The sequence below is a fragment of the Wolbachia endosymbiont (group B) of Apotomis betuletana genome (assembly GCF_947250475.1).
In the GTDB taxonomy this organism is placed as follows: domain Bacteria; phylum Pseudomonadota; class Alphaproteobacteria; order Rickettsiales; family Anaplasmataceae; genus Wolbachia.
The window spans coordinates 1325998-1383668 of record NZ_OX366320.1 but is presented as its reverse complement, the minus strand read 5'-3'; the positions used below and the strand labels follow the sequence as shown (position 1 = coordinate 1383668).

Below are 57671 nucleotides of genomic sequence, written 5' to 3'. Positions count from 1 at the left end.
TATAAATGCTATTTTGAATATTCTTATAATAAAATCGAATTTACTTAATTGTATTGTTCCAAGCATATAGCCAACAACACTAAATATAACGTATAGAATAAGCAAAGCTCTTATTCCTTGTAGAAGCCCCTTTCTATATCCTTCATATGGAATTTTAATTCCGTCTTCACCCCCGTCTGTTATGAAATCAAAAATCTTGTTTACAGTTGATGAAATAAAATCGTTTATTTTTCTTTTTAAAAATAAATTTACTGTGTATTTGTTATCTTCATAATATTTGCCTTCTTTGTCCGTAATATCATCTTTCTTTACGTTTTCTACATTAATACCAAAGTATATCTTTTTAGACTCTTTATCCTTTAAATGACTTCCATCTATTATGTAATAGTCTACATTATCCTCTGTTATTTTATCTAATTTCTTTACTTTTTTGAAATTATTAGTCTTTCGAGCAGATGGATCTTCTGGCGGGCTATCACCCAAGTACATATACAGTTTTTCACCACTATCGAAGTTACATGATCTAGTCACTGCAACATGATATCCACCTCTATGAAGAAAGTAATTGCCATTGCTTGCTATAGCAAGCATCACACTACTACCAGGTATTATATCTTTTTCATCTATTTTATAATCATGATGTAATTTCAAAGAAAAATGTTCAAAATTATCACCAATTTGCGAACACACATTATCCCCTTTTGCACCCTTTCTCTCTGGAAAACATTGAATACCTTTAGCAGTATTCTGATTATTAAGATCGCCAACTTTTGCAACAAGAGCCTCAGCCCAAGAAATATCTTCTCTGTCCTCTTTGAAGTTTAATTTAGAATTTGATATTAAATTAATGTCAATCTGCTTAGAATCCCTCTTATTTTCTTCAATCTCTTTTAGTTCATCCTCAATACGTTTAAGGTGAGAATACATGTCACATGTATTTCTTTTATCATACTTCTCATACCTTATAGAAGAGACGCAATTCTCCCCTATACCTTTTGCGTTGTAACATATATTTTGATAGTAACAATTAAGCTCATAAGAGCTGTACTTGCTTCTCTCATTAAAATCACATTTTTTCCCATTACATAATTTATCCAGTCCTATTTTAGTTCGTCGTAAATCTAACAATGCACCATTTATCCATGAATTTTGAATATAATCCTTATTAAAATGTACCTTATTATCATATGGAGTGTAGCCATTACCAACTAGCACTCTTCTTTCTTCTATGTTCTCTTTATTAATCTTAGGAAATTCTACTTTAGTCCTCTTACCACTTTCTCCACAAAAGAACGTTCCTCCATTGAGCATGTCTTTTATTGTAGCTTTGTCTTTTTTATCATTTTCTTCAGCTCTATAGCAATTGTCATCAAAGCTGATACCTTTCCCTTCCGGATTGTCATAATTAATCGTTATCTCTCTGGGAACTAAGCTAAAGCTTAACTTATCACCAGGATTTGCTTTAATTCCAGTATCTACATAACGTCTATTGCTATAGAATTCATTATTTCCAAAGCCTATATCCCCACATATTTCTCGTTCATCAAGACTAGCATTATCAATTAACTTATTACTGTAATTTGGTATTAAATCATTAGCACAAAATACAGCGGGCACAAGTACTCTCTTTGGATTTTTCCCTTCTTTAAGAGGACAAAAATTTACTGACCCACCAAGAGTAAATTTGATTTTCTCATCCTTGCTAATTACTTGACCAGAATCAACCCAATGAATTTTAACTCCTTCGCCAGCTTCACGAACTGGAACATCTATACTGACACTAGTATTTCTGCTCTGCAGCCCAGGTTCAACACAATCCATTGTGCAGCCAGTAATTACAAGACATAGTATCAATAATAATGATTTTCTGCTCATCATTGATTTCCTGTGTTTGTCGGTATTTTAGGTGCTGATCTTTGAGCTGATTGTGGTATTTGAGGTCTTCGACTTGGTGTACCAGATTGCTGACCTGCTCTTCTTTGGATACTTTGTTCATCTAAACCTACTGTTCCCATTAAGCTTTGCTGATATTGCCTTCCTGGTTCGCTTGCCACATAAACACCAAACAACGAATCAGATATTGTTGAAGATGCCTCAACTAAAGCTTTCATAGCATGTCCCAAAATCACAAAAGCCATCATAGCGGTGATATTAGGTGCATGTTTGGAAGCATAACCATAAATAATACAAGGATTAAAAATCTTTAAGTTAAGATTAAGTATACATGTAGGGCAGACCTCAAAATTAAAGACCGAATACACAATATAATCCATAACCTGGCTTATTAATGATATAAAAATTAAAAGCACTACCGGATGAATTGCAAATCTTGCTAAATTTTTGACCCAATTGTGAAACATCTGTCTAGTATATCCAAATAGAAGGCAAATAATAAAAAGAGGCGCCAAGGAAAGCAATAATGCAACTATTGCTATAGATGTGATAAAAGAAAATAAGGCGTTAAACATCGATAAGCTCACTGTTATCAAACCCCAAATCACCAAGCAAAACGATACAATACCCAAAGGACCAGAGAATATAAGAGATACTATGAGTAACACTGAGTGTGCTGATAAAAACCTATTGAGCGGTAAATCAAGAAATTCAAAAACATTTGATGTTGTACCTCTGAAATTTGCTATTTCTATTAACTGTTTTGGAGCATTAACAAAAATAGAAAATGCATTGTTATAAAAAAAACTCCAACTGTTATCGTTCAGCAATTGGGTAATAACTCCTATCTTTACACATATAATTAAAAATTCATATGTAGAAGCATGAGACAATCCAAAAAAGTAATAAAGGGTATATAAAGTTATATATAACACTAATAACGACACTATTGTGGATCTGATAGTGTTTGTTCTATTTGACGCTACAAAACTTTGATAAAGAGACTTCACGGGACTAGATTCAGAGTGATTCCATTCTGAATTTTTATAACTGGAACCAAAAAATGCAATTTTTACTTTTTCATCAAAAAAATTATATATCGCACTAAAAGTTCTTACAGGTGGCTCTTTAGTTGTAAGGTTAATGCTAAACTGACCTTCATTTTTCTTATAATCACAGCCATGATCTCTTATTCCGTAATATATAGTGCCACTCTTGTCTTTTAGCTTTTCTTTTAATCTTTCCATATACTCAGTATTATGAACTTCACTGATATTCACAGGTATATCCCCCAGAATTTCACCAGGATTGTGCTCAGGAAACTTATCAGAAACATGTATATATAAGTTTTTTGCTAGACTATGGCTCTTTGTGACCCTTATATTATATCCCCCGTTACCAGCATTCTTTTCTTTAGCATTTTTAAGTGTAAATACTAACTCTGTACCCTTATCATAGTTTTCTTTTTTGATCTTATAATCAAAGTTAGTTCGTATACCATCACTCCTTACATATTTAAAACTTTCCTTTCCTCCTATCGACACCTTTAATGATGGAATGTAAGTCTTTATCCTCTTCATTTTCTTTTTTCTTATATCATCCACAGCTCCCTTGGTATTTTTTTCTGTATTTACTTTATCCTTTTCACCATCTGAACTATCGCTGTGTCCTTTAGCTATGTTGCTATCATCTAACACTCCCATTATACCATCTACAGCCTTCTTGATAGCTTCTTCCTTACTTACTTTTCCAACAGCTAGTTCGTTGGCAAGATTTTTAGCTACATTACGTTTATTGCCATCTATAGTATTAGATTCAATTTGCACACAATCTTGACTGGCATAATAACATGTATTCTCACACGCAAGATTTAAAAGGTACGTATCTATCTCAACTTTCTGACTGCTTGAAAGCCTCCTGCAGTCTATATTTTCTCCTTGTTTTATAGAATTAATGATATTTTCAATCTCCTTTTCATCTTGATCAGATTTTACAAAACTTGGATTCCAGTATTCTTTTCCATTCAACCATTCTGCGTTACCTATGATATATTTATTAGGGCATATTTCACCTTGACAATTCTCTTGATTTAAAACATGTGCAAAATACTCCGTCTCTCCTTCACCGCAACTCTCGTCAATTTTTTTATAGGTGACCGCGCCATTATCGTTTTTACACATTTTACTTCCAACAACACTAAAGCTTATCGCATCGCCATCTTTAAGCGCAAACGGTAATGTAACGTTTCCTACTCCAGGTTCAATTGCAAAATCTTTATATTGCGAACAAAAATTAACCTTATTAGGTACTATATTAATCTCTGTTACTTTTATTTTATCCGAAATATAAACTCCAGAATCAACCCATTTCTGCTCTGTTGACACTATATCCAATTTCTCACGCAAGCCTGATGAATCTTCTGGCTTAATACACCCGCACCCAGATAATAAAAAGAGTATCACAAAACTTATGCATAGCTTAACCAAGTTTTGGTTGCTCAAATGTTCAAACATCTGTTACTCACCTGCGCTCACTCTCCACCTGGTTTTATAGATTCACTAGAGGAAGATCCCGATCCCTTATTATCATCTCCACCTCCTCCAATAGCCCCTCTTGCCTTATTTACAGCCGCAGCAGCAACTTGACCAGCACCTCCAGCAGCAGATAAAGCTTTATTCACCATTTGTGCAGGAGTGCTACCTGAACCAAGTGCTGCCCTGTGATTACCAGCAAGCTCAGCAGCCATGCCGGGAAGAACGTTTAAAAAGTGGTAAAAGAGGAATAATACTAAACACAATTTTAATAATTCTCCGATTAGAGAGCTGCCAAACTCCATGTATGTAAAGTCGAATAGACCAAGTATGCTGCTCTTTTTAAAGCTATAATTTTGCATCATACATGCGAGAGTAGTTTCATTTTTATCACATTCCCCATCTTTCAATTTAAACCACTGTTTTTTCTTACTATATGAGATTTCTGCTTGTTTCTTTTCATATGACTTGTCTGGTTGTTCATTTTTATATGACTCGTCCAGTTTAAAATTTAAATTTTTAAAATAGATTTTATCACATGCTATGAACATAAAGGATAAAAACGCAAAAAGGATAACCGGGTATAAGCTATAGGTAATCAACTCTTTCACCCAGCCGTCAAAATATCCTTTGGTGTGTTGGAATAAAACCATAGGAATAAACAAAGGTGATAGAATAACAATTACACTTAAAGCAACTAGAGATAAAATAAATACATAGCACATCCACAAAATAACCATCATCAGCAAAATGGCCATAAATATACAGACAAGAGCTACTAAAATTTGTCCACCAGCGAAAATAATACCAATCACCGAACCTGCAACTAACAAGACAGGAGCAGCGCCAAGCAAAACCGCTAACGTTGCAACACCTCCAGTACCAATTTTGCCACCAATTCCATCTAAAGGGGCACCTAAATAAAATAAAATTCTGCAATCAAGCCTATCCCAAGGTGCAAGATAACTGTAGGATACCTTCTGCCCTGCACGATCGTATTCATAATCTTTACCTGCCTCATAATTACATATATTTTTACTCTCAGATGAAGCTTTAAGCACTATTTCTGATAAGCCGTTCGAAAGTTTTGTTAATTCCCCGTAATAATGAGACATAGTGCTACCTGTCGTAAAGTAAATCACTAAAGCGAATTTAATGATCAATATATACATTTCTTGTGGACTACGCATTCCACCAGACATGGCTTTTATAGAGAACAATATCAAAGCTAAAATTAAGATAGCAGTAACAGTGTTCTTCAGTCTTTTTTGTGCTACAGACAAAAAACTACCCTTAGCATGTCCATTTTTGTCTGTAAGTAAGTTACCACTTGAATCAATACCTGCCACTAAATTATCTAACGACTCCTTAATACATTGCACTATCATAGAAGTTATAGGAATAGGAGATAATGACTTACTTCCCGCTTGATTGTAGCAAGCTTCAGAGACATACGAGCTAAAACAGCTTTTATTGTCATAACCTACAAAAATTTTTCCTTCTTTTTCTTTTTTCCTGATAAGAGTTTTATAATCGTCATCCCTGTTCCTTTCTTCACCACCTGTACCATCTTTATTTTTGAATAATATCACAGATTGTTCACACATAGGAGCAATCGGATCAGGTGGTAATTCCGTGCATCCTATATCAATTCCTTGCGGCCAAGCAGTTCCAGCTGCCCTAACTTCAGCCAATTCCACACATAACCTACCCATTTTTCTCACTGCCCTGAACGTTGATCCATATATGTCTTCGCTCTGTCCTGCTTTGAGAACTTTACATTTCAGCTCACCATCGACCGTCGGGGACCATGACCCATCTACATATCCAGTATCTTTTTCCCTTACATCAAAGTCTATGTATCCAGGTTTTTCTCTGGAATCAAAGTCTTTCTTGTTAAAAAGATTACCAAAAGTTAAAGGATTTCGATGACATATTTCTATATATTCACTGTATTGCACACCGTTTTTTGGCCAGTAGTAGTGTTCCCTATCAACATTCACAACATCCCAATCAGTAAAGTTTAAAATATCTTTCTCTGTTTGTTTTCCATCTTTTCCTGATCTTTTCTGTAATGCAGAAAAATATTCATCTTCTGTTCGATAATTTTTATCTGTATCACCACTATAACCTGTATCTTTTAGTTTAAAATTTTTATATCTCCCATCATTATCGTATGCAACTGGATGCCTAACAAAACTATGCTGACAAACAATAAGTCCCCCAACTGCCTTCCAGACTCCAACAATTGCAGCTATCATTCCAACGATAACAAGAGCAGTAAATAAACCAGCAGAAGAGACAATCAAAACAATACCAGTAAATATTGCACCAATAGCAATTGCTATCCCAGCAACTGCTGCAGATGTTTCAAACGCCTTACAGTCAGGATTAGAGGCACGGCTAAAGCTACCAGTAGAATTAAATCTGCTAACAAATTCCGTTTTGTCAGTACCACTTACTGTATCTGCAAACACTGGATACGAGAGCAAAAAATCTATATTTAACAAAAATATCGCAACTAACAGTAATGACAGTTTAGTTTTAAACATTTTTCACCTTTTGATAAAACACAGGCAACCACATCTTTGGATCATCTCCGACTTCTTTCAGTATATCATATAACAATAGAACACTTTCCGCACGTCCAGATAACACGTTGACCACATCATCCAAATCTTTCAGATCTATTCTAGCTACTACAGCATTAACTCCCTGCTTTACTAAAAAGAATCTAGTACTTGGATCTGTGTGTTTGATCAGTATGTACTCACGTTCAGTTAACATAAAAACATCTCGATAGACACTAGTAGCTTTCAGATTTGGCAAAAAAATTTGTGTTGCTGTCTGCTGTACAAGCGTATCACTAATAGCACTTTTACTTGCATCTTCAACACTCTGAGTAGCAAAAACTACAAAAGCATTTAACTTTCTCAGCACTTTCAACCAGTCTTTTATCTTAGGTGCAAAAACTGGATTATCTATTAACGCCCATGCTTCATCAAGAACAATAATAGATGGAGTGCCATCAAGCGATATACTAATCCTATGAAACAAATAAATCAAGACCGGCCCAAGAGCAACAGGATCTTTTAGCAAGCTAGCCATTTCAAAGCCAAACACTCTTGCTTTTGAAAAATCTAGCAAATCTTCTTTATTGTCAAATATTGCAGCATGAGAGCCATCATCATGCCACATAGATATTGCTCCAGCTAGAGTATCAGGGCCCGCAAGTCCTAAAAATGGTACAAGATTTCTCAAAAATCTGTCTTCTTTTTTTAATTTAAAATTTCCCTCAATTGCATCATTAATTCTAGCAATATCTTCTGAAGTGAATTTATCGTTGTACACTAAAATTAAAGATTTTATCCATTCCATCAAAAATGTTTTATTATCAGGAGTATCGTCAAGTTGCAGAGGATTAAAATTTGTCTTAGTTCTTGGTTCTATTATAGTATAGATACCACCAAGTGCTCTTAAAAAAATTTCTGCACCGCGATCTTTATCAAAAAAGAATATTCTTGGAGAAAATTTCATTGCTTGAGCACATAAAAAATTCATTAAAACAGTTTTGCCAGCACCTGTTGGCCCAATTATCATAGTATGTCCAACATCCCTTATATGAAAGTTGAAGAAAAATGGAGTGCCAGATGTTGTATCAAAAACTGTAACAGCATCTCCCCAGTGGTTATTGAATTTTTTACCAGTAGGATAATTATGTTGAGATGCAAAACCGGCCAAATTAAGACTACTTATTGTACCTTTTCTTACTATATAATCAAAATTACCAGGAATTTGCGCCCAAAATGCTGGTTCTAGATTAACCCTCTCACGAACAGGATAAACACCACAATTAGAAAGCTCCGATTCAACCAATGATAAAGCATTGTCCAATGATTTAGGGCTTTTTTCTATACATAAGATAGTTAAATGGTGTTCACCAAACGCAATTTTACCACTCATTGCATCATCAAGCGCATGAGAAATTTCTGCTATTTGAGAAATAGCTTTATCTGCAGATTGTATCATACGATTTTGCTGTATCTGCATTTTCGCAATTGCCATTTGCCTATTTGTAAATTGAAAAGACTGCGTGATAATAAATTCATAAGGAAGTTGTAAAAAAGAATCAAGCATTCCTGCGGAAGTATTATTTCCATATTCTTTGATACTAACTATTCCAGCATATTTACTTTCATTATGAGTCACAACCTGTATCATCTTATGGCCAAAAAATAACCTATGAACTGGTAAGTATCTTGATATTTCAGTTTTTAGTGGAAAAAGCGTATTTGTAACAAAGCCACAATTTACAATTCTAGACAGAAACTCCATTATTTCACAAAACAGCCCGTTTGGAGTTTCTTTTACTCCAAGGACTTTAGGCGAATAATTCCTAAGGCTTGTTACTATACGATTTGTCGTTTCCTCTAAATCTTCATAGGTATCACGCATATCACTTTCCCAAGCATGTTTTGAAGTTACATGCCCAAATTTTTTCAGTAGATGTGATAAAAATTCTACTCCCTTTGTATCTGCCCTACGAATAATCGTAATGTATAAATCATTAATAAAAGATTGCCTAGTTGCGTGTTTTTCTCTCCATTTTAGATTTACATGGTTAGCAAAAAAATTTGGTAAACTCTGGTTTGCAAATTCATCAGAAAAGATATTCTTCTTACGCCTGATGGTATGAAAGTACAAACTAAATGCTGGAGATGAAATGCTTCTTAGCATCTGATTTCTGATATTATTTTGTATCACCAAGTCTTCATCATCGGCCGTTTCAAACGCAAAGCCATTTAATTTTATAAATTTAACTAACCAATTCTGCTTTGTTATCAAGGTTGTACTATTCCAATAGCAAGAATAAGGTATAAATTCGGCAGCGTGAACCTCTCTACTTAGAATAGATTTATTCTTTGATTGAATAGCTCTAAATCTCAACATTGCATAACATCAAGTAATGTCATAAGAATTGGCTCCATGATAAAACCGATTTAAACATTTGGAACATTTTCCCAACTTTACCATAAATAACTCAATAAACAACGGTTCCTTTGCAGAAGCTATATAGCCAAGTCCATGTATACCTGGTAACATCAGGAGAATTACTCTAAGATCATTTGTATTAATGAAAATTAGCATGCAAATTAGAACGTTTAATATTGCAAACATATAACTCACACCAAAGAGCATTGCAGGTCTTGTAAGACCTTTAAATAATTGATTCGTTTGTATGCTGCTAGTAGACATATCTTTAACCTTCTAATAAGAGCTCTAACACTAATACTACATCATTAATTAAAAATCTATTGAAATGAATAGCACTTTAGGTAAGATAATTAATTTAAATTCAATGATTATAAGCTGGCCATTTCAAGAAGCAGAAAAAATACTACAAGAATTCCCTAATAAAAAAGAGATAATATTTGAGACTGGTTATGGTCCCTCGGGTTTACCACATATTGGTACTTTTGGGGAAGTTTTTCGTACCACAGTTATTGCAAACGCTCTAAAAAAAATAGCTCCTAGTATAAAAACCAAAATCATTGCAGTTTCCGACGATATGGATGGTTTGCGAAAAATACCAGATAATGTACCAAATCAGGAAATGCTAAGAGAGAATCTGAACAAGCCATTAACCATGATACCTGACCCATTTGGCACTCATGAGAGTTATGGTCATCACATGAATTCGTTGTTGTGTAAATTTCTTGATTTGTTTGGATTTGAATACGAATTTAGGAGTGCAACAGAGTGTTATAAATCTGGCGTTTACGATGAAAAACTTTTACTCCTGCTGAAAAATTATGATAAAGTGATGGAAGTAATGCTTCCATCATTTCGGGAAGAAAGGCAGCAGACTTACAGTCCATTCTTGCCGATATGCCCAAAAACTTCCCAAGTTTTACAAGTTCCAGTAATTGAAACAAATACAGATAAAGGAACAATCACGTATGAAGACCCAAACGGGGAAAAAATAGAAGTTCCAGTGACAAAAGGAAAATGTAAACTGCAATGGAAACCTGATTGGGGGATGAGGTGGGCTGCATTCGGAGTTAATTACGAAGCTCATGGAAAGGATTTGACTCCATCTGCTGTGCTTTCAAGTCAAATATGTAAAATACTTGGAGAAAAGCCACCGCTTTTGTTTTGCTATGAGTTATTTCTTGATAAAGAAGGAAAGAAGATATCAAAATCAAAAGGAAATGGTATTTCAATTGAGGAGTGGCTAACTTATGCACCCACAGAGAGTTTAGCGTTATACATCTTTCAGAGTCCTAAAAAAGCTAAACGTTTATATTTTGATGTGATACCAAAATCAACTGATGAATATTTGGAATTTGTTAAGCGTTATAATGAAAGTAAAGAAAAGGATGTAAATAACCCTGTATGGCACATCCACCAGGGTAAAGTTCCAAACGTAGAAACTTCAGGCATAAATTTTTCGTTACTTTTAAACCTGGCAGCAGCTTGTAATGCTGAAAATAAAGAGATTCTTTGGGGTTTTATATCAACTTATGCACCAAACGTTACACCAGAAAGCAACAAAATGCTAGATAGGCTTTCGGATTTTGCAGTTAGGTATTATCACGACTTTATCAAGCCAACAAAAGCGTATAAAGCTTCAAACGAAAAAGAGAAAGAAGCGTTGCTAGATTTAAAGAACAACCTACATTCCCTGCCTATTACAGCCACTGCTGAAGAGATTCAATCTCAGGTTTTCTCCATCGGAAAAAAACATAATTACAATAACTTACGCGATTGGTTTCAGTTGCTATATGAAACGCTGCTTGGCCAAAAAACCGGTCCTAGAATGGGATCTTTTATAAAGCTTTATGGGATAGATAATACAATCTCTCTTATAGAAAGTGCTACTGAACGTACACTTTAGAGTTTACCTTCTTTCATTTGAGCCCTCTAGTTTTATTACTTGACAAACCTTCCCACTTTCCTTATTATACTAATAAAGGTATTTATCCTTGTTTTTGGGCTCAACGACAAAATTCAGGTGTTTATTGGCAAATTACATAAAATTATAGCAGCTTTTTTTATTTTTTCTACATTCAGCCAAATCGCGCTTGTTAGCACATTATCAATTTACATTATTAAAACTCGCTATACGGGGATTCTTTTGTCTTTTTTTATTTAGTAAATTTCTTAATATTTGTAGCTAAAGTAATTTTAGAGAGCCAGCGCGTGACCAACCTGGTCAGTTTTCTGAATCCCAGTATTGGAATAACAAGAAAGAGGGCGCTGGGATGACACCATTTGCTGTCTTCAAAATGAATGTTAATACACCTAGGATGTTTAAACCTTAATTCTGTTTTGGTGTTAAGCAAGGTATCTAGATACCTTGCTAAATAAAAAATTGGAAAAAAAGGAAGAAGAGACTTCTTCCTTAAATAGTGCAAAAACTTTTTACATTATTTATAAAACCTTTTAATGTTGCCAGTAAGTGTGTTCCAGGATTTTCTAGACTACAATCAGGCTTACTATCGTCCACTGCACTATTCTGACTAAGCTTTGATATTTTTTTTGCAATAGCCTCCTTTAACTCATCACAAGGCTTCAACACTTCATATATAATGCCACCAGCAACAAGTCCTGTGAGTACAGCAGCAGCCACAGCTATCCCAGCCATAGCACCTACTGATAATGATACACCAATAAAATATGCAGAAGTAACTATTATCGCAGCTACAACAGATGCAATAACAAATATACCAACACCCGAGATTATTGCTAGCATAATTGCTTCTTTAGTAAGTTCTTTATCTAGAGTTTTGTTATCACGATTACCTAATAAAGGATCAGCACCTGCTTTTAATAGAGCTCTTACTATCTTTTTATGATGTCCCCGAGCAGCAACGCACAAAGGAGTGTCTCCATATTTATTTGGAAGATTAATACTACTAACGCTAATTCTGGATTAGAAGAGAATAGAAAAGAAGTGGAAATAGGGTAAACTCAGCTAATATTAAGAAATTAAAGTGAGGATACCCATGAATAAAGATATAACGGAACTATTTTGCTTGGTCGACGATTTTTGTAAAGCTATAGAAGAAAATTTTGCAGACAAACTACTTTCAAGCAACAAAAAGCCTACAAGAATACCGAAAATTACACTTTCTGAAATCATTACAATAATTCTTATCTATCAACAATCTCCATGTGAAAATTTCAAAGCTTTCTACCTGCATCACTTAACATTTTTCTACAAATCAGATTTTTCAAAGTTGCCTTCATATACTAGGTTTGTTGCACTAAAACCTAGGGTTCTGTGGCATTTAGCAATGTTATTAAAGTGGCTTTGTGAAAAGTCTAAAAATACTGGTATCTCATATATTGATTCAACTCCTATTGCAATTTGCCATGCAAAAAGAATATCTAAAAATAAGGTTTTTGCTGGTATTGCAAAATTAAGCAAGAGCTCTTACGGCTGGTTTTTTGGTTTTAAATTACATCTAGTTATTAATGATAAAGGAGAAATTCAGGCACTTACGCTAACAAAAGGCAATGTTGATGACAAAAAAACTGTATCCCATCTGACAAAAAAATTAACAGGTCTCTTGTTTGGTGATAAGGGTTACATAAAAAAGGAGCTTTTTCAAGAGTTGTTTGACCGCGGATTAAAGCTTATTACCAAAGTGAAAAAAACATGAAAAATGCTTTAATCTCTCTAAATGAAAAGATTTTGCTGAGAAAAAGGTCTATTATTGAAACGGTTTTTGGTTATTTGAAAAACAGATTAGAAATTGAGCATACTCGCCATAGATCTCTTACTAATTTTTTGGTTCATATCTTCTCTACTCTTATTTCCTATTCCATGAAACCCAAAAAGCCTTCTATTTCCTATACTTTCTTCCTCCCTTAATCCAGAATTAGCGTTGTAAGTACCTGCTATACAGAATAGTTGCCACCAATAAAGCCTAAACTTACTAAATACATTTCTGTAGATTCAGATCTACTTGACTTTGGTTTGAAGTATCTTACTGTTTTAAACATTTTTTTTAGCTCATTGCAGAAATCTTTATCAGACTCTCCTTGAAAAATTTTTACTACAAATTTGCCATCATGATTCAAAAAATGCTTTGCAAAATTGAGCGCTGCTTCGCATAAAAGCATAATTCTGATATGATCTAACGATTTTAAACCGCAAGATTCTGGTGCCATATCAGATAAAATTACATCAAATTTGTGATCCTTGAATTTTTCTCTTAAAATTTCAAGTTCGCTGATAATATCACACTGTATACACTCTACTCCACTAATTGCGTTTATTGGTTTTATGTCAACAGCAATCACACTCGCTCCTTTCTTAGATGCAACTTGTGACCATCCACCAGGAAAAGCGCCAAGATCAATAATTTTTTGCCCTTGTTGGAGTAGTTTAAATTTATCGTCTATTTCTATTAACTTATATGCCGAGCGCGATCTATAACCGTCCTTATTGGTTTTTTGCACATACTGATCATTCAAATGGCGATGTAGCCATCTTGTTGAAGATAACTTTCTACCTCTAGCTGTTTTTACTCTGGTCTTTATACTAATAACCTACTTATTATTGATTATATCTTTGAGCTCTTTTTCAACTACTTCTTTTACCAATGCATGTAGATACTTATTCAGCCACTCTGAAAGCTGAGGTTTTAAAAGAGATACAACTAATTCTTCAACAGTAAGATCCGCTCTTTTTTGTTGTTTATGCCGTAGTTCGCTTTGCATCTTTTCAAGCAATGTTTTAATTTCCTCCATATTTTCTTTTAAAACTAAATGCTCGTTACTTTGTTCTTGATAGCTCACTTTGTTATTACTCATTTGGATATTATCATACAAATTTTTCTCTTCTGAGTTGTAACTATTAAATTGGTTATTCATTTTCTCACTTTGACAATCATTCTCTTCTTCACTATTTTCTTTTTCTTCGATGTCTTCTGGGTACTCCTCTTCAAGGCATAGTACATCATCATCTTCATCGATTACTTCTGCTTTATCAACACTTGCATTTTTACCCGATATAGCTTTTTTTATATCTTCTAGGATATCTTTTACAGATTGATTATCGCTCATACCATTAAATTTAAAGGTTTATACTATTTATCATAAAAAGCAAGTTGTAAACACTAATTACATAATTGCTTTTTGCTCCAACCAGATCGGAGCGTGCTTTAAATAATGCATCTTCAGTGTCCAAAAGGTCAGATGTACTCTTTAAACTTAAGTTTACCTCTTGCTTAACTCCTTCCAATGCTAAAGCTGCTGCTTTTTCCGCTTCTTGACTTGCTTTAATAATAGCTTTTGCTGTCAGCACGTTATTCCAAGCATTTACAACTGCTTCTTCTATATTTTTTACCGTTTCATAATAATCGTAGGTAGATTTTTTTGCATCCATTTTAGCTTTACTGACACCAAAAGCATTCGCTCCTTTTTTAAAGATTGGAACATCAAGAGTAAAAACTATATGAACATTTTCTAATAGCTTGTCTAATTTTACACCATCTTTCCCAAAATTTTTGTTTGCTCTTAGATTTAAAGAAGGAAGCCACTTGGAGCTTTCAGCGATCACTTCCATTCCAGCAGCTCTTTTTTGATAAACTGCTGCTTTTAGAGATAAATTATTGGTTTTTGCTAATTGTAAACATTCATTTAGCTCTGGAACAGAAGGTAATTTATCATTAGCTTCAGAAAGTTCATCAGCATCTTCGCCAATCAAATGATAATAAGCAATATTTGCCAATTTTAATTTACCTTCAGCATCAACTCTTTCGGATATAGAAGACGAAAATTTTGCTTTTGCTAGCAAAACTTCAGCATTAGTAACTTCTCCAAGGGAAAAGCGTTTTTTCATAGCTGACAAATGTTCCAAAGAAACGCGTTCTCTATGTTCTCTGAGCTTTAATATTTCTGTCTTTTGTAAAACACTAACATATGCTTTCACAGCATTAAGTGCAAGCTCTTGTTTTGACTGCTGAAATTGCATTTTTGCTGCTTTGAGAAGATTACTTGATCGACTGAATGTAGCAAAGGTGCCACCACCATCTATTATTCTTTGACTTAATATTAGATCCTTTCCAGAGTCTTCCAGGCTAAAACTACTATCGAAATTATATTGTAAATTAATGTCAGGTAAAAATCCAGCTAACCCAGAAGATTTATAATATTTTTCTGCGCTTTTATATTGGTAAAATTGAGACTTTATTTTTGAGCTATTTTTGATAGCTTTGCTTATAGCCTCTTCCAAATCGATTGCATAGCAATCTATAGCACTAAAAGCGATTACAAATATAATAATCAATCGAAACATTTTGCTTTCTAGCATATTATTAAAGTTATTAGCATAAATTACTTTAATAATCAATAACTAATGTTGTTGACACTATCAAGCAACTTAGTATATCATAATCTACTGTTATGTATTGATATATGAAAACTTTTTTCTTAAAAGAGAAACAAGTCGATAAAAAATGGCTTGTTATAGATGCAGAAGGATTAGTAGTAGGAAGGCTTGCAGCGTTTGTAGCAGCGCTATTGCGTGGAAAGCATAAGCCTGAATACACACCTCATATGGATTGTGGAGATAATGTAATTATTGTTAATGCAGAAAAGGTACATTTTACCGGAAAGAAACTTAAAGATAAAATCTACTATAGGCATACAGGTTATTCTGGTGGTTTAAAGAAAACTACTCCAGATAATATTTTAAATGGCAAATTCCCTGAGCGTGTGATAAAAATGGCAGTAAAAAGAATGCTTGATGATGGTCCTATGGCACGTAGACGGTTTGAAAATTTGTATGTTTATTCTGGTTCAGAACATAAGCATCAAGGACAGCAACCTGAAAAAATAGATTTTGCCTCTTTAAATCGTAAAAATAAGAAATAATGGAGCAAAAAGTGAAAATAAATAATAATGATCAGCCAAAAAAGGCAATGATTGACTCACTTGGTCGTTCATATGCCACAGGTCGAAGGAAAGAATCTGTAGCAAGAGTATGGATAAAGCCAGGAAGTGGAAAATTTAGTGTTAATAAAAAAGATGATTTAATTTCTTATTTTAAAAGAGAATCAGTGTGTCAAATGATTAAAGCGCCATTCATAGTAACTTCTATGTTAGATAGGTATGATGTGTTTGCAACTGTAAAAGGTGGAGGACTATCTGGCCAAGCAGGTGCCTTAGCTCATGGAATAAGCAGAGCTTTAAGTAGTATAAGTCAAGATCTACACTCTATATTACGTAAGGGTGGATTCCTAACTAGAGATTCACGTGTTGTTGAGCGTAAGAAATATGGTCAACATAAAGCTCGGAAAAAATGTCAGTTTTCTAAGAGATAATTGTTTCATAATGGTATTTTTTTGTAAATATTATACAAGTTCTTACAAGGGTTTATGACATTTTCTCTTTTTATGACGAATTTAGTTGACTATTGGCATTAGCATAATATGCTGTTTATGTAATTTTTCAATATTAAGGTAATTTATGAGTAAAGAAGATATAGTAAACCAACTGAGTCAAGAGTGCTCTAGTCAAGGTATAGATATAACAAAAGCTAGTTTGGGTAAGCTTCATGATATTTTTATGGAAACAATCAAGAACGATCTAAATCGTAAAGGTGAAATACGTTTGCATGGAATAGGGACATTCTCTACTGCTATAAGTAAGGAAAGACAATGCCGTAATCCTCAAAATGGTGAGATTATGACCGTTCCTGAAAAGAAAAGAGTAAGGTTTAAAGCAAGTCAAGCTCTTTCAAGTACTTTAAATACCAAAGAGAAAGTATAAGCTACTTAGATATTGTCATTTTCATCTTTTTAGTTACACTATGTAAGCCATGAAATATAGCCTCGCTGATTAAAGAATGGCCTATATTAAGAGCTGAGATGTGAGGTATCTCTTTTATTCTTTTAGCATGTTTATAGTTTATGCCATGCCCTGCGTGGCATTCTATTCCTAGCTTATTAATGTATTCTGCAGAGTTAGTAATAAGTTTTAATTTTTCTTCTGATGGATTATCACAGTAATCCCCTGTGTGAATTTCTATTATGTCAGGCTTTCTTTCTAGCTTCTCAAGATATTTTAGTTGATTAATATTTGGATCGATAAACAGTGAGACTTTTATGTCAAAGCTATGCATTTCCTCTATTATACCAGAAAGTTTACTGTGCATATTCACGATATTCAGGCCACCTTCGGTTGTTAATTCTTCTCTTTTTTCTGGTACTATACAAATCGAATAGGGTTTTACTTCTTTTGCTATTTTGAGCATTTCTTCCGTAGCTGCGATTTCAAGATTTAACTCAGTGCTAATGTTTTGTTTTAGATTGAATACATCCTCATCTCTGATATGCCTTCTGTCTTCTCGTAAGTGTACGGTGATAAAATCTGCTCCAGCATCAATAGCTATTTTTGCTGCTTTTAATGGATCTGGATAAGAAGCTCCACGTGCGTTGCGAAGGGTTGCAACGTGATCAATATTAACGCCCAATTTCACAATTTACCTCAAAAATTATTTATAAATTATACATATTATTAGATCTTATGCATGTCATTGTTTAATGCCATAGCTGAAAGACGGAGCTAGCAGTTATACCAATTCTCATTGTTGGCAAGTCAAATAAGAAACATTCAAAATTGTTTGATTGTGGAAGTGGAAAGAGAAGTAATAAATTTGCATACACTTGCCCTTTTTTACAGTTAATCTAGTTTATAGAACTACTCGTGGTAATCCAAACAAGATTTTTTCTCATAATCAAGTTATAGTAAACGGGGAAAATTTTTCGCATCTAAAAAATTTTAGATTTAGGATTGAAATTAATAAGTGGAGTGATTATGTAATGCATGTATTAGTAAAAGGAGGTACAACATGAGTAATATAGTTCATTTAAATAAAAACAATAATCGTGATAATTTTAGTGTAAGAGGGTTACAAAGAGCCGTTGATGACATATTTGATAGCTTTTTTACAGGATGGAACCCAGAGCTTTCCAAAAGAGGCAGTAGTCTACTACCAGTTTGTGATTTTTATGAAACAAAGGAAAGCTATTGCCTATCATTAGAGTTACCAGGTATTCCTAAAGAAAGCATAGACATTAGTATATCTGGCGATAACTTAATAGTGAAGGGTGAAAAAACATGTAATAATGAATCAAAAGATAAGCAGTTTTACCATAAAGAAAGGTACTATGGTTCTTTCTATAGATCTATTCAACTTCCAACAAATGTAGAGCAAGATAAGGTATCTGCCAACTTTTTAGATGGAGTATTGCATGTAACCATACCTAAATCAGAGAAACACATCAAGAAAATTGATGTAAAGTAACCAGTAAGTAGGTGTTATGAAAATAGCTGACGTTGGCTTCTTTATGACGATGTCATCCGAGTAGCTGACACATAGCTGTACGAATATTCATTTTTGAAGACAGCAAATGGTGTCATGCCAGCGCTTGACACTGGCATCCAGCAAAATTTATCGAAAACAAGACAACATTTTCAATCAAAAAACTGGATCCCAGTGTCTGGGCACTGGGATGACACTCATTTAGTTGTCTTTTCTCGTCTACCTTATTTTACCACTTTGCTGAACAGATATGTAAAATATTAACTTAGCAATACAAAAAATTATCTATAGATTAGACACACCATTAGATCTTATGCATAGTCATTTTTTAATTCCATAGCTGAGACGGAGCCTGCTCCCCTTATCATGAAACTGAAGTCTATATGGTACCACAGTATAATGATATAATAAAATATGAAAAAAATACCAATAAAAAAAGGCAAAAAAAGCCCGTATTAACTTTAACAATTTAAAATGATTTAATGTGAAAACCATAGGCGCCAATTGTTTTTTTAACTTAAAAATAAAAGTCAAGTATCAGGAATTCTAGACATAAACCCTCCTATATGAATAAAGAGCTAGCAAAAATAAACTTATATATTTTTTGCTGAAATTTGATTATTTGGTGAAAAAACCTGCAGGTGAAGATAGATTTTGGATCCTAAAAAATCTTCATTCTCCACTATAATGAAGCTACTAGAGTCTGTCAAGCAATTTTTTATTTAAATTGCTTGCAATCTTTTTATACACTCATCTTTACCAAGAATTACCATGATATCGATGATTCCAGGCGCATCCATTATTCCAGTTATTGGAGCGCGTAATGAGTGGTATATATCGCTCATTTTTATATTATGTAATTTTGAAAATTCCTTAATCTGAGAAGATAAAAAATTCTTATTCCAATCTTCACTACCTACACTCGAAAGAAATGATGCAAGTAACTTAATTACATTGAGGTTAGATTTGACAATTTGCTGAGCTTCTTCACTTAAATCAACTTGAATATAAAATTTTGCTAAGTCCAATAATTCGGTCAGATAGTTTGCTCTTTTTTTCAGCTCTGTCAGTCCCTGCAGTAAATAGCCCTTTTTTTTGTCAGTTAGAGTATTTTCTCTAAGCATTAGAGTCAGAATATCTTCATTGCTCATATTACTAATATAGTGGTTATTCAAATGCTCCAGTTTTTTGAAATCGAGCCGTGCAGGTGAACGACCGATGCTTTCTAAATTAAACCACTCTATTGCTTGCTCATCGCTAATAATCTCATCGTTGCCATGACTCCAGCCAAGTCTTAGCAAGTAATTACGCATTGCCTGTGGCAATATTCCCATCTTTTCATAATCGCAAACACTTGTAGCCCCATGCCTTTTAGATAGCTTATTCCCGTCTTCTCCATGAATAAGCGGTACGTGTGCAAAGCGTGGGACATCAAAATCAAGAGCTTGGTATATTAGTAATTGCTTGAAGGTATTAGTGAGATGATCAGAGCCACGTATAATATCAGTTATTCCGGCATCATGATCATCAATTACCACAGCAAAAATGTATGTTGGAGTATTGTCAGAGCGCAAGATTACTATGTCATCAAGCTGATCGCTACTTATTGTAACTTGGCCGTATATTTTATCGTCAACAACAATATCTTCTGAGTCTGGCACTTTGAAACGGACAACAGGGTTTGCGCTTGATGTCGAATGAGTACACTTATGCTTATATATTTTTCCTTCTTCTCTTGCTCTTGCCTTCTTTTCTGCAACTTCATCTTCAGGGCAGTAACAGTGATACGCCCTACCCTTTTCAACTAAAAGATTTGCAACTTCAATATGTCTAGCTATTCTTCTCGATTGGTATATTATTTCTCCATCATAGTTTATTCCAAGCCATTTTAACCCATCTATTATTGCATCAATTGCTTCCTGTGTTGAACGTTTTCTGTCGGTATCCTCAATCCTTAGTAAAAACTGGCCACCATGACGCTGCGCATAGAGCCAATTAAACAAAGCTGTGCGAGCTCCTCCAATATGTAAAAATCCTGTTGGTGATGGAGCGAATCTAGTGACTATACCTGGCATATTTGTCTATTGTGATAACGTAACCGATGATAACTAAAATTTGTACTTGCAACAACGTGGAACTATAGTAAATTTGAAAGATCAATTTACATTTATTTTTAACAAACTGCATTGTATAATTTAATATTAGTGAATGCAGTGAGGTGTATATATGGATAATTTATTTGAAATTGCAAGAGGAGTTGTAACAGAAGAGGATGAAAATAAATTTATTGAAGCTTGCAAGAAAAGAGTTGCTTGTGTAGCTAAGCATAGAATTGATGAAAATGGAAACCCATTTCATATAGCAGCAAGTAAAGGGTTTCTATTATCTGCGTTACAGGAGATCATAAAGTATTTAGAAAAAGATACTGAGAGCAAAGTCAAGAAAGCAAAAGAAGCTAAAGATTGGGAAAAAGTAAAAAGATTAGAAAAGGAATTTAAGAATAACAAGAAATATATTAAGGAAGCACTCCTCGATAAAAGCTATATTAAGGATGACGGGAAGAAGGCAGTATCACCCCTTTATTTCTTGGACCCTGCAGAGCGGAAAGAAGTTAAGCAAATTGCAGATATAAAATGTGGCTTTATATGTAATAAGAAATTTCATCTATGCTTATATATAGCAGGGGCTATAGTGTGTGCTATCGCTATGTGTGTATCTTTGTATCTTCTATTTTCGGTTTCTCAGTCTCTTGCGTTGGCTTCAATAGCGACAATAGCTTCTGGAGGGTCTTCATATCTGTTATTTAAGGCATGTAACGAGGTATATGGCCTCTATAACGAAAGTACTATAGTGACAGATCCTAATGTTATGCAACTTTTAGAGGGTGGTTTAGCCCCAACATGAAGTACTTGCAAGGAATAATATAGAAATTTACTTTCTTAACTTAAGAAAGTATACTGATAAGATGATAAGAAAGAAGTATAGTAAAATTTTAATAGCAAATAGAGGAGAGATTGCTTGCAGGATAATCAAAACTGCGCGCAAGATGGGTATATCTTGTGTATGCGTATATTCAGATGCAGATGTAAATTCTGTGCATGTAAGGCAAGCAGATGAGTCGAAGTACATTGGTCCTTCACCTTCTTGCCTGAGTTATTTAAATATTGAAAAAATATGCGAGGTGGCAGTTGAAACAGGTGCTGAAGCGGTTCATCCTGGCTATGGGTTTTTAGCGGAAAATCCAGATTTTCCCCGTGCTCTGGAAAAACATAACATAGATTTCATTGGTCCAAGTGCAAAGACAATAGAAGTTACAGCCAACAAAATAACGGCAAAAGAAGAGGCAAGAAAGGCTGGAGTAAATGTAGTGCCAGGATATATGGGTAAGATCGAAGATGCTGACCACGCATCCATGGTTGCTGAAGAAATTGGTTTTCCCGTTATGCTCAAAGCTGCATCAGGTGGTGGTGGCAAAGGAATGCGAATTGTATATTCCAAAAAAGAAATTGAACTAGCATTTACATCAGCAACAAATGAAGCAGAGAAAAGTTTTAAAGATGGCAGTATTTTTATAGAGAAATATATAGAGCTGCCAAGACACATTGAAATACAAATCATAGCAGATAAATATGGCAATATAGTGTGTCTTGGAGAGAGGGAATGCTCGATACAAAGGAATAACCAGAAAATAATGGAAGAAACTCCAAGTCCATTTATTAGTGAAGAAGTAAGACAAAAAATGTATGCCCAATGTGTTTCTTTGGCAAAGCAAGTTGGTTATTTTTCAGCAGGTACTGTCGAGTTTGTTGTAGATAAAGACCAAAACTTCTATTTTCTTGAGGTAAATACGAGATTACAAGTTGAGCATCCAGTAACAGAATTTATAACTGGAATAGACATAGTAGAAGAAATGATTAGAACTTCCTGTGGAGAAAAATTGAGATTCAATCAGGATGATATTAAACTTACTGGTTCTGCAATAGAAAGTAGAATTTGTGCTGAAGACCCATCAAAGAAATTTTTTCCTTCCAGCGGAAGAATCAAATATTACGACAAACCAGATGAAAATGGTCATGTAAGAATAGATGATGGAGTAGCTAGCGGTTCAGAAATCAGCATGTTCTACGATTCAATGATTGCAAAAATTATAACCTATGGAAAAGATAGAATAGAGGCGATCAGCAGAATGCAAAAAGCTTTGTCTGAGTGCTATATAGGGGAAGTAATAAACAACATAGAATTTCTAGAATCCATCTTCCATAATCCAAATTTTATTGCAGCAAAACTCCACACAAGATTCATTCCAGACCATTATCCCAGTGGGTTTCAAGGCGATTTTATCACAGAGGAATATATTAAAATATTTATTTTTGCTGCACTGTATGTTCACTTAGAAAATGAGGGAAAGTATTACAGTAAGTCAATAGATGAAGCATTCATAGTGAAAATAGACGATAATGAGTACTCCGTAAATGCAAAATACCAAGATAATATATTAACAACAGTATATAACCACAATAAATACTCCGTGGTAGGTAGGTGGAAATCAAGTTATAGATTGCTACATATCATAATTAATGGCGATACCAACATAGCACTTAAAATAGAAAGGCAAGGCAGCAAATACTTTATAAGACACGCAGGTATGAAAGCTAAATGTTGTGTATTGAAACCTCATGTAGCTAAACTAAGCAAATTAATGCTAAACAACAAAACAGAAGGGATTTCAGTAGACACTGTGAAATCTCCAATATCTGGTTTATTAGTTAAATTACACGTAAATGCTGGAGATCAGGTAGAAATAGGACAACCTCTCTTTGTTGTGGAAGCAATGAAAATGGAAAATATCATATGTGCTGAATCAGAAATGGTGATAAAAAATATCCCTGTTACAGAGGGGAAAAATGTACAGGCTGGTGATTTGGTATTAGATCTGCTTTCTTAAATAACACAAGAAATATAAACCTGACCCAAATAAGATAAATGAAAACATTTGATGGGCTATGGCAATGGCCATTGGTATATGCAGCAACAAAGTGACTACTCCTAAAATTACCTGAATAATGACGGAGAGTAGCATAATATATACTGGTTTTACACTGGCATTTTTTATTGTGAGTATTGCTGTCAGAACTAATATCAGCAATGCCAATGCCCGGTGTATGAATTGCACTGTTACTCTATTTTCAAAGATATTGAGCCATGTAGGCTGTAAGTAAAATAAATCTTCCGGAACAATTTGTCCATCCATTAGTGGAAAGGTATTGTAAATTAAGCCAGCATTTAATCCCGCAACAAATGCACCGAAGATTATTTGTATTGTAACTAGGATTAAAATTATCCATATGTAACATGTAATGTTGCTATTAATTTTAATTATCTGTTTTGGTTTGATTTGGTAATCAAAAAATTGATACGACAATAATGCAAAAATAACCAATGCAAGCAGTAAGTGAAGTGCAAGCTTATAGTGACTAACATGAGGATTAGATACCAAACCGCTTTTTACCATATACCAACCAGCAAAAGCTTGTAAAATTCCAAATAATAGTGCTGTAGATAACCTTATTACTGCATTTTTAGGTATTCTTTTTTTTAGTGTAAAGTATATAAATGGTAAGATAAAAACTAAACCTGTCAGCCTTGCAATTAACCTGTGCACATATTCTATTAAGTATATGGTGCGAAACTCTTCCATACTCATACCATAATTAAATGCTTTATATTCAGGTGTAGCTTCATATTTTGATTTTTCTTTTAGCCAGTCTTGTTCACTCAGCGGTGGCAATGTTCCGGTAATTGGTTTCCATTCCGTGATTGACAATCCTGCTTTTGAAAGTCTGGTAAATCCACCAATTCCCACCATGCAAATCACCATGAGAGAGCAGAGAAAAAGCCAAATAGCTACAGGTTTTGCTTCCATAATCCATGCTGAGTTTTATTCCATTGCTGAGGGTGAATAACAAATTCCCACAAAGCGAGAAAAGCTGCAACGCTATGTAGTAGACTATAGACGGGAAAAAATATTGATACTATATAAAAATAAAAAGGCATTTTTTGTTGTCTGATAGCTATTATCAAAAAAATCAAGTTAATACCGTATACTATTATAAAATAATATAAGAATAATTCATTCAAAATTTGAGTCAGCACCAATGAAAGTAACAAAAAAGGAGTCGTGAAAAATATAAAAGCTGAGGAACCAACAAAAAGGTTTAATAGCAAAACTCCCTTAAGCCCAGTGTGCTTAAAAAGTAATTTTATATTTTTTAAATGAACGATATAAGTTTGCATATAACCTTTAATCCAGCGTGCTCTTTGTTTGATCCAAGCAAACACAGTAGTTGGTGATTCTTCCAATGTTTCTGAATCAATAATCCTGGTTTTATATCCCATTTGCGCAAGTCTCAAACCAAGGTCAGCGTCTTCAGTGACATTGTAAGCATCCCAAAAAAGCACTTTCTTTAAAATTTCCACTGAAAAATGGTTACTGCTACCACCCAAAGGTATTGGCATGTTCATTTTTTGAAATCCAGGCAAAAAATATTGAAACCAGTTCATATACTCGAGAGAAAAGAATTTTGTAAGAAAATTGCAACCAAAGTTATAGTAATTTAATTTCGCCTGTACACAAGCCAACTTTTCGTCGCCCTTATTAAATTCAATTAGTGCTTTTTTTAACTGCAACGGATCTGGCTTGTCATCTGCATCATATATTACCACATACTTTCCTCTAGCAAAGCTCATAGCATAATTGCATGACTTAGCTTTTGTTCTAGGCAGAGAATGAGGCACTTTTATTACTTCAAAATACTGTGGTAAAGTGCATTTTTCTATAGCTGCCAACATTTCTTGATCATCGCTCTCTATCACAAGCTTTACATCTAATTTTGATTTTGGATAATCCAAACTTTCAATGCTCTTAATCAATTGCTTTATAACCGCATTCTCTTTAAAAGCAGGCAATAAAATAGTATATATAGGTTCATTCATCTTATCATAATCTGCTTTTTGGTTAGAAATTTTACGCAAGCCAAAAATTTTAGTTACAAATTTGAATAAAGAACTAGAACATCCGATTATAAATATCAACACCAAAGCAAAATATGCATATTTTTTTGTCAGTGTTAAAGTCGAAATCATAACAAAGAAAGAGGAAAAAAAGATTGAACTGAGCCTAATGCTTTTAGCTGAAAAATTAGGATTCTTATAATATAAGTAGTTACTTGCGAATTCTGAAATACCAAAGTGTGAGTTAAGAAGATTTAAAATCTGTTTGCTATCTACTTTTATCAATACATATTCAATACCGTAATGAGATTCGACCCAAAGGTTGATATCTTGGCTTATGTCTTCAACCATAAAAAAAGTAGTATCATTTAATTTTTGCCAAGGAATTATATTAAACCTATAGTAGAAAAGTTTCTCTTGTTCTTTGCATAAACTAGAATCAAATTTAATTTTTTCTACATTATCAGTTTGAAGTACAGGCATTAAACTTAATGCAACTTTTTGCTCAAGTCACGTGAAAACGAAGATATAACCTCACTACTACGCTTATCATCTTTACGTTCATGCATTATTTTTTTTACAGCATCAGCAGCTATACTCGCTGTGTTAGCTTGTAAATCCCCAAGAGCTTTTTCAACTTGGTCAGTAACTTTCTTCAAATTAGAATGGGCATTTTCATCTAACGTTTGATCGAGTTGCTGTCTATTATGCTTAATAATACTATTAGCCTTATCAAGTGCTTCATTCATCATTTTGTTAACTTCTGCATCTAATTTTTTGTATTTTTCAGAAGATTTTTTGTAATACTCCAACATATCTTTTCTGAATTTTTCAGTTTCTTCACTTGAAAACTTGCTTTTGTTACGTTTATTGTTAAGCGCGTTTTTTATTACCTTCCTTAGCAATTTATATGAGAGGATAAAACCTACTAAAAAAGCAAGGCTTATAACTAGTAATGTAGACATAAAAACCCTAAAATTCTTTTGACACCAAGTCAGCAACAAATTCCTCTTCAATCTCAGAATTAGTTAACTTAGTATAGTAAATCAAAGCAATACTAGTAGCCATTTGTTTTAATTCACTAATATACTTAGATTTAAATTGTACTACCTTTTCTTCAACAAGTTTAATCATCTTCTTGTCTTCCTCTTCCAATATATCCTTAACATTCGCTCTCATTTCTTCTACTTGAGCAAATGCATCATCTATGATTTTTTTTGCCCGTACTCTAGCTTGATTTAAAGCTGCATTATACTTGGCAATTTGCTCTTCTGTAAGTCTTAAAAGGTGAATAGAACTATTAAATGAATCTAACACTTCTTTACTTCTAGTGCTTATTATTTCATCTAACTTCGGTAAAAACAAACAACTCACTACAAAAAAAAGTGAAGAGAAAAAAATTAAAAACCAAAAAATTTGAGAAGAGAAAGTTGAAACATCAAGCTGTGGCATCTGTTAAGCAGCAAATATTAATAACATTGCAAGTACAAACGCAAGCAACCCCATGATTTCAACCATGGCAGCACCAATATAAACGTAACTTTTCATTTTACCTTCTGACTCAGGATTTCTCGCAATCCCATTTAACATAGCAGAGAAGATATTAGCTATACCTAAACCAGCACCGAGCATTCCAAATACAGCCAAACCAATTGCTATAAATTTTAAAGCCACTAAATCCATATATTACCTTTAACTATTTCTTTATAATATAATTGTAAAATATTCTGCAAGGAAGTCAATTACTTTACTGCATCTGACAAATATACACATGTTAATATAGTAAATATATAAGCTTGCAAAACTGCAACAAATACTTCAAATCCTATTAGTGCAATTATAAACAAAAAAGGTGCAGGTGTAAAAAATATGTTCATATTTATGACGAATCCTGCTATCACTTTGATGATTGTATGACCCGCAATCATATTTGCTGCAAGCCTTATTGATAAACTAATCGGTCTTACTAAATAAGCAAATAATTTAATAATGATGATTATAGGTGCAAGCCACGAAGGAGTTCCTTTTGGTAGCAATATGCGTAAAAATTCTACTCCTCTTTCTTTAAACCCAACAATCGTTATATAAGTAAAAACCACCATTGATAAAGCGAAGGTAACTATCACATGACTTGTAACTGTGAAACTATAAGGAAGAACACCAACTAAATTACACGATAAAATGAAAATAAATACTGTAAATATCAAAGGAATGTGCTCCAAACCTTTGCTTCCAGTGTTACTTTCTATTATTGAAACAACAAAATCATATACATATTCAACTGCAGCTTGCAAATATCCTGGTATTACTGCACCTTTTCTTATTCCAAGGAGCAAAAACAGTACCATTAATATCACCGAGATCATCATAAAAAGAGATGAGTTGGTAAAGTTTATGTCATACCCAAATAATTTTGGTAGTTCTATTATTGTATATACTTTAAATTGTTCTAGCGGATTTAACGCCATTTTGACCCTGTATACTTAAACTGCAGCAGTAAATAAAGTATAAATTTTATAGAATAAAGTCAAGAATTAATATAAGGAGCTCTGTATTATTATAGCATTAACATATTAACAAAATATACAATTAAAATGCAAATTATAGTCAGCTACCAATCTTATTCTAAATTCTTGACTTAACATCTTATTTTAACTATAATTTAGTTTTAATATGAGGCAATTATGAACGAAATAGATTTTACTAATCCACCTTTAAATTTAGAACAGGAATGTGGTAACGGGTACATCAAGTTTACAGATTATTCTTCTAACTCAGACACTGGTCTTTTCCACATGGCAGGTGAAATGCTAAATGAAAGCCATGATGTTATAGGAAATTTCACTGGTGATGCTTACATTTATAATTTCCATATAGATGATCACAATATGAACATTCAACTCTGCATGGAAATGGACTGCAAAGGTGATATAAAGAAAATTCTTTCTTTGTAGAAAGAGTAGGCTTCTCTGTTGTTTCTTGCAATATAGAAGCCACTTATTACAACAAACTTTAAAAACATCACATTTTACATTACTATGAATTTTTGTTTCTTGTTAGATAGATGAAATTCACATTATCTTGGTTATTAGAGTACTTAGAAACCAATGCTAGTTTAGAGGAAATTACTGATAAATTAACTCACATAGGGTTGGAAGTAGAGAATGTGATCGACAATTCCAGATTGGCCGGGTTTGTTGTTGCAGAAGTATTAGAAGTCGCACCTCATCCAAATGCTGATAAATTAAAATTATGTAGAGTAAATGATGGAAGTAAAGTTCTGCAGATAGTCTGCGGAGCAAAAAATGTTAAAGAAGGCATGAAGACTGTACTTGCATCTCTTGGTAGCACATTGCCAGAAAGCAACTTTACAATTAAGCCTACAAAAATAAGAGGAGTGCTAAGTGAAGGGATGCTCTGCTCTGCCTCTGAGCTTTCGCTGACTCAAGATGAAAGTGAAGGAATAATCGAGCTTTCTGATGATTATAAAATAGGAGATAAATTTTTCAATTGCGATCCTGTAATTGACATAAACATCACTCCAAACCGTGGAGATTGCTTAGGTGTTTATGGAATAGCACGTGATCTAGCAGCAACTGGAATTGGAACGTTAAAGACTTTAATCATTCCACAACTTACCGCTTCTATGAACTCACTAATAAACGTCAAAGTCATCGATGGGGAGAGTTTTATTAGTGGAGTATATATCACTAATGTAAAAAATAAAGAGAGTCCAAAATGGCTAAAAGATAGTCTGGAATCGATAGGAATGCGCTCCATTTCTGCAATAGTTGATATTACTAATTACATCATGATATCCTTTAATCGCCCAATGCATACATATAATGCAAAAAAAATAGAAGGAGAGCTCACAGTACGTAAAGCAAACGATGGAGAAAAATTTATTGGTTTAAATGATAAAGAATACTCATTGAACAAAGACATAAGCGTTATTTCTGATGATAAAAACGTTCAGGCAATTGCTGGAATTATGGGCAGTAAGTACAGTGAATGCACTCTTGAAACTACTGATATCTTTTTAGAGTCTGCTTGGTTTGACCCCATCTCCATCACTAAATCTTCAAGGCAGCTAGGCATCTCCACAGACTCAAGTTACAGATTTGCACGTTCAATTGACCCTGAATTTACCCTTGATGGACTCAATCTTGCAGCCAAAATGATTTTGGATTTATGTGGCGGAGAAGTGTCAAGCATAGTGTCTGCTGGCAATTTGAATAAGGCTTATACCAAGATAAATTTTGATTATCAGAATGCAAACAAACTTGGAAGTGTATCTGCATCACCTAATGAGGTATTCGATATTTTAACAAAGCTAGGGTTTAGTATCGATAAAAAAACCGAAGGTAATTGGAATATACAAGTACCAAGCTGGAGACCGGACGTAACCATACCTGCTGACTTAGTTGAAGAGGTAGTAAGAATATACGGCTATGATAAAATAAAGGAAGAGCAACTAGCAGAAGACGTTACAGTAGAAGAAGAGACACAAGATGATTTGCGCATTTTAATGACAAGCAGAGGGTTTCATGAAGTGATAACTTGGTCTTTTATGAGTGAATCAACAGCTGAAAAGTTTGGTTACTTGAATAAGTTATTCATTATCGATAATCCATTTAATAATAACTTCAATATAATGAGGCCAAGTGTCATACCAAATTTGTTGCAAGTCACTGCAGATAATATTGCTCACGGGATATCTGATCTCGCAATTTTTGAAATTGGACCAATTTATAATGGTGAGGCTCAGTCTAAGTACGTTTTAAGTGGAATTAGATCAGGAAATAATTCGCCGAAAAACCACTATAACACTGATAGAAAAATAGATATTTTTGACGCAAAGGCTGACCTCATAACAGCTTTGGAACTTTTTAATGTCAATTGTGATAATTTAGCAATAGAGAGAGCAGAAAAAGAATATTATCACCCAGGAAAATCAGGCTCCTTATCTTTTAGAAGTAAAATAGTTGGTTATTTTGGAGAATTGCATCCGAGTATATTGGATTTTTTTAACATCAAACAAAAAATTGTAGGCTTTGAGTTGATATTAGAAAATATCGAAAATTTACCTATAAGTAGAAAAAAATTTATCGATTATAAATATCAAAGTGTAAAACGCGACTTTGCATTTATTGTAAATAAAGATGTAGCAGCAGGCAGTATAATCAATATGGTGAAAAAAAGCTCAGAGCTCATCACAGAAGTTTTGATATTTGATGTATATCATGGAAACAATATAGAATCGAATAAGATGTCTATAGCATTTTCAGTTACTTTCTGCTCTCCAACTCACACTTTAACTGAAGAGGAAATCCAAAAAGAATCAAATATGATAGTAAACTTAGTGTGTGAAAATACTGAAGGAACTTTGAGAGCTCATTATTAAGCCGTAATCGCCGTTTCCTGATTTTGCTGTGTCACGTTTACTTCATCCAATTTATTCCCTATCTTGAATTCAATATCCTTGAAAAACCTATCCCACATTCCATGCAAATGCTCTTCTACTTTAGGCCAGACATCATTTTTAAATGTCGTTCCATCATCAGAAAATAAATTACCTAAAAAAACTCCAATTTCTTCATAACTTGATTGAAAATGTTGAAGAAATGTCTCTACTTCCTTATTAGTATCATGTGCCACACTCAATGCTTTCCCTTCTGTGCTATTATCTTTGTTTACAGTAGCTGACCATCCAATCACATTATAATTAAAACCAACTTTGAGAGAGTTCCAAATCCTCCACACACCACTCTCATTATCTTTTGGTACATTATTTATTATAAGATTTGCTAATCTATCTACTAGAGGAGACAATAAATCTTGACAAAAGTGTTTGATATTATCTTTCATTTTAATTACAGGACTTTTTATGCACTTTTCTGCCAAATAGTACCCAAGCTCTGCTTTCTCTAGCAACTTCTTAATTGCTTCTTCATCAAAAATTTCATGCTCGAACGCCTCCAGTAAATCATCCTCTATTATTGCAAATTTTATTTTTTCACGAGATTCTAGCTCTTCTCTATAATTATTTTTTGTTTTTTCATTTATCAATAATCCTTCTTTTTCTAATTTTAACTGTTCTAATGCTTTTAGAATTTCTTTGTTATTTTCTAAGTGCTTCTGTATTAGCTTTGTATTTGGATGCTTTTCTCCTTTTCTCTTTCGCTCATCTTCTAAGTACTTATTTAAATCCTCACTTTCTTCTATTACTTCTATTACTTCTCTTAACGATATAGGTTGATCTAAGCATTCTGCAATTTTCACTCGGTGCACATTAATCCTCTGTACTAAATCCGGCTCCTTTTCCTCTAACAGCTTACATGAATTCTCTATACCCTTTGCTTGACTTTTAAACAAATCTTGCGTTTTACGTTTCGTTATTTCTAAATACATCTTTGCTATAAAATCATTCACTTTACCTGAAGCTTCTTCTAAACTTTCCCCATTCAAAGGACCTTTTATCTCCTCTTCTAAATCTCGAAACTGGTCTATTAAGCTTAGTATTCCTAACAGGCTTAACTCACCCTTTGCTTTTCTCATTACTGATTTTACTAGCCTTCGCTCAACTTCTTGATCACCATACTCGAACTTAAAAAGACCTTCTAATTTCCTTTTTAAATCATTGTCTGTTAAGTTATTTTTTCCTTCATCATATATTGCTTTCAATTTTTCATGTATCCTAACATATCTTTCCTGTCCTTCTTTTTTTAAACACTCAATCTCTCTTTTAGTGTTATCTAGAGCTTTCTTCGTTTCTTGAGGATATATATCCTTATAAACATCAATGATTGTACTCTTAGCTATTTTCCCTTCTTCTTTAAGTCGTTCCCACTCTGCTTTAAATACAGGAAGTGCATCATCACTTATATCTCTTGTTATCCCACCTACTTTTCCCAATGCTTCTAATCGATCATCTTCATCAGCTAAATCAAGTGCCTCTTTATTTTTCAGTTTTTTTATATCTCCTATTATCATCTCTTTCTCATTTGGTAATTCCTTACCTTGACTTTCTAATTTCTGTTTCACTAAAGTATTTTTTAGCTCATCCTCCAGTGAAAAATCTTCTCCCCGTCTATTTTGCTGAAACTTAATTGCTTGTATGAAGGCAACTTGATAAGCATTTTCTATCAAATGAGTTGTCAATTGATGGCCTATACTATCTACAACTTTCAGCCTGAATTCGTTCAACAATTCCTTCAGTTTATCATGTGTAATATCTTTCTTTTCTAGCTTCATCAGCTCTTCCATAGTTCTTGCGCATTCTTGAATCGAAGTTGCAAGCACACTCTTGATTTTATTACGCAAGGGCTTAAGACCATTTTTTAAATTGATGTTAGTTGACAATTTCAGTACGATATTGCGCTCTGAATCCCGCGTTACACTAAACCACTGATTATTTTCATTATCGCATAAATCTCTAAGTAATTGTTTAAATTGCGGTGGAAACTTTATTTCCATATCATATGCAATGCTTGACTCAGAAACCTCCATTTCATGAAAAGATACCTCTATATTTTGGTGCTTATTAGAATACTGCCCCATAGTTATTTTAAGAGCAGTAACTAAAGAGTGAGATAAATCTCTATTTAAAAGATAAAAAGTAGCCAAAGCAACTGTTGCAGGAACGATTAAGGCTACAAGCACAGTCACATTAACAAAAATTGCCATTGCAGCAAGAGCGCCATATGCCAATCTTTTTGGCACACCTGTTTCACTCTTTTTTGTCTTATCTTTCACTACACCTTCTTGTGTCTTGCTATTTGCTTTAAATCTACTGTATATGACTAACCCCAGTGCAGTAAAAGCAATATAAGGAAGCATTAAAACTGACAGAGCTAAATTTAATATTTTCTTCTCTGGGCAAGCTCTGTTTATCTCTTTCAATATTTCGCTTGACATATTATACCAGGAGGTAAAAAAGTCAGAATTATAATCTTTATAATGAAATATACTGAGCGGAACATTAAAAGCAGCTATTTGTTTAATTAACCAATCCTGCTTACTTACAGCATCAAAAAACTCTTCTTCCTCTTCTGAATTAGCAAGACCTAAATCATTCCCTTCTTCTACATTAGAAACATCTTCCATAGCATCAAAAAACTCTTCTTCCTCTTCCAAAGCAACATTGGAAATAGATTCTACTTTACCTAAACCATCACTGTTGTTATTTAAATCAATAACTTCTCTATGACCATCTGCAACAACTTGATTCATATCACCACCCTACTTAAAGCAATTTAAGTATAGCATAAACATTACTAACTTTGCAACTTTATTAACTTAATACCAACTGTCAAACCTTGGTATTCCTTAGAATAGAAATCGGCCTCGATCTCTTTATTAGTGTCCAAAGATAAGGCAAGGGTCTGATCTTTTATATATTCAACCCATGTATTTATTGCTTCCTTAATTTTCTCATCTTCTGCTTTGATTATTACTCTGATTCTATCTGATATATAAAAATCAGCCTGTTTTCTAGTTTCTTGAATAAGCCTCACAATATCTCTTGCCAGCCCTTCTAGAATTAGTTCATTATTTAATTCAGTATTTAGAATAACAACTCCTTTGTTATTATCAAACACAGCAGAATATTCACTGTTTGCTTTTAATAATAGTTCATATTCACCTTTTTCCATAGTATAGCTCTCTGTTTCATCTCCCAAAAATATCTGTTCGTTTTCAACTTGCTTCCACTTTCCTTCCTTAACGTATTGAACTAGTTTCTTGATTTTGTCTGGAACTTTTCTTCCAAGCACAGGAAAATTTAATTTTAACTCTAGTGATGCAACCTCTTTCAATTCACTTACTATTTCTAGTTCTTTTACATTCACCTCATCTCTTACCATCTCTTGATATTCATCTTCAAGAAAATTGCAGGAAGACTTATGATAAATAGTCATGCTACCAAGTGGCTGCCTTATACGTATGTTAAACATGTTTCTAATAGAGAGTGCAGCATTACATATTTCCCTTACCAAATCCATCTTGGCAATGAGTTCACTATTATATCTATCTAATTGTGGAAAATCAGCCAAATGAACAGATGTTTCTTTGTACTTAAGCCCTTGCCATATAGTCTCTGTTATAAGTGGCAACAAAGGAGCTGCAGCCCGTAGTATGTAATAAAAAACTGTGTATAGAACATTATAAGCGTCGGTTTTATCTTGATCTAAGTCACTTTTCCAAAAACGCTCGCGACTGCGACGAATATACCAATTATTTAGCACTTCAAAAAAATCTGTCAAGATTTTGCAAGCTTCCTGAGAGTTATAGTTGTTCATAGAAGCTCGCATACCTTCCACAGCTTCAAAACATTTTGAAATCATGTAGCAATCAATAGTATTCTGATAATCCCTACAAATCTCAGCTTTAATTCCATCTGCATTTGCATACATAGTAAAAAAGTGATAACTGTTCCAAATAGGTTTTATTACGTTTTTCAGAACATCACGCACTAAATTTCCTTCTTTGTCGAGTAGTAAATTACCACCGCAGACAATGGAACCAGATAGCATAAGAAAACGCAGCGCATCAGAACCATATTTGTCAAACACTTCCATTGGGTCCGCATAATTATTCAGACGTTTGGATAATTTCTGCCCTTTCACATCAAGAACCACACCGTGGCATATGCAGTTCTTAAATGGCTCACTGTCAAATAAAGCAGTGGAAAGCACAAAAAGCGTATAGAACCATCCTCTTGTTTGTGCTATATATTCAGTGATAAAATCCGCAGGGAAATTTTTCTCGAACCATTCTTTATTTTCAAACGGATAGTGAACTTGCGCGAACGGCATCGAGCCAGACTCAAACCAACAATCAAACACATCAGGCACACGACGCATAACTGATTTTCCTTTTGGATCATCAGGATTTGGTCTCGTCAAAGTATCGATAAACGGTCTGTGCAAGTCATCTATCTTAACATTAAAGTCTCGCTCTAGTTCTGCTATTGAGCCATACACATCCACTCTTGGATATTTTGCATCGTCTGATTTCCATACAGGAATTGGAGTACCCCAGAATCGATTGCGTGAAATAGACCAGTCGTGCGCTCCTTCAAGCCATTTTCCAAATTGACCATCTCTTATATGATTTGGCATCCAATTAACTCTCTTATTTAGCTCTGTCATTCTTCCCTTAAACTTTGTCACAGCAACATACCAAGAAGGCATAGTGCGGTAGATTAAAGGAGTGTCAGTTCTCCAGCAGTGTGGATAATTGTGAATATATTGCTCAGTTTTAAACCAGCTCCCCTGCCTTTTTAATTTCTTGATTACTGTATCATTGGCATCAAAAACATGAACTCCTGCCAAATCTGAAACTTCAGTAGTAAATTTTCCAGCGTTATCAACTGGACAAACAGCTCGAATATCATGGCTTTGGCAAAGGTAAAAATCTTCTTCACCAAATCCAGGAGCAGTGTGCACAACACCAGTACCATCTTCTCCTGTAACATAATCAGCAATGAAAACACGGAACGCATTTTTTGTATCTTTAAAGTAATCAAACAGTGGTTTATAGGAAAGACCTGCAAGATCACTCGCTTTAAGTTTTGTATTACAGTTTTCATATTGAATATTGCTTTGTTCACAGTGGCTGACAAATTTCTCTAAATAACTTTCAGCAAAGATGCAGACTTCACCATTTACTAACACCATACAATACTCAATATCCTCCCCTACTGCCAGTGCAAGATTGCTCGGCAACGTCCAAGGCGTTGTAGTCCAAGCAAGTAATCTACATTTTTGTTTAAATTGCTTTGGATTTTCTAAAAGTTCAAAAGCAACAGTTACAGCTTTGCTAATTTTTTCTCTATATGCATTATCAAGCCTTGTTTCAAAATTAGAGAGTGGAGTTTCGCACGCCCAGCTATAGGGAACAACGCGTATTGATTCATACACCAGACCTTTATCATAAAGCTGCTTAAATGCCCACATGACCGACTCCATGAATGACTTATCCATAGTCTTATAGTCATTGTGAAAATCTACCCATCTTGCTTGTCTATTTACATACTTCTCCCATTCTGATGAAAATTTCATCACAGAAGTACGGCAATGATTATTGAATTTTTCAATGCCAAATTTCTCTATCTCAGTTCTACCAGATATTCTAAGTTCCTTTTCCGCGCCCATCTCAGCCGGTAGCCCATGGCAATCCCAACCAAATCTGCGTTCAACCCTTTTTTGCAGCATAGTTTGATATCTTGCAAATGCATCTTTTATAAAACCAGTAAGCAAGTGTCCGTAATGCGGAAGTCCATTTGCAAACGGAGGCCCATCATAAAATACAAAACAATGATCCTTGGAACGTTTCTCGACTGACTGCTCAAAAATTTTATTTTCCTGCCAAAATTTTATGATTTCCTTTTCTAGCAATGAAAAATCAGGACTGCTGCTTGTATCAGGATAATACTTCATATTCATTTTAACTGGATAAAATCAAAGAATATAGAGCTTTCCAGAAAATTACAAATTCAAAAACTCTGTTTCTATAAACATTGATAGGTGTTGACATTATTATACAGCATATTAATAAATCAGACTTATTTACTTAAGTTAAAGATGAATAAAGACAATAACAGTTGGCCTTATTAGAAATTTCACGATGCTAACAAAAATAATAGTAAAAGCAGCGTTATTTGGAGATCGCTTTCTTATGAATATAATAATTCTGGAAAGGTTGAAAAAGTACACTATCAGTGGGAAAAGAAAAAAAATCCCGCAAATCTATTATATCAAGTCTCATATGATTGCGTAACAGAGAGTTGTAGTCCCTTAAGGATTAAATCTAGATAGCTTATAAACTTATAAAAACACACAAAGTGCTTCTACATGAGACCATGGGAGCACTTTTCTCTAATTAGGCAGCGCATCCCAACAAACTATTTTGCCGAGCTTCCAATATCCTTACATTTACTATTTTATCTTTGTATTTATCGTCAGGATCATCAACGCATACTGATTGCATGTATGGGCTTTTACCAATAATTTGATTTTGGTGTTTACCTTTTTTATCACTGAATAGAACAGGAATAGTTTTTCCTATCATACTCTGATTAAATTCAAGTTGTTGCTTGCTAATTAATTCCTGTAAACGAAGAAGACGCTCTGTTTTAACCTCTTCTGGTACTTGATCTTTTCTTTCCGCCCCTGGCGTTCCTGGCCTTGGGCTATATTTAAAACTATAAGCCTGAGCGTACTTTACTTTTTCTACTAACTTCATAGTTTCCTCAAAATCTTTTTCAGTTTCTCCAGGAAAACCAACAATAAAATCAGAAGAAAATTCGATTTCAGGTTTCAATTTGCGAAATCTGTCTATTATTTCCAAATACTCCTCTGCAGTGTGTTTTCTATTCATTGCATGCAATATTTTATTCGAACCTGACTGCACAGGTAGGTGAACAAACGGCATGAGTTTTGATTCCTCCGCATGTACCAAGTAGAGAGATTCGTGCATATCTCTTGGATGAGAAGTTGTGTAGCGGATTCTTTCTAGCTTTTCAATTTTAGCAATGTGACTAATTAATTTTCCTAAATCCCACACCTCTCCTTCGCACTCTCCATGATAAGCATTAACATTTTGACCGAGCAAATTGATTTCCCTTGCCCAATTTGCAACTAACTTCAATGTTTCACGGAATATTTCATTTACTGGTCGTGAATACTCAGCCCCGCGTGTATATGGTACCACACAAAACGTACAAAATTTATCACAACCTTCTTGTATGGCAAGAAACGCAGAAGACCCCTGGCTATTGCCATAGCATTCATCTGGCAATTTATCAAACTTCGCAACTTCTGGAAAATCAGTATTTATTACATGACCTTTACTTCTGCTTGCTTTGACTATTAACTCCGGTAAAGCAGAAATACTCTGCGGACCAACAACAATATCAACAAAAGGAGCCCTTCTGAACACTTCTTCTCCCTCTGCTTGCGCTACACATCCAGCCACCACTATGGTCATTTCCTTATTTTTTTGTGATGAATGGATTCTTCCAAGCTCTGAGTAAAGCTTTTCTGCTGCCTTTTCTCTAATATGACAAGTATTTAATATCACCAAATCAGCTTGTTCTGCATCACTAACAACGTTGAACCCTAAAGGCTTAACTATATTCTCCATTAAAATGGAGTCATAAACGTTCATCTGACAGCCGTAAGTTTTAATATATAGGCCTTTCATATTTAAAATTCTTCACACAAATTCTAGCAAATTATACGAAAAACTGAATTCTAGTACAACAGCCAATAAAGATTGCTTGACAAACCTTCTCGCTTTCCTTACTCTAACAGTAGAGGTATTTTAAGAGCTCAAAAATCTATCTTCATCTGCAGACTTTTCAGTCAATTTTTCAAAAAAAAACGTAGTGTATCTTCTTCAGCACGTGTTCAAATTCTGTTGTATATGCGCTGCATTTTCTTTCTAATCTTTCAGGAGGATTTTATGTCCAGAATTCCAGATACTTAACCTTTATTCTTAAGCTAAAAACCGATTGGTACCTATGGTTTTTATAAAGAAAGTGCAAAAAATACTTTAAAGAATATGAAATAAAGGTAGAAAAGGTTTGAGTAACCAAAAACTGTTTCCAGGCATAAATTTGTTATGTATACCAAAAAGTAATTACACTAATATAATATTCACACTTATATGCTAATATAGATATAATACTAATTAAAGAGCATGTTATGCAAGAAGAAGTATCAGATTTTACAGATGCTCTTTGTCAAAATAAATGTGATTCCTTTCGAGTGACACTCTCCTATATCTTTCTTTAGGTTATACAGAAGTCTAACACAATTATAGAACAAGCGTAAAAGTTCTGGTAAAGTAGTTTTATTTACAAAAAATATGCTACTTGATATTGAAAAACGCAGCATAACAAATGCACTGTGGAAGTTACAAGAAGCAGATCAAAGGGAGATTTTTACTCTTATACAGAGATTTGAGTTGCCAGAAATATTAGCAAGAATATTAGTTGCTCGTGGTGTTAACATAGAAAATGCACATGACTTCTTACACCCACTAATCAGATCGCTATTACCAGATCCCTTTCACCTCCTTGATATGGATAAAGCTGTTTCTCACATAATAAAAGCAATAAACAATAATGAGAATATTGCAATATTTGGTGATTACGATGTTGATGGTGCAACGTCATCAGCATTGATTAATAGGTACCTAAGAGCGATTGGAACACGCTCTATAATCTATATTCCAGATCGTGTTGATGAGGGCTATGGATTGAACACAGATGCTTTATTACAACTTAAAAAGAATGGTATTGATTTATGTATTTCTGTTGATTGCGGTACGCTTGCATATCAACCAATAGAAGATGCAAAAGTCTTTGGACTTGATATTATAGTTGTCGACCATCACCTTGGAACAGAAAAATTACCAAGTGCTGTAGCAGTTGTTAATCCCAACCGCCTTGATGAGAGCTCTCCTTATAATAACTTAGCAGCAGTTGGAGTGTCATTTCTGCTAATTGTTGCTCTTAACAGAATCCTACGTGAGCAAGGATTTTTTACCAACAAAAAAGAACCAGATTTATTTGATCTACTGGATTTGGTTGCTCTTGGAACTGTTTGCGATGTTATGCAGATTACAGGCCTAAATAGGGCTTTTGTTTTACAAGGATTAAAAGTTATGTCAGCAAGAAAAAATGTTGGCTTACGTGTTTTGTTTGACGCTTTGGGAATCCTTGAAAAACCAAGTGTTTCACGATTAGGGTTTAGTATTGGGCCATGTATAAATGCCGGAGGAAGAATTGGAGAAGCATCGCTCGGTGCAAGGTTGCTTTCCACCGATGATGATGATGATGCACATTCAATCGCGCTAAAACTAATAGATTTGAATAATGCAAGAAAAATGCTAGAAAATGAGGCTATTTTGGAAGCCACAACACAAGCGGAAAATTTTGCCCACTTAGGTGTAAATTTTATAATGGTAAGTGGTAATTGGCACCAGGGAATAATTGGTATCATTGCATCAAGACTAAAAGAGCAGTTTCACTTACCAACGATAGTGATATCTTTAAACAATGGAATAGGAAAAGCAAGCTGTAGGTCAATTTCTGGAGTAGATATTGGTGCTGCGGTTCTTTCTGCAAAATTTACCAACCTAATCATTGAAGGTGGTGGTCACAGTATGGCAGCAGGATTTTCGATTGAAGAAGATAAAATAAGTGATCTACATGATTTTTTTACTGAAAGATTTGCAAACTCCACAAACGATAAAACTATAAAAGCTGATGGTATAGTAACAGCTAAAGCAATAAACTTATCCCTTTGGAATCAACTGCAGCGCTTAGAGCCATTTGGAGCTGGCAATCCTGAACCAAGATTCATCATTCAAGGGGCAAAGATAAGAAAGCCGGAAGTTATAGGAGTTGACCATATAAAATGTTTTATTGCTGACGATAATGTTATGGTCAAAGCTATTGCGTTTCGCTGTGCAAATACTGAGCTCGGCTCTGCTATTATGCAGGGTAATGTTAAAGCCATTTTGGGTAAAATCTCTATGAATTACTGGAATGGCAATGAATTTATACAATTTATGATAGAAGATGTCTTAACCATTAGTTAAGTTACTATTTTAAAATAATTACCTATCAATCTCACCAAAGACTATGTCGAGTGAACCGATAATTGCTGCAATGTCAGCAAGCATGTGTCCTTTTGCCATGAAATCTAAGGCCTGTAAATGCGCAAAGCCAGGTGCTCTTATTCGACATCTATAAGGTCTATTGGTACCATCTGAAACTATATATACTCCAAACTCACCTTTTGGTGCTTCAACAGCCACATATGCCTCACCTTCTGGCACATGATATCCTTCTGAATAAAGCTTAAAATGATGAATCATAGCCTCCATAGATTCTTTCATTTCTGCTCTTGGCGGTGGAGAAATTTTTCTATCTTCAGTTTTTATTGGCCCTTTAGGAATTTTCTCTATGCATTGCTTCACCAAGCTAATAGATTGCCTAATCTCTGCCATTCTTACTAAATAACGGTCATAACAGTCACCATTTTGGCCGATAGGTATATCAAAATCTAACTGATCATATATCTCATATGGCTGGCTTTTTCGCAAGTCCCAAGCAAGTCCAGCAGCACGGAGCATTGGTCCACTAAAGCCCCAATCAAGCGCCTGTTTTATTGATATTTCACTAATTCCTACAGTGCGTTGCTTCCATATCCTATTTTCTGTTAGAAGCTCATCAACATCATCTATATACTTTGGAAATTGCTCTATAAATTTTGCAATATCTTCAATCAAACCTTCTGGGATATCTGCTGCAAGTCCACCTGGCCTTATATAAGCTGCGTGAAATCTTGCACCTGAGGCCCTTTCATAGAACTCGAGTATTTTTTCTCTCTCTTCAAAGAGCCATAAAAGAGGAGTCATCGCCCCAACATCAAGTGCTTGGGAAGAGATATTTAGTAAATGATTTAGTATTCTTGTCAGCTCACAAAATAGAACACGCAAATATTTTGCCCTAATCGGAACTTCGCACTGCAATAATTTCTCTACACATAACGAATATGCATGCTCTTGTGACATTGGTGACACATAATCAAGGCGGTCAAAATAAGGCAGAGCTTGAAGATACGTTTTATGTTCTATTAACTTCTCAGTGCCACGGTGCAAAAGCCCAATATGGGGATCTGCCCTCTCGATCACTTCACCATCCATCTCTAAAACAAGACGTAACACCCCGTGTGCAGCTGGGTGCTGAGGGCCAAAATTTAGCATCATTGTCTTTAGATCAGGCATGCTTTGGTAGCTTAAGGTATTGGAATTGTATAGGGTAAAATGTGCTTAAAGTCAATAGGCTTCTTGTACAAGCTATAACTCATCGTTACAATAGAAAAACTCTCAAAAACTTCACCACTTCTTCATAATCTGATAGACAATGTTTATGTGTCACATACAATTATTGCACTTATGTTGATCAAGGCAGCGAAATTATGTATAGATAATTTTGATTGAGAAATAGTTTTTCTACTATATAAATTCTACTTTAGAGTAATCAAAATTAATGAAAGACAATAAATATAGTTTAGGTTTAAGGATCATTCATTGGTTAATGTCTGCTTTTATTATTGGCATGCTTTGTTCTGGGCTGTACATGAAAAGTTTGCCGATTAGCAGTGAAATTAAATTCAGCATATACGCTGTTCATAAGGCTTGTGGTATCACCGTTCTTGGATTAATTATAGTACGTATATTTTTTCGCGTCTTTACTTATGTTCCGCCATTACCAGCCAATTTTTCTCGATTTGTAATCAATGCGAGCAAAACGATACACTTTGGTTTATATGCTTTGATGGTGCTAATGCCACTATCTGGTTATGTCATGTCTTCTGCTTCTAGCAAAGAGATCAAATATTTTTTCCATATCCCTTTATTAATTAACCATAATGAAGATCTAGCTAGTGCAGCTAATCAGTTACACTCGATACTTGCATATTTTATGATACTCTTTATAGCCTTGCATATAATTGGTGCTTTAAAACACACATTTATAGATAAACAAAACATTTTTAAACGTATGATATAGGTTATATGTTAAGTAGCCTCTGGAAAAAAGGAACAAATTTTCTCGGTAGTGAGTTTGCCATAATGGGTGGCGCTATGAGCTGGGTTTCAGAGAGAAATTTGGTTTCAGCAATCTCAAATGCTGGTGGATTTGGCGTGATTGCTTGCGGTGCAATGTTTCCAGACTTACTGAAAAAAGAAATCATAGAGACACAGAAATTAACTAACAAACCATTTGGTGTAAATCTAATTACTATGCACCCAAAGTTGAGTGAGTTGATAGATGTGTGCATTGAAACGAAAGTAAGCCATATAGTGCTTGCCGGTGGACTACCAACGAAGCCTAATATAGAAAAAATCAAGAGTGCGGGCATTGAAGTTATGTGTTTTGCACCAGCATTAAGCCTCGCGAAAAGGTTAGTAAAAATGGGAGTAGATGCGTTAATAATAGAAGGTATGGAAGCAGGAGGACATATCGGTCCTGTTAGCACTTCTGTTCTCGCACAAGAGATATTACCTCATTTTAAAAATGAGAAAACACCGGTGTTTGTTGCAGGTGGAATAGGAAGAGGCGAAATGATAGTGAACTACCTAGAAATGGGAGCAAGTGGCTGTCAAATAGGTACATTATTTGTCTGCACGAATGAGTCAATCGCTCACAAAAATTTTAAAGAAGTATTCATCAAATCAGCTGCGCGTAATGCTGTATCTTCTGTGCAGATTAGTGCTGATTTCCCTGTAATTCCAGTAAGGGCTATAGTTAACAAAGCAAGTGACGATTTTATGGAGCATCAAAGAGACATTATTGATAAATATCAAAATGGAGAAATCTCAAAAGAAAATGGGCAGCTTGAAATAGAAAAGTTCTGGGCTGGAGCCTTAAGAAGGGCAGTAATTGATGGAGATGTTGAAACAGGATCTTTAATGGCCGGTCAAAGTGTTGGCATGGTTGATAGAGAAAAGCCTGTAAAAGAAGTGATAGATATGTTAGTTCAACAGGCAAGCAATTATGTTGAAATGTAAAATCAGTAATCAGCAAAGAAAATAGTTAGCAAATTGCTATAATTATCCGCAATAAGGCATAACTGCCCAGTTTTAATGTAAAATTAACGCTAAAGAGGTATTCATACATTTTGTTATGTATGGAGAAATGTTATGCTAAGTCGTTTTGCAAAACATCAGAAGAGTGAAGATATTAATCAACAATTGTACAATGCTATATACAAAAAGGTCACAAAAAAAACACATAATCATGGAAATCTAAAAAAGGGAGATGGAACTATCGCAAAATGCATAGAGTTGTTTAACAAAGGAGCTGATCCCAACGTATTAATTGAATTAGAAAAGTCATTGAGAAAACAAGAAGAATATTATAAATATTATATTGACAACTTCCTTCCAGCATTGAAAACAAAAGTGATAGAGTCAGAGGAATTAATGAAATCTTCAGTACTTAACAATGAAGAAAAATCATCACAAAGATCACCAACAAGAAGAGGAAAAATATTAGAAATAATTTTAGAGATTACAGGGATTACTAATAAAAGTAGTGACAAAGATCATTCTAGTAGCACTATTCAAAATCAGAAAAGTCTTAGAAGTAATCAAGCAAATAGACAAAATAATACTATGGAACTATTTAACAAACAAATTCTTTCTGGTGAAGTTGAAATTCCCAAAAATTCAGGTATTAATCCTCTGGAAAAGGATTCTTTAGCTAAGGGTGTAAGTGGAAAAGGAATCTCTGGAACATATAATCCCTTGAGAAGTTTAGATAGTTATGATGCTTCAACAATTCTTACATCAAAACAACCGCAAGCAAGAAAGAAGATCACACAATCACAATTGAATAGTCAATCTGATCTTTCGATTGATAGTAAAGATTTAAAAAATGAAAAGCCTAATATAACTGTGAATGCTGTAGAAGTGCCAAGTGGTGCAAATACTTCTAAACTCAGTAGTAGTAGTAGTGATTTAGATAGTCGAATAAATTCATCTAGCTTGGCATCAAGTAGCAGAAGGAACAGCTTAACTTCAGTAACAAGCATTTCATCTGAGGAAAGTGTACACTTAAAATTAAACCCTGCTGAGGAAGATAATAGTTTGCAACTAGAAGATGAAGGAAAAACAAAATTAGCACATCCGAACAAAACAAGGCCCAAAGGCCCAAGCGGAAGAAGATCCCCTTCTAAACATTATAAGAAGACTGAAGAAGGTCCTCATTGTGTGATCTCAGTGACAGGCAGTAAGGTAAAAGATACAATGCAATCCAATAATTATGAAAATAATAGTAAAATTAAACAACTCAATAACAAAAACCTTCACGTCGCACTTGTAACAAGTTCTGCTCTCTTAGCAATAGGGTGCATTTTTGCAGGAGCAATGACATCAGGATTAGTAGGAGCAGGACTGTTTGTGGTGGCTGCAGTGTTTGCTACAGCTGCTGCTGCTGAATTTTGTTCAAATATTCTGTCAAGTAAATTGATATCCATTAGTGTGAGTCCTCTTGTTGATAATAAAGGGCTAACACAGTGATAAAAGTTAAATATGAGTTACTTATGGTGAGCAAGTGAATTCGGTTCTTGCCTATTGATGTAAAAATTGTTACAGTTAAGGAGTATCTTAAAGGTATTTAGCTGATGCGTATTCAATTGGGTAAAGTTTTTGCTATTGTAGCCCTGTTAAGTTTTATCTTCATGTCATGTTCTAGCAAAGCAAGTGATGAATTGAAAAATATACCAGGAACGTTGAAAGAACTTATTTCTTCATTTTCAGTTAAAGATACTATGGAAAATATGAATCCTTCGACAATTATAGGGTTATGTATAGCTACAGTGATACTTGCAGTAGTGTTCAGAGGTCTAATTTTCTTCATGATACTGTTTGGTGTACTGATCATGATGTTTGGGAGTACAGAAAAAGCAACAGATTACTTGAAAGAAAAATTCAACTTTGCAAAAGATATAAAATTACAGCCCGACAGCGAAGAAAAAGATAAAAATTAAGATAGTATTTTTATGTTTTTTAATTATCTTTTTATTGAATACACATAATGTTGTATGCAACCAAAAGTACCGGCCACTAGCTCTAATTCTGAAAAAAAGAACAATTTAGCGTTACTAGAAAGTATTAATTTAGATTTTATCCCTTATGCTTGCCACTACGATGAAGAAACTATACTAACAAAACAGGGGGAATTGTTAAAAATAATCAAGTTAGAAGACTATTCTTCAGTTGATAACTATGGTGATCTTAGAACTGAAATTAGAAAAAGTATATCAAAAAATATCCAGAGTTTATATTTTACAGTTTGGATTCACACTGTCCGTAAGCGCAATAAACTGAGCTTACAGTGGAATAAAACTGCAGACTTTTCCGATCAGCTACACTCAACGTGGTTTAATAAACTAGTTGATAGTAAACTACAGTATATAAATGAGTTATACATTGTGGTGTTACTTAGTGATTTTGGCAAACATATTAATAATGCATTTTTTTTTGGCAGGATAAAGAATAGGCACAAGTTATTTTTACAAAAAAATCATCAAGAATTACAAAAAATAACTGACCTGATTCAAAAAGATTTAGAACCTTTTGGAGCTAAAAAACTGGGCCTTAGGTCTAGTGAAGGCAAAATATATTCTCAAATGATGGAATTTCTCCATTACATTATTACATTAACGCACAAAGATTATCCAATATGTGAAAGGGATCTATCGCAGCATGTGAAAAACCTAAAAGTAGCTTTTGGTTTCAATAAATTTCAAACATCGTTTGAAGGTCAACAGAAGTTTGGTTCTATTTTTTGCATAAAGGAATATCGAGAAATCCCCTTAGAAAATATAGATAGGTGTTTGCAACTTGACTCTGAGCTTATCATCACAGAAATAATAATATTTACTAGTAATAATAAAGCAGTAAAAGAATTTAAAAAACAAATTAATATACTGCAAATCAGTGAGGACAATACCTTACTTCAAAACTCAGGAATAAATGAAATAATAGAGCTTGAAAAAATTTCTGCTATGGATTTTTGTCAACAGAAAATTATTGTTACAATCTTTGCAGATGATAAGAATAGGTTAGCTAAAAATATCAGCGATTTATCCTCTGTAATGTCGTTAATCGGGTTGATGATGTTTAGAACTGATCTGCACATGGAAAATCATTTTTGGGCACAGCTTCCTGGAAACTTTGCTTTTGTTACACAACCAAAAAATATATTAGAAAAATATGCTTGCAGCTTTGCTATGTTGCATGATTTTACATCAGGTACGTTAAAAGGAGGAAGATGGAAAGAAGCAGTAACAGTTTTTTTTTCAAAAAAAGGCAGTCCTTACTTTTTTAACTTTCATGGAAAGAAAAATAATGGTCATACCACAATACTTGGAGCTCCAAATTCAGGTAGAACCTCACTGATCAATTTCTTACTTTCGGAATCAAGAAAATTTAACCCTAGGATTGTTATATTGGATAATACTGGAAAATCAATAATATTTACTAAAGCAGTAAGCGGCCAATATTACATAATTGATCCAAAATATAAAGATAAAAGTCTAAAATTTAACCCACTGAACATTGAAGATAGTGCTTCTAATCGCAATATGCTTGTTGAATTGATCAAAAGGATGGTTGCAGATGCAAGTTTGGTAGACGTAGAAGAAAAGACAAAAAAAATTGTAGATTCTATATTTGCTATACCAAGAGAATCGCGATCTATTTCTCAAATTTCTGAAGTGCTTTTACTTCTTGGAGGCAAAATAAGTAAATGGTGTGGTGAAGGTGAATTTGCTTACTTATTCCAAGATGGTGATGAGTCAGATATTGACTGGGGAACAAAAACTATATCCCTCAATACTGCAAATCTCACTAAGCAAAAAGAATGTATGTCCGTGATACTTTACTATTTCTTATACTCTTTCGAAGCAAAATGTGATGGCTCACCTGCAATACTTGTTTTGGATGAAGCATGGGAGATAAGTAATATTTTTCCTACAGAGGGAGAGTTTGACGACTGGATGCAAAGAATGACAAAGTTAAATGTTGTAGTAATTCTAAGTACTGAAAACTTAAACCTAGCATTTGCTAGCAAGTTTACTCAATATTTAGATAAGCATGTCGATACGAGAATCCTGATGCCGAACATAAATGCAAACAGGTTATACATGAAAGCATTTTCTCTGTCGAAAGAGGAACTGAATGTCATTTTGCAAACACCAACACAGGAAGGTTTATTTTTGATAAAGCAATACAAAGGTTTAGTAACTTTAAATCTAGATTTGAAGAATATGAAAGAAATACATGTACTTTCAGCTAATAAAGAGACTATAAAGTATATGTATGAAGCAATAAAGGAAAAAGGCGAAAAAGTGAGTAAGTGGTTACCGGCGTTCTATGAAAAATGTAAAGCTTAATTTTTTATTGATATTCTCCTTGATATTTTGTCTTTCTTATCAAGGATATGCTGATTGTCCGTATTTTGTAAAGAGCAATACTGAACTTGAGGTTGTAGGAAATAAAACAGGAAAAGGTATTGCAAATTTTTTTAAAGGCAAGTGGAGCGATTTAGACTTTGACAAAAAATTATTGCAATTTATTAAAGTTACAGCAGTAAATAATCAGGGACCAGAAGGTTACTTCGATCCAAAGATTAAGGTCTGCAATTACGAAGGGAACGACAACTGTTATATATTATCCAGTGGAACATCTTGCCACAAAATATATGGCACACAAGCCACAGGTGCTGGAGTTTCTGCAGCAGCTTTTATCGATTGGGAAGGAGATAAAATGTTAGCTGATGGAACAATTAAGACAGATAACAGTAAAGAAATCAAAGAAGGAATTGCGAAACGCCTTGAATGGGAATGGGCAGATGGTGTTACTGATGAAGAAAAAGTAAAATTTGTTAATGCCCCTAAAATATGCGCTTGTAGTCAAAAGGGGGCTTGTATGTCAGGAATTTCTTCATGGGGCTCTAGAGTATTTTCAGGGGAAAATATTTTCCGTCCAGGGAATATGGAAAATGTTTGCGATACCTGCTATCAAACCAAAGTACAATGTGTGCCTGTACCACTTGCACCTGGCCCACCTCCATTTTGTGAACAACTTGCGATGTCACCACCACAAGTTAGAATTGTTCCTATAACAAATGAAGAAAATGATTATTTCCATCCAAGAGTTGGAGTCATTATTGGTGAGCTGAAAGAAAGAAGGGAGCTACCTTTTCCGCGCGGTTTTTCAAATAGTGAGAATACTCCAATTTATCCATTTACTATTAAAGATACTATCCATTATCTCAAAACCTATAGAAAAAAAGGTCAGCTCTGCGCTGAATACTATGGTACTGAGGAAGAAGAGTCCGAAAGAAAATTACAATTTCCTGCTCGCTGCTTCCCAGCGCCACCTGCTCCAAAGATTGAAGAAGTGAGCATACCAAAGCCTAATGAGGGTAAAGGCGAAAATACGCTAAAAGTAAAAATAAAGATGAGTGAGAACGTTTGTACTTATGACGCACGTGGAACTCACAGTAATGGCATCTGTACTTTTTATGTTAATAAAAATTCTCCTACATATGTTGGCCATCTACCTTTAAAAGTAGTAAAGCCAGCAATAGTGGCAAAAACAACTGATAGCAGTAACAGTAAAAGCGACATCGATAGCGTAATAGAAGGTATATTAAAAAATAATTCGCAATTTGAAGTTCTAGAAAAATATGGGTATGTTCCCGATATCGAAGCAGAATGTAAAGAGCTTCAGAATGGTAAGTGCAAACTAGATGGCTCAGGATATCCAAAAGTAGAAATAAAATATAAAGAAAATTCTAAAAGTAAAATGCTCTGCCTTTCTGGGTGGCAACCAGAACCAGAGGAGTTTGTTCTTAAAAAAGAAAGTAAGCTAATATCGCTAAAATCAATGGGGGCAAGATACAATAAATACAATACTGTTTATTCAAAGGAGTCTGATCAGCTTTATTATTTTCCCTGTAACGAAACAATTGAGGTTTTAGCAAAGCCACAAGATGCACTGAATGAAATAATATTTAATAAAAAAGGATATATTTCCATTCCTGCTGAAAATAAGTCTAGAGATAACTGCATGGCAAAAGAGGATAAAGAGGTAGATACAAAACAAAATTGTGACAAATGCAAAATAGTATATGAGTTAACAGATGGAAAGTATGAAGAAAAAAACTGTAATCACGGTGATGATGGTTGCCTCTGCTTTGATGGAGTATGTAGTCGCTCAACACAGTATGTAGATAAGAATGATAAACTATTTTACTTAAGATATGAGGAAGTGGATTGCAAGGATAAGGATGGTAAAACAGTAAAAAACGAGAAAGGTGAAATACAAAAGTGCACACAATTAAAAAATCAACCGATTAAAGCAAATAGAACAGAAGTCTTTTATGCTGATAAATTGTGTAGGTTCGATTTAGAGGGTTTAAAAAAGAGATTACGTGAAATAATAATAGCACAATTGAAACATAAGAAGCAGATTATTGAAAACAGGGATCAAAAACTTTATGAGCTTGGAGATGGCTATACAGATGATCTGTCAATGTATGATTACGTTGAAATAGAAGCATGGGGAGGTGGTGAAGCTGGTCATATAGCTGATAAAGCTCAGTCTACTGTAAGTAGACTAGGAATGCCAGGTGATTACATTAAAGCTAAACTAAAAATCAACCCCAATTATCCCTATATTAAAGTAAAAGTGACAGAAGGAGGTGGTGGACAAGAAGATGATGAATCTAACAAGGATGGGGGACCAACTTTAATAAAAATGTGCAGAGACTCTTCAGAAACAATTTGTAAAGATTTAATTACTGTTGCAGGCGGAGGTACATACAGAACCTATGGGGGAAAGAATTACAAAGATACAATAATTCATGAACAAAGTTTAAAATTAAAAGAAGAAATTAAGAAAGGGGACAAGCTAAACTCTAGTAAAGATAATAAAATAGCATATATAGAAAATGGTGAGATTGGGTATAAAGATGTAACAAAATGTAGTAAAAACTACGTGAATAAAACATATGGTGCTGGTGGTTGTATCAACGAAAGCAGCAAAAGTTATAGCAAGGGCGCTCCTGGTTATGTGAAAATTAAACCTATATTTGATGAAATTAATAAAGAAAGAGTAAAAAAAATAGATGATGCTATTGAAAAAATGATACAAAATCCAGATGACATCACAGGTATTGATGATTCCTTAATAAATAAACTTGATAAAAAGATTATTGATACAATTAAAGAAGAAATTAGAAAAGAATTGTTAGGTCTATAGTCAAAGAACCCTGATGGTTGCAAATGGGGTAAAGTTGAATTTACATTACTGAGAGTATCTGTTCAGGTGCATGTCAAACCAGTGTTTCTTTTCTTGTATCTCAGTTCCCATAATGTCATCCCAGTGCGTGACACCCATTTCTTTCTAGTGCTTCCTTCCTTGTCATCACAGCTTCCATAATGTCATTCCAGTGCTTGACACTGGAATCCATGTAAATTTAACTGGACGCCAATGTCACAAACTAGTTTTCTCATCTATCTTATTTTGCTACTCTGCTGAACAAATACGTCAATTTTATCTACTGATGAGCTAGGTTTGTTGTTCTTCACATGTTGTGACAAAAGCTCCTTAACTCCTTTTTTCACAAGAAGTACTGAATTTGTATCCTTTTCAAGCATAAAAACTGTAGAGTTTTCAATTATCTCAGCTATTTGTAAAGGAGTATCTCCTGAATGGTTTTTAATATTAGCATCAGCTCCTTTTGCTAATAGTAATCTTGCTATTTCTTTGCGGCCTGTTATAGCTGCTATATGTAGAGGTGTATTGCCAATCTTATCGCCAATATTGACATTTATTCCTTCTATACTAAGTAATAACTCAACTATTTTCTTATGGCCATTCTTGATAGCTACACTTAAAGGATCTCTATCGACATTACAGCCATTGACCTTAGCACCATTATCAAGAAGCAACTTGACTACTGCTTCATGCCCATTCTGAGCAGCTAGATACAAGGGTGTGACATTATTTTTTTTATCTACTATGTTAACATCAGCATTTTTTGTGCTAATTAATAGTTCAACTATTTCAGTATGTCCGTTCTGAGAGGCTAAGTACAGAGCTGTTATACCAAATTCATTGTCTTTAGCATCAATCTCAATTTCTTGAGTATTAAGTAACACCTTTACAACTTCTACAAGTCCATTTTGAGCAGCAATATGTAAAGGTGTCTTACCATCAGTACAGTCTTTTATATTGGGATCAGCTCCCGCTTTAATTAACTCCTCTACTATAGCTTTGCTTTTAGCTACAACAGCAAAGTGTAAAACTGTACTGCCTTTAGTAGTTCTTGCATGAATATTAGCTTCTTTACTGATTAGTAACTTTACTACGTCTAAATGTCCTGAATAAACAGCAAAATGCAAGGCTGTAAATCCTTTTTTATCCTTGATATTGATATCAGTTTTTACATTAAGTAATAACCTAACTTCATTTATGTTACCATTATAAGCGGCTTGATGTAATAGAATATTTTCAACCGGGAGCGATTGATTGCTGAACATATTTACCTCTATATAATAGTATGCCTAGTGGTACTACATCAAAACAAGGAACATTCAAGAAAAATTTTTGCATCTGGCAATCTATTTTCTCTATTCTAATATATACAAACTCTTTAAACCCACCTTGTAATCAGGATAAACTAGAGAGACACCAAGGTCTTTTTTAATTTTAGTATTGCTTACTTTTTTTGACCCTAAATAAAAACCCCGTGCGTAATTTGGTACGGAAGAAATCTCAACTGGCTCTGGAGGGCTAATATTGAGAAGCTCGGCTGCATACGTGACCACTTCAGATTGCGTAGCAGGTAAATCATCTGCACAATTGTATATCTCATAAGGCTTTATATTTTGCATGGAAGAAAATAAAATATTCGATATATCTTCAACATGAACACGAGAAAAAATTTTTTTCACATTTCTTGCTTTGCCAAGCTGCAGGTCAATTAGCGCATTTCTACCAGGACCATATATCCCAGCCAAACGAAAAATATGTACAGGCAATTTGCTACTTAGCCACTTCTTTTCAGACTCAAGGCGCTTTTCTCCTCTAATTTCTATAGGCTTTGTTTCAGATTCCTCATTCACCCAATTACCACAGTGGTCACCATAAACATTAGTTGCAGACAGATAACCAAGCCATTTAATATTCTCCAGACAATGACCGTATCTCTCCATAACATCATCGCCGTCTGGAGGAATAGAAACTAAAACATGCGTTACGCTTTTAAGCAGATCTTGATCAACCTTTTCATAATCAAAAAGTTGTATATCTTTATTTCTTGATGTACCGTTAACTTTCCAGCCTAAATTTAGCAATTTTTTCGATAGAAATTTAGCTACATATCCGTAACCAAAGCAAAACAAGTGCATGGAAATTAATTTCCAAAATTCTTCTTGATAAACTCAACCCCTAACCTTATTCCTTCTTCATTAATAATATGGCCTAATCCATGAATTGGGTATCCTTGAGCGTTTACTCCATTTTCTTTCAGAGCTTTAACCGCTAAATCAAGGGAAGAAAAAGGTACCACATCATCAGCGTCACCATGAATAATACATATGTTAGGTTTTGATTTGATCTCCGGTGCAGTTTTTGAAGGCGAAAGAAATCTACCAGAATACGCAACAACTGACGCACAAGACTGAAGCCGGGTAAGAGCCACATGTATTGCAAGCATTGCCCCTTGAGAAAATCCAACTAAAGAAAGCTGAGTATCTTTTAAATTAAGCTCCTTTAATTTTGTATCAATAAAATGATTTACAATTGATGCAGCATTTTTCACTCCATTATATAGTGCTTCTTCACTACGATCCTCTAAACTAAACCACTGATAACCATCACCTATTTCCCTCTCAAACGGAGCATTCGATACCACAAAACATGAATCGGGTAAAAATTTGCTCATAACTTTAGCAAGGTGAGCGAAATTATCGCCACTTGAACCCCAACCATGAAAAAAAATAATCAAATTTTTCTTATTTCCATTTGGACAAATTTCTTGGCTTTGTAGTTCAATCATCTCTTCATCCCTTTATGTTTATATTTAACTTTATGGTAATACTAAATTTGAGGAACAAGACCTCACTACTGCTATAGCTCTTTGATATGAATAAATACTACTTAGCTTCAACTTTCTCTATCAATTTCTTGACCAAGCCTCTCAATCTTCTGCTGGAATCATCAAGCTCTTGAATTTGTGAAGCATCTTTTCTCATGAGCTCTTTGTGATTACTCTTTATGTAATCATACATTTCCTTCATCTGAGCAATCATCTTGTTGATATCCATACCACCCATATCAGGTATCATGCTAGGCATATTTCCTTCTAGCATACCGCCAGCCATAAGTTGCTGAGACATTTGCATGAATGGCTTTAAGGTCTGTTGAAGCAAATTAGGGTCGCTTGCCAATTTTTCTATTTGCTCTTTGCAAGTATCCATGTACTGCTTCATAAATTCATCATCTTGCATTTTATCTGTCATAATTACACCTATTTGAAACTAATATTATATATTGTTTTTAATTAAAAACAATACAAGAACAACTATATTAATACTTGATTAAATGACAAATTAACTATTTTAAAGGTTCACATACTCTCTTTAACCATTCCTTATCTTTTATGCCATTTTCTATATTTTTATAAACAAATTGGTGATAGCTATTTATCCATTTAACTTCATCTTCAGTAAGCATTTGTATATCTATTAGCTTTTTATCATAAGGAACAGAGGTCAATTGTTTAAAGCTTAAAAAGACGTTTTCTCGCCTTTCAATATACATCAGATTCTCAATTCTTATTCCATACTTTCCTGGAATATAATAACCAGGCTCGTTAGAAAGTATCATGCCTGGAATGAGTTCCACTTTATTTCCTCTTGATATTGCTTGCGGTCCTTCGTGTACCGAAAGGTAACTTCCTACTCCATGTCCTGTACCGTGCATGTAATCCATTCCAAATTTCCATAAATGTATACGCGCTAATATGTCCAATTCTCCACCAGTAGTGCCAGAAGGAAAGACCGCACTTGCTATCGCAATGTGAGCTTTTAATACTATTGTGTAGTGAGCTCGTTGCTCATTGGTTGGACTACCAATTGCTATAGTTCTTGTAACATCGGTTGTGCCATCAAGGTACTGACCACCAGAGTCAATTAAATACAGCCCATCTTCTTGAATGACTTTATTTGTCTTATTGCTTGCACGGTAATGAATGATTGCTCCATTCTCGTTGAATGCTGAAATTGTTGGAAAACTCGGTTGCTTAAACAAATTCTGCTCTTTTCTGTATTCTAAAACTTTTTCTTCAGCTTCAAGCTCAGTAATTTCACTGTCAATATTGTTTTCAAGCCAATATAGAAAATTTATAACTGCTACTCCATCTTTGATGTGCGCACTTATAGCTCCAGTTATTTCAGTTTGATTTTTTACTGCTTTGTGAATCAAACAAGGATCCTCCTTCTCAATTATCTGCTTATTTTCTATTAGACCTCTTTCATTACTTATTGTCATCCCAGTGCTTGACACTGGGATCCATGCTTTTTTATTTCTGGTCAAGCACTGGAATGACACCGAAGCTGATTTTTCATTTAAATAATGGTTATACAAGGGATCTATTGCATTCATAATGCTCATTGGAGTCGTGCTTGGATCTATCACCACCAAATTTAACTTATGTAGTGAATTTTCTAGCTCACTAATATCAAAAACATTTATATGGTTATCAAAATTTGCTTCTATAGTTGAATGTTCTTTATCTTGAATAAATAAATCAACATTGCCGTTTTTATAAAGTATTGCACGACCCAATATACAAGGAGTGTATTCAGCGCTTTCATTTCTTAAATTTAATAACCACGAAATTGAATTTGGATCAGTCAGAAGCACTGCTTCAGCCTCTATGTTTTTAGCTACTCTTTCACATTTATCCTTACCACTCTCACCAGATACATGTGAGACTATTGTTTGTGCTTTATGACTACTATCTTTTTTAATTAAGTATGGTACTAGTTTACAAATGCCTTCATATTTTCTTATGTCCTTCATAGTAAAATATTGCGGATAGTAACCCAGTGAGGTAGTCAATGTTAAGTTTGCTTTTACCCATTTGTGTGGATCCTCTTCTTGTATATTATATACTCGAAAACTGCCCTGATCGAGCTGACTGCGAGCTTGTGTGATATAGCGTCCATCTGTAAAAAATGGGCACTTATTACTCTTTGTAACGATAAGTAGCCCATTTGTTCCCGTGAAGCCACATAACTCTGCTAACTCTTTTGAATATTCATTTAAATACTCGTCTTTAGTATGCAACATAAATGCATCAACATTTATTTCGTGCATAAAAGAGCGAAATTCTTCGATTTTTGACATGTTACGCAGAATTAGCAGCTATTTTCGTTTTCTTATTCCTAAGGTACACTAATATGCTAACTATCGCTGCTGGAGTGATACCTTGTATTTGCTTCGCAATACCAATTGTTGCTGGCTTTATTGACTGCAACTTTTCTATCACTTCAGTTGACAAGCCTTTAATCTGTGAGTAGTTGAAATTAGTTGGAATTTGAGTATTAACTTCCTCTTGTAGAAACTTCATATCGGCTTCTTGTCTTACTAAATAAGGCTTGTATTTTGCTTCAATTGCAACTGCTTCATATATTTCATTCTTGGCTATGCTATCAGTTATAGTGTTATTCCAGCACATGACGCTGGAATCTACATTTTTTTCAGTGTCAACTGCATCCATTCTATCATCATTCAAGTACTGGATCCCAGTGTCAGCTACTTGGATGACAGGAAGAGGTGCTTTGGTGTTATGCAAGTAGCTGACACTGGAATCCATGTTTAACTCTGGCCATATTTCTCGTAATTTATTCCAGTCAATATTTGGATAACCGAGCAAATTTAATGCTGTTTTTCTTATTCCATCATAAGATATTTTAATGCCATAGGACCTGAGCTGCTCAGGAGTAATTGTTAGGCTCTCTAATTTCTCCTCAAGTTGCTTAATGGATTTAAGTTTACCCTGCAAAACAGAGTATCTCTCATGCGACACAAGAGAGATGTCATAACCTTTTTGTGTCAATCTTCTATCTGCATTATCTGACCTGATTGCCAGTCTATATTCTGCACGCGAGGTGAATAATCTGTAAGGCTCAGCAATTCCCTTAGTGACCAAGTCGTCTATCATTACACCGATATATGAGTCTGTACGATGAAGAACAAAACTTTTTTGAGATAAAGAGAATGCTGCA

At 34.2% G+C, this 57671-nt stretch carries 43 protein-coding genes and 1 pseudogene (2 of these 44 only partly in view); 17 read left to right on the top strand and 27 right to left on the bottom strand.

The window, feature by feature from the left end:
- The 5 genes in view from OOK82_RS06405 to OOK82_RS06385 are tightly spaced (at most 17 nt apart) and all read right to left on the bottom strand, a layout consistent with a single transcriptional unit that may run on beyond the window.
- Positions 1-1878: the 5' portion of a TrbL/VirB6 family protein gene (locus OOK82_RS06405; protein WP_264704590.1), read on the bottom strand. Its footprint begins 1029 nt before the window's first position; the window shows 1878 of its 2907 coding nt (coding positions 1-1878); the start codon lies at positions 1876-1878; the stop codon falls past the left edge of the window.
- Positions 1875-4406 (bottom strand): TrbL/VirB6 family protein, encoded by a 2532-nt coding sequence (locus OOK82_RS06400; RefSeq protein ID WP_264704589.1) that lies wholly within the window; start codon positions 4404-4406, stop codon positions 1875-1877. The genes OOK82_RS06405 and OOK82_RS06400 overlap by 4 nt, the downstream gene beginning before the upstream one ends.
- Positions 4407-4423: 17 nt before the next feature.
- Positions 4424-6976, bottom strand: a complete 2553-nt coding sequence (locus tag OOK82_RS06395) for a TrbL/VirB6 family protein (protein ID WP_264686704.1) — start codon at positions 6974-6976, stop codon at positions 4424-4426.
- Positions 6969-9374 carry a VirB4 family type IV secretion/conjugal transfer ATPase gene (locus tag OOK82_RS06390; protein ID WP_010402460.1) on the bottom strand — a complete coding sequence of 802 codons (2406 nt, stop codon included), beginning with the start codon at positions 9372-9374 and terminating at the stop codon, positions 6969-6971. Before OOK82_RS06390 ends, OOK82_RS06395 begins: the two co-directional genes overlap by 8 nt.
- A 9-nt stretch (positions 9375-9383) precedes the next feature.
- Positions 9384-9680: a type IV secretion system protein VirB3 gene (locus OOK82_RS06385; protein ID WP_214241449.1), complete on the bottom strand. Its 297-nt coding sequence runs from the start codon at positions 9678-9680 to the stop codon at positions 9384-9386.
- A gap of 64 nt (positions 9681-9744) precedes the next feature.
- Here OOK82_RS06385 and OOK82_RS06380 point away from each other — a divergent pair, with 64 nt between their 5' ends.
- Positions 9745-11322 carry a lysine--tRNA ligase gene (locus OOK82_RS06380; RefSeq protein ID WP_264686705.1) on the top strand — a complete coding sequence of 526 codons (1578 nt, stop codon included), beginning with the start codon at positions 9745-9747 and terminating at the stop codon, positions 11320-11322.
- Between the two features lie 507 nt (positions 11323-11829).
- On the opposite strand, the gene OOK82_RS06375 is transcribed toward OOK82_RS06380, so the two are convergent.
- A complete protein-coding gene (locus OOK82_RS06375) occupies positions 11830-12306 on the bottom strand; it encodes a hypothetical protein (protein ID WP_406721576.1) in 477 nt (158 codons plus the stop codon).
- Between the two features lie 127 nt (positions 12307-12433).
- Here OOK82_RS06375 and OOK82_RS06370 point away from each other — a divergent pair.
- Positions 12434-13305, top strand: a pseudogene (locus tag OOK82_RS06370) (IS982 family transposase).
- Positions 13306-13331: 26 nt separating this feature from the next.
- Here OOK82_RS06370 and OOK82_RS06365 read toward each other — a convergent pair.
- From OOK82_RS06365 to OOK82_RS06355, 3 genes are all read right to left on the bottom strand, one after another.
- Positions 13332-13910, bottom strand: coding sequence for an RlmE family RNA methyltransferase (locus tag OOK82_RS06365; protein ID WP_007302033.1), 579 nt, complete (start codon positions 13908-13910; stop codon positions 13332-13334).
- Between the two features lie 75 nt (positions 13911-13985).
- Complete coding sequence (locus OOK82_RS06360) at positions 13986-14501, bottom strand: PopZ family protein (RefSeq protein WP_010402496.1); 516 nt, start codon at positions 14499-14501, stop codon at positions 13986-13988.
- A 10-nt stretch (positions 14502-14511) separates the two neighbouring features.
- A complete protein-coding gene (locus OOK82_RS06355) occupies positions 14512-15750 on the bottom strand; it encodes a TolC family protein (protein ID WP_264704587.1) in 1239 nt (412 codons plus the stop codon).
- A 104-nt stretch (positions 15751-15854) separates the two neighbouring features.
- On the opposite strand from OOK82_RS06355, the gene rplM reads away from it, so the two are divergent.
- The 3 genes from rplM (at position 15855) to OOK82_RS06340 (ending at position 17210) form a co-directional block, all read left to right on the top strand.
- Positions 15855-16313, top strand: coding sequence for a 50S ribosomal protein L13 (rplM, locus tag OOK82_RS06350; protein ID WP_006014941.1), 459 nt, complete (start codon positions 15855-15857; stop codon positions 16311-16313).
- On the top strand, positions 16313-16762 hold the full coding sequence (gene rpsI, locus OOK82_RS06345; RefSeq protein WP_010402504.1) for a 30S ribosomal protein S9: 450 nt from the start codon (positions 16313-16315) through the stop codon (positions 16760-16762). The genes rplM and rpsI overlap by 1 nt, the downstream gene beginning before the upstream one ends.
- Positions 16763-16907: 145 nt before the next feature.
- Positions 16908-17210, top strand: coding sequence for an HU family DNA-binding protein (locus OOK82_RS06340; RefSeq protein WP_019236673.1), 303 nt, complete (start codon positions 16908-16910; stop codon positions 17208-17210).
- A 1-nt stretch (position 17211) separates the two neighbouring features.
- On the opposite strand, the gene OOK82_RS06335 is transcribed toward OOK82_RS06340, so the two are convergent.
- Positions 17212-17919, bottom strand: coding sequence for a pyridoxine 5'-phosphate synthase (locus OOK82_RS06335; RefSeq protein WP_010402508.1), 708 nt, complete (start codon positions 17917-17919; stop codon positions 17212-17214).
- A gap of 372 nt (positions 17920-18291) precedes the next feature.
- Between OOK82_RS06335 and OOK82_RS06330 the strand changes: the two genes are divergently transcribed.
- Positions 18292-18747 carry an Hsp20/alpha crystallin family protein gene (locus tag OOK82_RS06330; protein ID WP_017532141.1) on the top strand — a complete coding sequence of 152 codons (456 nt, stop codon included), beginning with the start codon at positions 18292-18294 and terminating at the stop codon, positions 18745-18747.
- Between the two features lie 740 nt (positions 18748-19487).
- Here OOK82_RS06330 and gltX read toward each other — a convergent pair.
- The gene (gene gltX / locus OOK82_RS06325) at positions 19488-20840 is read right to left on the bottom strand and encodes a glutamate--tRNA ligase (RefSeq protein ID WP_264686710.1); all 1353 of its coding nucleotides are present in this window, start codon (positions 20838-20840) and stop codon (positions 19488-19490) included.
- A gap of 151 nt (positions 20841-20991) precedes the next feature.
- Here gltX and OOK82_RS06320 point away from each other — a divergent pair, with 151 nt between their 5' ends.
- Together OOK82_RS06320 and OOK82_RS06315 are read left to right on the top strand one after the other, a co-directional pair.
- On the top strand, positions 20992-21669 hold the full coding sequence (locus tag OOK82_RS06320) for an ankyrin repeat domain-containing protein (protein WP_264686711.1): 678 nt from the start codon (positions 20992-20994) through the stop codon (positions 21667-21669).
- Positions 21670-21730: 61 nt separating this feature from the next.
- Positions 21731-23710 (top strand): acetyl-CoA carboxylase biotin carboxylase subunit, encoded by a 1980-nt coding sequence (locus tag OOK82_RS06315; RefSeq protein WP_264704586.1) that lies wholly within the window; start codon positions 21731-21733, stop codon positions 23708-23710.
- Here OOK82_RS06315 and OOK82_RS06310 read toward each other — a convergent pair.
- From OOK82_RS06310 to OOK82_RS06285, 6 genes are read right to left on the bottom strand one after another with little or no spacing between them, the layout of a single operon-like run.
- Entirely contained in the window at positions 23693-24688 is a 996-nt protein-coding gene (locus OOK82_RS06310) for a COX15/CtaA family protein (protein WP_264375028.1), read from the bottom strand. The genes OOK82_RS06315 and OOK82_RS06310 overlap by 18 nt on opposite strands.
- Positions 24670-26259: a glycosyltransferase family 2 protein gene (locus OOK82_RS06305; RefSeq protein ID WP_052264898.1), complete on the bottom strand. Its 1590-nt coding sequence runs from the start codon at positions 26257-26259 to the stop codon at positions 24670-24672. The genes OOK82_RS06310 and OOK82_RS06305 overlap by 19 nt, the downstream gene beginning before the upstream one ends.
- A 5-nt stretch (positions 26260-26264) precedes the next feature.
- The gene (locus OOK82_RS06300; protein ID WP_052264897.1) at positions 26265-26741 is read right to left on the bottom strand and encodes a F0F1 ATP synthase subunit B family protein; all 477 of its coding nucleotides are present in this window, start codon (positions 26739-26741) and stop codon (positions 26265-26267) included.
- A gap of 7 nt (positions 26742-26748) precedes the next feature.
- The gene (locus OOK82_RS06295; RefSeq protein WP_007302046.1) at positions 26749-27228 is read right to left on the bottom strand and encodes a F0F1 ATP synthase subunit B family protein; all 480 of its coding nucleotides are present in this window, start codon (positions 27226-27228) and stop codon (positions 26749-26751) included.
- 3 nt (positions 27229-27231) lie between these two features.
- Positions 27232-27459, bottom strand: coding sequence for a F0F1 ATP synthase subunit C (locus OOK82_RS06290; RefSeq protein WP_006014985.1), 228 nt, complete (start codon positions 27457-27459; stop codon positions 27232-27234).
- 59 nt (positions 27460-27518) lie between these two features.
- Positions 27519-28244 (bottom strand): F0F1 ATP synthase subunit A, encoded by a 726-nt coding sequence (locus tag OOK82_RS06285; protein ID WP_007302047.1) that lies wholly within the window; start codon positions 28242-28244, stop codon positions 27519-27521.
- Positions 28245-28460: 216 nt separating this feature from the next.
- Here OOK82_RS06285 and OOK82_RS06280 point away from each other — a divergent pair, with 216 nt between their 5' ends.
- Both OOK82_RS06280 and pheT read left to right on the top strand, forming a co-directional pair.
- The gene (locus tag OOK82_RS06280) at positions 28461-28730 is read left to right on the top strand and encodes a hypothetical protein (RefSeq protein WP_010402566.1); all 270 of its coding nucleotides are present in this window, start codon (positions 28461-28463) and stop codon (positions 28728-28730) included.
- Positions 28731-28840: 110 nt separating this feature from the next.
- On the top strand, positions 28841-31180 hold the full coding sequence (pheT, locus tag OOK82_RS06275; protein ID WP_264704585.1) for a phenylalanine--tRNA ligase subunit beta: 2340 nt from the start codon (positions 28841-28843) through the stop codon (positions 31178-31180).
- Here pheT and OOK82_RS06270 read toward each other — a convergent pair.
- The 3 genes from OOK82_RS06270 to miaB form a co-directional block, all read right to left on the bottom strand.
- Positions 31177-34008 (bottom strand): hypothetical protein, encoded by a 2832-nt coding sequence (locus tag OOK82_RS06270; RefSeq protein WP_264704584.1) that lies wholly within the window; start codon positions 34006-34008, stop codon positions 31177-31179. The genes pheT and OOK82_RS06270 overlap by 4 nt on opposite strands.
- Positions 34009-34052: 44 nt before the next feature.
- Positions 34053-37223 (bottom strand): isoleucine--tRNA ligase, encoded by a 3171-nt coding sequence (ileS, locus tag OOK82_RS06265; RefSeq protein ID WP_264704583.1) that lies wholly within the window; start codon positions 37221-37223, stop codon positions 34053-34055.
- A 436-nt stretch (positions 37224-37659) separates the two neighbouring features.
- The gene (miaB, locus tag OOK82_RS06260; RefSeq protein ID WP_264704582.1) at positions 37660-38982 is read right to left on the bottom strand and encodes a tRNA (N6-isopentenyl adenosine(37)-C2)-methylthiotransferase MiaB; all 1323 of its coding nucleotides are present in this window, start codon (positions 38980-38982) and stop codon (positions 37660-37662) included.
- A gap of 666 nt (positions 38983-39648) precedes the next feature.
- Between miaB and recJ the strand changes: the two genes are divergently transcribed.
- Entirely contained in the window at positions 39649-41388 is a 1740-nt protein-coding gene (gene recJ, locus OOK82_RS06255) for a single-stranded-DNA-specific exonuclease RecJ (RefSeq protein ID WP_264704581.1), read from the top strand.
- An 18-nt stretch (positions 41389-41406) separates the two neighbouring features.
- Here the strand turns inward: recJ and OOK82_RS06250 are convergent, their stop codons facing one another.
- Positions 41407-42579, bottom strand: a complete 1173-nt coding sequence (locus tag OOK82_RS06250; RefSeq protein WP_264685566.1) for an NADH-quinone oxidoreductase subunit D — start codon at positions 42577-42579, stop codon at positions 41407-41409.
- A 265-nt stretch (positions 42580-42844) separates the two neighbouring features.
- Between OOK82_RS06250 and OOK82_RS06245 the strand changes: the two genes are divergently transcribed.
- The 6 genes from OOK82_RS06245 to OOK82_RS06220 all read left to right on the top strand — a co-directional run bounded on the left by OOK82_RS06245 (position 42845) and on the right by OOK82_RS06220 (position 51633).
- Positions 42845-43366: a cytochrome b gene (locus OOK82_RS06245; protein ID WP_213863969.1), complete on the top strand. Its 522-nt coding sequence runs from the start codon at positions 42845-42847 to the stop codon at positions 43364-43366.
- A 5-nt stretch (positions 43367-43371) separates the two neighbouring features.
- Entirely contained in the window at positions 43372-44367 is a 996-nt protein-coding gene (locus OOK82_RS06240) for an NAD(P)H-dependent flavin oxidoreductase (RefSeq protein ID WP_007302056.1), read from the top strand.
- Between the two features lie 132 nt (positions 44368-44499).
- Positions 44500-45879, top strand: a complete 1380-nt coding sequence (locus OOK82_RS06235) for a DUF350 domain-containing protein (RefSeq protein WP_264686719.1) — start codon at positions 44500-44502, stop codon at positions 45877-45879.
- Positions 45880-45983: 104 nt separating this feature from the next.
- The gene (locus tag OOK82_RS06230) at positions 45984-46349 is read left to right on the top strand and encodes a hypothetical protein (protein ID WP_264686720.1); all 366 of its coding nucleotides are present in this window, start codon (positions 45984-45986) and stop codon (positions 46347-46349) included.
- 54 nt (positions 46350-46403) lie between these two features.
- A complete protein-coding gene (locus OOK82_RS06225; protein WP_264375800.1) occupies positions 46404-48758 on the top strand; it encodes a VirB4 family type IV secretion/conjugal transfer ATPase in 2355 nt (784 codons plus the stop codon).
- Entirely contained in the window at positions 48739-51633 is a 2895-nt protein-coding gene (locus OOK82_RS06220; RefSeq protein WP_264686722.1) for a hypothetical protein, read from the top strand. The genes OOK82_RS06225 and OOK82_RS06220 overlap by 20 nt, the downstream gene beginning before the upstream one ends.
- Before the next feature lie 254 nt (positions 51634-51887).
- On the opposite strand, the gene OOK82_RS06215 is transcribed toward OOK82_RS06220, so the two are convergent.
- The 6 genes from OOK82_RS06215 to mnmG form a co-directional block, all read right to left on the bottom strand.
- Positions 51888-52916, bottom strand: a complete 1029-nt coding sequence (locus OOK82_RS06215; protein ID WP_264686723.1) for an ankyrin repeat domain-containing protein — start codon at positions 52914-52916, stop codon at positions 51888-51890.
- A 90-nt stretch (positions 52917-53006) separates the two neighbouring features.
- Positions 53007-53786, bottom strand: a complete 780-nt coding sequence (locus tag OOK82_RS06210) for an SDR family oxidoreductase (RefSeq protein ID WP_007302062.1) — start codon at positions 53784-53786, stop codon at positions 53007-53009.
- A 5-nt stretch (positions 53787-53791) separates the two neighbouring features.
- On the bottom strand, positions 53792-54436 hold the full coding sequence (locus OOK82_RS06205; RefSeq protein WP_264704580.1) for an alpha/beta hydrolase: 645 nt from the start codon (positions 54434-54436) through the stop codon (positions 53792-53794).
- Positions 54437-54533: 97 nt separating this feature from the next.
- Positions 54534-54899 (bottom strand): hypothetical protein, encoded by a 366-nt coding sequence (locus OOK82_RS06200; RefSeq protein WP_019236690.1) that lies wholly within the window; start codon positions 54897-54899, stop codon positions 54534-54536.
- 94 nt (positions 54900-54993) lie between these two features.
- Positions 54994-56790: an aminopeptidase P family protein gene (locus OOK82_RS06195; RefSeq protein WP_264704579.1), complete on the bottom strand. Its 1797-nt coding sequence runs from the start codon at positions 56788-56790 to the stop codon at positions 54994-54996.
- A 1-nt stretch (position 56791) separates the two neighbouring features.
- A protein-coding gene (gene mnmG / locus OOK82_RS06190; RefSeq protein WP_264704578.1) for a tRNA uridine-5-carboxymethylaminomethyl(34) synthesis enzyme MnmG crosses the window boundary here: on the bottom strand, positions 56792-57671 show its 3' end. Its footprint extends 1169 nt past the window's final position; only the last 880 of its 2049 coding nucleotides appear in the window; its start codon lies off the right edge, out of view; it ends in the stop codon at positions 56792-56794.

Excerpts from the sequence above, each read along its gene's own strand:
- gltX (WP_264686710.1), bottom strand. The coding sequence starts at position 20,840 with ATGCCAGGTATAGTCACTAGATTCGCTCCATCACCAACAGGATTTTTA.
- OOK82_RS06330 (WP_017532141.1), top strand. The coding sequence starts at position 18,292 with ATGAGTAATATAGTTCATTTAAATAAAAACAATAATCGTGATAATTTT.
- OOK82_RS06235 (WP_264686719.1), top strand. The coding sequence starts at position 44,500 with ATGCTAAGTCGTTTTGCAAAACATCAGAAGAGTGAAGATATTAATCAA.
- OOK82_RS06240 (WP_007302056.1), top strand. The coding sequence starts at position 43,372 with ATGTTAAGTAGCCTCTGGAAAAAAGGAACAAATTTTCTCGGTAGTGAG.
- OOK82_RS06400 (WP_264704589.1), bottom strand. The coding sequence starts at position 4,406 with ATGTTTGAACATTTGAGCAACCAAAACTTGGTTAAGCTATGCATAAGT.
- OOK82_RS06280 (WP_010402566.1), top strand. The coding sequence starts at position 28,461 with ATGAACGAAATAGATTTTACTAATCCACCTTTAAATTTAGAACAGGAA.
- ileS (WP_264704583.1), bottom strand. The coding sequence starts at position 37,223 with ATGAATATGAAGTATTATCCTGATACAAGCAGCAGTCCTGATTTTTCA.
- OOK82_RS06300 (WP_052264897.1), bottom strand. The coding sequence starts at position 26,741 with ATGTCTACATTACTAGTTATAAGCCTTGCTTTTTTAGTAGGTTTTATC.
- OOK82_RS06230 (WP_264686720.1), top strand. The coding sequence starts at position 45,984 with ATGCGTATTCAATTGGGTAAAGTTTTTGCTATTGTAGCCCTGTTAAGT.
- OOK82_RS06195 (WP_264704579.1), bottom strand. The coding sequence starts at position 56,790 with ATGTCAAAAATCGAAGAATTTCGCTCTTTTATGCACGAAATAAATGTT.
- OOK82_RS06360 (WP_010402496.1), bottom strand. The coding sequence starts at position 14,501 with ATGAGCGATAATCAATCTGTAAAAGATATCCTAGAAGATATAAAAAAA.
- OOK82_RS06215 (WP_264686723.1), bottom strand. The coding sequence starts at position 52,916 with ATGTTCAGCAATCAATCGCTCCCGGTTGAAAATATTCTATTACATCAA.
- OOK82_RS06305 (WP_052264898.1), bottom strand. The coding sequence starts at position 26,259 with ATGCCTGTACTTCAAACTGATAATGTAGAAAAAATTAAATTTGATTCT.
- OOK82_RS06200 (WP_019236690.1), bottom strand. The coding sequence starts at position 54,899 with ATGACAGATAAAATGCAAGATGATGAATTTATGAAGCAGTACATGGAT.
- OOK82_RS06390 (WP_010402460.1), bottom strand. The coding sequence starts at position 9,374 with ATGTTGAGATTTAGAGCTATTCAATCAAAGAATAAATCTATTCTAAGT.
- OOK82_RS06310 (WP_264375028.1), bottom strand. The coding sequence starts at position 24,688 with ATGGAAGCAAAACCTGTAGCTATTTGGCTTTTTCTCTGCTCTCTCATG.
- OOK82_RS06320 (WP_264686711.1), top strand. The coding sequence starts at position 20,992 with ATGGATAATTTATTTGAAATTGCAAGAGGAGTTGTAACAGAAGAGGAT.
- OOK82_RS06395 (WP_264686704.1), bottom strand. The coding sequence starts at position 6,976 with ATGTTTAAAACTAAACTGTCATTACTGTTAGTTGCGATATTTTTGTTA.
- recJ (WP_264704581.1), top strand. The coding sequence starts at position 39,649 with ATGCTACTTGATATTGAAAAACGCAGCATAACAAATGCACTGTGGAAG.
- OOK82_RS06285 (WP_007302047.1), bottom strand. The coding sequence starts at position 28,244 with ATGGCGTTAAATCCGCTAGAACAATTTAAAGTATATACAATAATAGAA.
- OOK82_RS06205 (WP_264704580.1), bottom strand. The coding sequence starts at position 54,436 with ATGATTGAACTACAAAGCCAAGAAATTTGTCCAAATGGAAATAAGAAA.
- OOK82_RS06340 (WP_019236673.1), top strand. The coding sequence starts at position 16,908 with ATGAGTAAAGAAGATATAGTAAACCAACTGAGTCAAGAGTGCTCTAGT.
- OOK82_RS06385 (WP_214241449.1), bottom strand. The coding sequence starts at position 9,680 with ATGTCTACTAGCAGCATACAAACGAATCAATTATTTAAAGGTCTTACA.
- OOK82_RS06225 (WP_264375800.1), top strand. The coding sequence starts at position 46,404 with ATGCAACCAAAAGTACCGGCCACTAGCTCTAATTCTGAAAAAAAGAAC.
- OOK82_RS06210 (WP_007302062.1), bottom strand. The coding sequence starts at position 53,786 with ATGCACTTGTTTTGCTTTGGTTACGGATATGTAGCTAAATTTCTATCG.
- rpsI (WP_010402504.1), top strand. The coding sequence starts at position 16,313 with ATGGAGCAAAAAGTGAAAATAAATAATAATGATCAGCCAAAAAAGGCA.
- OOK82_RS06290 (WP_006014985.1), bottom strand. The coding sequence starts at position 27,459 with ATGGATTTAGTGGCTTTAAAATTTATAGCAATTGGTTTGGCTGTATTT.
- OOK82_RS06355 (WP_264704587.1), bottom strand. The coding sequence starts at position 15,750 with ATGCTAGAAAGCAAAATGTTTCGATTGATTATTATATTTGTAATCGCT.
- rplM (WP_006014941.1), top strand. The coding sequence starts at position 15,855 with ATGAAAACTTTTTTCTTAAAAGAGAAACAAGTCGATAAAAAATGGCTT.
- OOK82_RS06220 (WP_264686722.1), top strand. The coding sequence starts at position 48,739 with ATGAAAAATGTAAAGCTTAATTTTTTATTGATATTCTCCTTGATATTT.
- OOK82_RS06380 (WP_264686705.1), top strand. The coding sequence starts at position 9,745 with ATGAATAGCACTTTAGGTAAGATAATTAATTTAAATTCAATGATTATA.
- OOK82_RS06295 (WP_007302046.1), bottom strand. The coding sequence starts at position 27,228 with ATGCCACAGCTTGATGTTTCAACTTTCTCTTCTCAAATTTTTTGGTTT.
- OOK82_RS06250 (WP_264685566.1), bottom strand. The coding sequence starts at position 42,579 with ATGCCTGATCTAAAGACAATGATGCTAAATTTTGGCCCTCAGCACCCA.
- OOK82_RS06270 (WP_264704584.1), bottom strand. The coding sequence starts at position 34,008 with ATGAATCAAGTTGTTGCAGATGGTCATAGAGAAGTTATTGATTTAAAT.
- pheT (WP_264704585.1), top strand. The coding sequence starts at position 28,841 with ATGAAATTCACATTATCTTGGTTATTAGAGTACTTAGAAACCAATGCT.
- miaB (WP_264704582.1), bottom strand. The coding sequence starts at position 38,982 with ATGAAAGGCCTATATATTAAAACTTACGGCTGTCAGATGAACGTTTAT.
- OOK82_RS06245 (WP_213863969.1), top strand. The coding sequence starts at position 42,845 with ATGAAAGACAATAAATATAGTTTAGGTTTAAGGATCATTCATTGGTTA.
- OOK82_RS06315 (WP_264704586.1), top strand. The coding sequence starts at position 21,731 with ATGATAAGAAAGAAGTATAGTAAAATTTTAATAGCAAATAGAGGAGAG.